The organism is Sphingobium sp. CR2-8, assembly GCF_035818615.1.
GTDB lineage: Bacteria > Pseudomonadota > Alphaproteobacteria > Sphingomonadales > Sphingomonadaceae > Sphingobium.
Genome location: NZ_JAYKZY010000002.1, coordinates 3404329 through 3461715, shown reverse-complemented (window position 1 = coordinate 3461715; position 57387 = coordinate 3404329). Strand labels below are relative to the sequence as shown.

52 protein-coding genes and 6 pseudogenes (2 of these 58 cut by a window edge) are annotated in these 57387 nt (G+C 62.5%); 36 read left to right on the top strand and 22 right to left on the bottom strand.

Annotated features, from left to right (window positions below; translation table 11 throughout):
• The 4 genes in view from coaE to U5A82_RS20920 are tightly spaced (at most 13 nt apart) and all read right to left on the bottom strand, a layout consistent with a single transcriptional unit that may run on beyond the window.
• Positions 1–501, bottom strand: partial view of a dephospho-CoA kinase gene (gene coaE, locus U5A82_RS20935; RefSeq protein WP_326292772.1) — the 5' portion only. It extends 93 nt beyond the left edge of the window; the window shows 501 of its 594 coding nt (coding positions 1–501); the start codon lies at positions 499–501; its stop codon lies beyond the left edge, outside the window.
• A gap of 13 nt (positions 502–514) precedes the next feature.
• Entirely contained in the window at positions 515–1342 is an 828-nt protein-coding gene (aroE, locus tag U5A82_RS20930) for a shikimate dehydrogenase (protein WP_326292771.1), read from the bottom strand.
• Positions 1339–1944: a Maf family protein gene (locus tag U5A82_RS20925; RefSeq protein WP_326292770.1), complete on the bottom strand. Its 606-nt coding sequence runs from the start codon at positions 1942–1944 to the stop codon at positions 1339–1341. Before U5A82_RS20925 ends, aroE begins: the two co-directional genes overlap by 4 nt.
• The gene (locus tag U5A82_RS20920; protein ID WP_326292769.1) at positions 1941–2768 is read right to left on the bottom strand and encodes a pyruvate, water dikinase regulatory protein; all 828 of its coding nucleotides are present in this window, start codon (positions 2766–2768) and stop codon (positions 1941–1943) included. Before U5A82_RS20920 ends, U5A82_RS20925 begins: the two co-directional genes overlap by 4 nt.
• 290 nt (positions 2769–3058) lie before the next feature.
• Here U5A82_RS20920 and hemE point away from each other — a divergent pair, with 290 nt between their 5' ends.
• Positions 3059–4105, top strand: a complete 1047-nt coding sequence (gene hemE / locus U5A82_RS20915; RefSeq protein WP_326292768.1) for a uroporphyrinogen decarboxylase — start codon at positions 3059–3061, stop codon at positions 4103–4105.
• An 89-nt stretch (positions 4106–4194) separates the two neighbouring features.
• The gene (locus tag U5A82_RS20910; protein ID WP_326292767.1) at positions 4195–4635 is read left to right on the top strand and encodes a CopD family protein; all 441 of its coding nucleotides are present in this window, start codon (positions 4195–4197) and stop codon (positions 4633–4635) included.
• A gap of 104 nt (positions 4636–4739) precedes the next feature.
• Here the strand turns inward: U5A82_RS20910 and panC are convergent, their stop codons facing one another.
• Positions 4740–5585: a pantoate--beta-alanine ligase gene (panC, locus tag U5A82_RS20905; RefSeq protein WP_326292766.1), complete on the bottom strand. Its 846-nt coding sequence runs from the start codon at positions 5583–5585 to the stop codon at positions 4740–4742.
• A gap of 108 nt (positions 5586–5693) precedes the next feature.
• Here panC and U5A82_RS20900 point away from each other — a divergent pair, with 108 nt between their 5' ends.
• The 13 genes from U5A82_RS20900 to U5A82_RS20840 all read left to right on the top strand — a co-directional run bounded on the left by U5A82_RS20900 (position 5694) and on the right by U5A82_RS20840 (position 19199).
• A complete protein-coding gene (locus U5A82_RS20900; protein ID WP_326292765.1) occupies positions 5694–6500 on the top strand; it encodes a division plane positioning ATPase MipZ in 807 nt (268 codons plus the stop codon).
• On the top strand, positions 6500–6943 hold the full coding sequence (locus U5A82_RS20895) for a J domain-containing protein (RefSeq protein ID WP_326292764.1): 444 nt from the start codon (positions 6500–6502) through the stop codon (positions 6941–6943). Before U5A82_RS20900 ends, U5A82_RS20895 begins: the two co-directional genes overlap by 1 nt.
• Complete coding sequence (pgmG, locus tag U5A82_RS20890) at positions 6940–8319, top strand: phosphoglucomutase/phosphomannomutase PgmG (protein WP_326292763.1); 1380 nt, start codon at positions 6940–6942, stop codon at positions 8317–8319. Before U5A82_RS20895 ends, pgmG begins: the two co-directional genes overlap by 4 nt.
• Before the next feature lie 454 nt (positions 8320–8773).
• Positions 8774–10027, top strand: coding sequence for an OmpP1/FadL family transporter (locus tag U5A82_RS20885; protein WP_442802224.1), 1254 nt, complete (start codon positions 8774–8776; stop codon positions 10025–10027).
• A gap of 51 nt (positions 10028–10078) precedes the next feature.
• Positions 10079–11239 carry a flavodoxin-dependent (E)-4-hydroxy-3-methylbut-2-enyl-diphosphate synthase gene (gene ispG, locus U5A82_RS20880; RefSeq protein ID WP_326292761.1) on the top strand — a complete coding sequence of 387 codons (1161 nt, stop codon included), beginning with the start codon at positions 10079–10081 and terminating at the stop codon, positions 11237–11239.
• A gap of 17 nt (positions 11240–11256) precedes the next feature.
• Positions 11257–12159 carry a DMT family transporter gene (locus tag U5A82_RS20875; protein ID WP_326292760.1) on the top strand — a complete coding sequence of 301 codons (903 nt, stop codon included), beginning with the start codon at positions 11257–11259 and terminating at the stop codon, positions 12157–12159.
• Positions 12156–12638, top strand: coding sequence for a GNAT family N-acetyltransferase (locus U5A82_RS20870; protein ID WP_326292759.1), 483 nt, complete (start codon positions 12156–12158; stop codon positions 12636–12638). The genes U5A82_RS20875 and U5A82_RS20870 overlap by 4 nt, the downstream gene beginning before the upstream one ends.
• Positions 12639–12730: 92 nt before the next feature.
• A complete protein-coding gene (locus U5A82_RS20865; protein ID WP_326292758.1) occupies positions 12731–15058 on the top strand; it encodes an FtsK/SpoIIIE family DNA translocase in 2328 nt (775 codons plus the stop codon).
• A 317-nt stretch (positions 15059–15375) separates the two neighbouring features.
• Positions 15376–16026, top strand: a complete 651-nt coding sequence (locus U5A82_RS20860; protein WP_326292757.1) for a LolA family protein — start codon at positions 15376–15378, stop codon at positions 16024–16026.
• Between the two features lie 256 nt (positions 16027–16282).
• Positions 16283–17080: an exodeoxyribonuclease III gene (gene xth, locus U5A82_RS20855; protein WP_326292756.1), complete on the top strand. Its 798-nt coding sequence runs from the start codon at positions 16283–16285 to the stop codon at positions 17078–17080.
• Positions 17080–18153 (top strand): GTP cyclohydrolase II, encoded by a 1074-nt coding sequence (gene ribA / locus U5A82_RS20850; protein ID WP_326292755.1) that lies wholly within the window; start codon positions 17080–17082, stop codon positions 18151–18153. The genes xth (U5A82_RS20855) and ribA overlap by 1 nt, the downstream gene beginning before the upstream one ends.
• A complete protein-coding gene (locus U5A82_RS20845) occupies positions 18150–18653 on the top strand; it encodes a L,D-transpeptidase family protein (RefSeq protein WP_326292754.1) in 504 nt (167 codons plus the stop codon). The genes ribA and U5A82_RS20845 overlap by 4 nt, the downstream gene beginning before the upstream one ends.
• A gap of 63 nt (positions 18654–18716) precedes the next feature.
• Positions 18717–19199, top strand: a complete 483-nt coding sequence (locus U5A82_RS20840; protein WP_326292753.1) for a PilZ domain-containing protein — start codon at positions 18717–18719, stop codon at positions 19197–19199.
• A 19-nt stretch (positions 19200–19218) separates the two neighbouring features.
• Here the strand turns inward: U5A82_RS20840 and U5A82_RS20835 are convergent, their stop codons facing one another.
• Together U5A82_RS20835 and mutS are read right to left on the bottom strand one after the other, a co-directional pair.
• On the bottom strand, positions 19219–21981 hold the full coding sequence (locus U5A82_RS20835; protein WP_326292752.1) for a [protein-PII] uridylyltransferase: 2763 nt from the start codon (positions 21979–21981) through the stop codon (positions 19219–19221).
• A 9-nt stretch (positions 21982–21990) separates the two neighbouring features.
• Positions 21991–24637 (bottom strand): annotated as a pseudogene (mutS, locus tag U5A82_RS20830) (DNA mismatch repair protein MutS).
• 137 nt (positions 24638–24774) lie between these two features.
• On the opposite strand from mutS, the gene U5A82_RS20825 reads away from it, so the two are divergent.
• From U5A82_RS20825 to U5A82_RS20810, 4 genes are all read left to right on the top strand, one after another.
• Positions 24775–27036, top strand: a complete 2262-nt coding sequence (locus tag U5A82_RS20825) for an NADP-dependent malic enzyme (protein ID WP_326292751.1) — start codon at positions 24775–24777, stop codon at positions 27034–27036.
• Between the two features lie 136 nt (positions 27037–27172).
• Positions 27173–27670, top strand: coding sequence for a flavin reductase family protein (locus U5A82_RS20820; RefSeq protein ID WP_326292750.1), 498 nt, complete (start codon positions 27173–27175; stop codon positions 27668–27670).
• Positions 27671–27801: 131 nt separating this feature from the next.
• Positions 27802–28782, top strand: a complete 981-nt coding sequence (locus tag U5A82_RS20815) for a polysaccharide deacetylase family protein (RefSeq protein WP_326292749.1) — start codon at positions 27802–27804, stop codon at positions 28780–28782.
• Entirely contained in the window at positions 28779–29993 is a 1215-nt protein-coding gene (locus U5A82_RS20810; protein ID WP_326292748.1) for a carboxylate--amine ligase, read from the top strand. Before U5A82_RS20815 ends, U5A82_RS20810 begins: the two co-directional genes overlap by 4 nt.
• Here U5A82_RS20810 and U5A82_RS20805 read toward each other — a convergent pair.
• The 6 genes from U5A82_RS20805 to U5A82_RS21770 all read right to left on the bottom strand — a co-directional run bounded on the left by U5A82_RS20805 (position 29962) and on the right by U5A82_RS21770 (position 32212).
• Positions 29962–30513, bottom strand: coding sequence for an arsenate reductase/protein-tyrosine-phosphatase family protein (locus U5A82_RS20805; protein ID WP_326292747.1), 552 nt, complete (start codon positions 30511–30513; stop codon positions 29962–29964). The two genes, U5A82_RS20810 and U5A82_RS20805, sit on opposite strands and share 32 nt — an antisense overlap.
• Positions 30514–30599: 86 nt before the next feature.
• Positions 30600–31082, bottom strand: coding sequence for a hypothetical protein (locus U5A82_RS20800; protein ID WP_326292746.1), 483 nt, complete (start codon positions 31080–31082; stop codon positions 30600–30602).
• Between the two features lie 215 nt (positions 31083–31297).
• The gene (locus tag U5A82_RS20795; RefSeq protein WP_326292745.1) at positions 31298–31501 is read right to left on the bottom strand and encodes a helix-turn-helix domain-containing protein; all 204 of its coding nucleotides are present in this window, start codon (positions 31499–31501) and stop codon (positions 31298–31300) included.
• Positions 31498–31653, bottom strand: a complete 156-nt coding sequence (locus U5A82_RS20790; RefSeq protein WP_326292744.1) for a hypothetical protein — start codon at positions 31651–31653, stop codon at positions 31498–31500. Before U5A82_RS20790 ends, U5A82_RS20795 begins: the two co-directional genes overlap by 4 nt.
• Complete coding sequence (locus U5A82_RS20785) at positions 31654–31890, bottom strand: hypothetical protein (protein ID WP_326292743.1); 237 nt, start codon at positions 31888–31890, stop codon at positions 31654–31656. It lies immediately after the preceding gene.
• Entirely contained in the window at positions 31838–32212 is a 375-nt protein-coding gene (locus U5A82_RS21770; RefSeq protein ID WP_442802196.1) for a DUF3363 domain-containing protein, read from the bottom strand. Before U5A82_RS21770 ends, U5A82_RS20785 begins: the two co-directional genes overlap by 53 nt.
• A 238-nt stretch (positions 32213–32450) precedes the next feature.
• Between U5A82_RS21770 and U5A82_RS20780 the strand changes: the two genes are divergently transcribed.
• From U5A82_RS20780 to U5A82_RS20770, 3 genes are read left to right on the top strand one after another with little or no spacing between them, the layout of a single operon-like run.
• Complete coding sequence (locus U5A82_RS20780; protein ID WP_326292742.1) at positions 32451–32786, top strand: thermonuclease family protein; 336 nt, start codon at positions 32451–32453, stop codon at positions 32784–32786.
• Positions 32783–33361, top strand: coding sequence for an alpha-ketoglutarate-dependent dioxygenase AlkB (locus U5A82_RS20775; protein WP_326292741.1), 579 nt, complete (start codon positions 32783–32785; stop codon positions 33359–33361). Before U5A82_RS20780 ends, U5A82_RS20775 begins: the two co-directional genes overlap by 4 nt.
• Positions 33358–33696 carry a hypothetical protein gene (locus tag U5A82_RS20770; RefSeq protein ID WP_326292740.1) on the top strand — a complete coding sequence of 113 codons (339 nt, stop codon included), beginning with the start codon at positions 33358–33360 and terminating at the stop codon, positions 33694–33696. Before U5A82_RS20775 ends, U5A82_RS20770 begins: the two co-directional genes overlap by 4 nt.
• Here U5A82_RS20770 and xth (U5A82_RS20765) read toward each other — a convergent pair.
• Together xth (U5A82_RS20765) and U5A82_RS20760 are read right to left on the bottom strand one after the other, a co-directional pair.
• Positions 33693–34490: pseudogene (gene xth / locus U5A82_RS20765) on the bottom strand (exodeoxyribonuclease III). The gene U5A82_RS20770 and the pseudogene xth (U5A82_RS20765) sit on opposite strands and share 4 nt — an antisense overlap.
• Positions 34491–34536: 46 nt before the next feature.
• The gene (locus U5A82_RS20760; RefSeq protein WP_326292739.1) at positions 34537–36024 is read right to left on the bottom strand and encodes a DUF3363 domain-containing protein; all 1488 of its coding nucleotides are present in this window, start codon (positions 36022–36024) and stop codon (positions 34537–34539) included.
• Between the two features lie 116 nt (positions 36025–36140).
• On the opposite strand from U5A82_RS20760, the gene U5A82_RS20755 reads away from it, so the two are divergent.
• Genes U5A82_RS20755 through U5A82_RS20745 form a run of 3 tightly spaced genes read left to right on the top strand, consistent with a single transcriptional unit; the run spans position 36141 to position 36758 of the window.
• Entirely contained in the window at positions 36141–36314 is a 174-nt protein-coding gene (locus tag U5A82_RS20755) for a TrbI/VirB10 family protein (RefSeq protein WP_442802223.1), read from the top strand.
• Position 36315: 1 nt separating this feature from the next.
• Entirely contained in the window at positions 36316–36546 is a 231-nt protein-coding gene (locus U5A82_RS20750) for a DUF2274 domain-containing protein (RefSeq protein WP_326292738.1), read from the top strand.
• Positions 36543–36758, top strand: a complete 216-nt coding sequence (locus tag U5A82_RS20745) for a DNA-binding protein (RefSeq protein WP_326292737.1) — start codon at positions 36543–36545, stop codon at positions 36756–36758. Before U5A82_RS20750 ends, U5A82_RS20745 begins: the two co-directional genes overlap by 4 nt.
• A 391-nt stretch (positions 36759–37149) precedes the next feature.
• Here the strand turns inward: U5A82_RS20745 and U5A82_RS20740 are convergent, their stop codons facing one another.
• The 3 genes from U5A82_RS20740 to U5A82_RS20730 all read right to left on the bottom strand — a co-directional run bounded on the left by U5A82_RS20740 (position 37150) and on the right by U5A82_RS20730 (position 38452).
• Positions 37150–37416, bottom strand: coding sequence for a DksA/TraR family C4-type zinc finger protein (locus tag U5A82_RS20740; protein WP_326292736.1), 267 nt, complete (start codon positions 37414–37416; stop codon positions 37150–37152).
• A gap of 126 nt (positions 37417–37542) precedes the next feature.
• Positions 37543–37683, bottom strand: coding sequence for a hypothetical protein (locus U5A82_RS20735; protein WP_326292735.1), 141 nt, complete (start codon positions 37681–37683; stop codon positions 37543–37545).
• A gap of 412 nt (positions 37684–38095) precedes the next feature.
• Positions 38096–38452 (bottom strand): hypothetical protein, encoded by a 357-nt coding sequence (locus U5A82_RS20730; RefSeq protein WP_326292734.1) that lies wholly within the window; start codon positions 38450–38452, stop codon positions 38096–38098.
• A gap of 65 nt (positions 38453–38517) precedes the next feature.
• On the opposite strand from U5A82_RS20730, the gene U5A82_RS20725 reads away from it, so the two are divergent.
• Entirely contained in the window at positions 38518–39345 is an 828-nt protein-coding gene (locus tag U5A82_RS20725; protein WP_326292733.1) for a phosphotransferase family protein, read from the top strand.
• Between the two features lie 6 nt (positions 39346–39351).
• On the opposite strand, the gene U5A82_RS20720 is transcribed toward U5A82_RS20725, so the two are convergent.
• The 3 genes and pseudogenes from U5A82_RS20720 to U5A82_RS20710 all read right to left on the bottom strand — a co-directional run.
• A complete protein-coding gene (locus tag U5A82_RS20720) occupies positions 39352–40107 on the bottom strand; it encodes a class I SAM-dependent methyltransferase (RefSeq protein WP_326292732.1) in 756 nt (251 codons plus the stop codon).
• 74 nt (positions 40108–40181) lie between these two features.
• Positions 40182–41348, bottom strand: a complete 1167-nt coding sequence (locus U5A82_RS20715) for a nucleotide sugar dehydrogenase (protein WP_326292731.1) — start codon at positions 41346–41348, stop codon at positions 40182–40184.
• 263 nt (positions 41349–41611) lie between these two features.
• A pseudogene (locus U5A82_RS20710) lies at positions 41612–42475 on the bottom strand (IS110 family transposase); the annotation flags it as partial.
• 153 nt (positions 42476–42628) lie between these two features.
• Between U5A82_RS20710 and U5A82_RS20705 the strand changes: the two are divergent.
• The 5 genes and pseudogenes from U5A82_RS20705 to U5A82_RS20685 all read left to right on the top strand — a co-directional run.
• Positions 42629–42844: pseudogene (locus U5A82_RS20705) on the top strand (integrase core domain-containing protein); the annotation flags it as partial.
• Between the two features lie 86 nt (positions 42845–42930).
• A pseudogene (locus U5A82_RS20700) lies at positions 42931–43440 on the top strand (tyrosine-type recombinase/integrase); the annotation flags it as partial.
• Positions 43441–43593: 153 nt separating this feature from the next.
• A complete protein-coding gene (locus tag U5A82_RS20695) occupies positions 43594–44028 on the top strand; it encodes an antitoxin Xre/MbcA/ParS toxin-binding domain-containing protein (RefSeq protein ID WP_326292730.1) in 435 nt (144 codons plus the stop codon).
• Positions 44025–44504, top strand: a pseudogene (locus tag U5A82_RS20690) (RES family NAD+ phosphorylase). Before U5A82_RS20695 ends, U5A82_RS20690 begins: the two are co-directional and overlap by 4 nt.
• Positions 44505–44678: 174 nt before the next feature.
• Positions 44679–51758, top strand: coding sequence for an autotransporter outer membrane beta-barrel domain-containing protein (locus tag U5A82_RS20685; RefSeq protein ID WP_326292729.1), 7080 nt, complete (start codon positions 44679–44681; stop codon positions 51756–51758).
• 54 nt (positions 51759–51812) lie between these two features.
• Here U5A82_RS20685 and U5A82_RS20680 read toward each other — a convergent pair whose 3' ends face one another.
• Entirely contained in the window at positions 51813–52319 is a 507-nt protein-coding gene (locus tag U5A82_RS20680; RefSeq protein WP_326292728.1) for a GDP-mannose mannosyl hydrolase, read from the bottom strand.
• 257 nt (positions 52320–52576) lie between these two features.
• On the opposite strand from U5A82_RS20680, the gene U5A82_RS20675 reads away from it, so the two are divergent.
• The 5 genes from U5A82_RS20675 to U5A82_RS20655 all read left to right on the top strand — a co-directional run.
• Positions 52577–53668, top strand: coding sequence for a glycosyl hydrolase family 28-related protein (locus U5A82_RS20675; RefSeq protein WP_326292727.1), 1092 nt, complete (start codon positions 52577–52579; stop codon positions 53666–53668).
• Positions 53669–53883: 215 nt separating this feature from the next.
• Positions 53884–55026: a KpsE/RkpR family capsule polysaccharide export protein gene (locus U5A82_RS20670; RefSeq protein ID WP_326292726.1), complete on the top strand. Its 1143-nt coding sequence runs from the start codon at positions 53884–53886 to the stop codon at positions 55024–55026.
• The gene (locus U5A82_RS20665) at positions 55026–55832 is read left to right on the top strand and encodes an ABC transporter permease (RefSeq protein ID WP_326292725.1); all 807 of its coding nucleotides are present in this window, start codon (positions 55026–55028) and stop codon (positions 55830–55832) included. The genes U5A82_RS20670 and U5A82_RS20665 overlap by 1 nt, the downstream gene beginning before the upstream one ends.
• Positions 55829–56488, top strand: a complete 660-nt coding sequence (locus U5A82_RS20660; RefSeq protein WP_326292724.1) for an ABC transporter ATP-binding protein — start codon at positions 55829–55831, stop codon at positions 56486–56488. Before U5A82_RS20665 ends, U5A82_RS20660 begins: the two co-directional genes overlap by 4 nt.
• A gap of 189 nt (positions 56489–56677) precedes the next feature.
• Positions 56678–57387: the 5' portion of a glycosyltransferase gene (locus U5A82_RS20655; protein ID WP_326292723.1), read on the top strand. 1204 nt of this gene lie beyond the right edge of the window; only the first 710 of its 1914 coding nucleotides appear in the window; the start codon lies at positions 56678–56680; its stop codon lies beyond the right edge, outside the window.

Genomic DNA, 57387 nt, shown 5'->3' with positions numbered 1-57387 from the left:
GGCCCGGGCGCGTTTTTGCGCGTCGGGGGTCTGGAGGCGCAGGATCTGGCGGAATTTCACCACGGTCATGCCCGGTCGCGCCAACACCCGCCTGCGCTGCTTCCACGCCGGCGCGGTGACGACGATGACGCCATCCACCCGCTTCTGCCCGCCCGTCTCGAACAGGAGAGGTATGTCCAGAATGACGAATTTGCGCGACCGATGCCGCCGCAGGAACAGCCGCCGCGCGTCCTGCACCGCCGGATGGACGATCGCCTCCAAAGCCCGGCGTTCCTGGGGATGGCCGAACACCGCCGCGCCCAGCTTCGCGCGATCGACCCCCTCGCGCCCGGTGGTGCCGGGAAAGCGCGCCTCGATCGCGGGCAACAAGGCCCCACCCGGTCCCTGTAGGATATGCACCTGCGCGTCGGCGTCGAACACAGGCACGCCCTCGCGCCGAAACATGGCCGCCACCGCCGACTTGCCCATACCGATCGATCCGGTGAGGCCATAGACCTTCATCGGGCCTCGCCCCTCAATCGTCGGCCGACAGCAGCAGCGCGCGCAGTTCCGCGTCCAGATCACGCGGTGCCTGCGCGTCGAAGAAGATGTCGAAGGCGAGCGCCGCCTGGCCGATCAGCATCTCCAGCCCGTCGAACGTCTTGAGGCCCCGCGCCTTCGCGGCCTTGAGCAACCCGGTCTCCAACGGCGCATAGACGATGTCATAGACGGTCGCGCCATCGGACAGGGGCGTAAGGTCCAGGTCCAGCACCGGCTGCCCCACCATGCCGAGCGAGGTCGCATTGACCAGCAGGTCGGCGGCCGGCAGGGAATCGCCCATCGCGATCGCGCGACCGGGCATTCCGCCATGATCGAACAGCGCCTGCGCCTTGGCCGGATCGCGCGCCATGATCGTGATGTCGGGCACGCCCAGGCTGGTGAGCGCAAACAGGATGGCGCGCGCCGCGCCGCCCGTTCCCACGATCACCGCGCTACGCCCCTTCCACGTGTCGCGCAGCAAGGGCTGGAGGAAACCGCCCGCATCGGTGTTGGTGCCGATCAGCGGCCCGCCGGTTTCGCTGGCGATGGTATTGACCGCGCCGATCCGCTCGCGCACCCCGCCCGGATCGTCGACATAGTCCATCACCGCGATCTTGTGGGGGATGGTGACGTTGCACCCCAGCCAGTCGGGGTCGCTCCGCCGCATAAGGAAATAGGCCGCCAGTCCCTGCGGCGTCACATGGGTCTTCTTATATTCCGCCTCTATATCCAGCGCGTTCAGCCAGAAATTGTGGATGAGGGGCGATTTGCTGTGCGCGATCGGATCACCGATCACTTCGGCATAGGGGAGGGCGTCGCTCATGCCGCCAAAACGCCACGAACGCGCAGAAAGTCAAGCAAAGGCAGCAGGGGCAGGCCCTGAATCGCGAACTGGCTGCCCTCGACCTTGCTGAAGAGCTGCACCCCTGGTCCCTCGATCCGATAACAACCCACACACCAGCGCAGCTCTTCCCAGTCGGCATCCAGATAATACTCGATGAACGCGTCGGACAAGGGCCGCACCGTCATCGCCGCCCGCTCGACATGGCGCCAGATCGCTTCGCCATGCAATGCGATCACCGCCGCGCTGTGCAGATGATGCACCCGGCCCGACAATAGCCGCAGGATGCGCGCCGCGTCCGCGCGATCGATCGCCTTGTCGATCATTTCGCCGCGCTCTTCGCCATCACCGATGCTGAGCGTCTGGTCGCAGCCCAGCACCAAGGCGCCCGGCACCCGGCGCGACACTTTGAGCGCCTTCAACTCCGCCAGCGCATCGGCCAGGCCGCGCGCGTCCAGCCCGTCGGCGCGCAACGCTTCCTTCGCCGCCTCCTCGTCCACGCCGGGCGACAGCGCCTCGAACGGCACCTGCGCGGCGCTCAGCAGCGCGCGGCGGCTCGCGCTTTGCGACGCCAGAACGATCATGGTTCCACCCCTTCCGCCAGTTCGCGATCGTTGAACAGGTTGATGATGGCGGCGGCCGCCTCCTCGATCGACCGGCGGGTCATGTCGATCACCGGCCAGCCATTGTCGGCGAACATGCGCCGGGCAAAGGCCAGTTCCTCCTGCACCTTTTCATTGTCGACATAGGATGTCTCGGGCGCCTGATTGAGCGAGAGCAAGCGGTTGCGCCGGATCTGGATCAGCCGTTCCGGGCTGACCGTCAGGCCCACGACCATGGGATGCTTCAGGCTATAGAGATTGCGCGGCGGCGGCGATTCCGGGACCAGCGGGATATTGGCGGTCTTGTATCCGCGATTGGCGAGATAGATGGAGGTCGGCGTCTTGGACGCGCGCGACACGCCCGCCAACAGGATGTCGGCCTCTTCCCAATTTTCATGCCCCACGCCGTCGTCATGGGCGATGGTGAACTGGATCGCCTCGATCCGCGCGAAATAAGCTTCGTCCAAAATATGTTTGCGGCCCGGCCGGGTTCGCGTTTCCTGCCCCAATATGTTGGACAGCGCATCGGCCACGCTGTCGAGCGCCGCGACATGGGGCAGGCCCAGCGCGCGGCAGCGCGTCTCCAGCCGTCGCCGCAGCGGATGATTGGTCAGGGTGAACAGCACCAGCCCCGGATTGGCGCTGATCTCCTCCATGATCCGGTCGAGATGGACGTCGGACCGCACCATCGGCCAGAAATGCCGGATCGCCTCGACATTTTCGAACAGGCCGATCGCCGCCTTGGCGATATTTTCCAGCGTTTCGCCGGTAGAGTCGGACAGAAGATGCAGGTGGATGCGCGCCATGGGGATATCTCTGTGGGGTGGCTGTGGATAAAGCAAGGGATGAAATTGGGGATAGAATCCTGCTTTCCTCCCATCCCCAGAGCCGGGATTCTTATCCACAAGCCCCCAACAGACCCCTAATTCCATCCACAGCCTGTGGATAACGGGGATAGTCGAACTGACTCGGACGCCTATCCACGACTCCCCTGAGTCAAGTTGTTGGCAAAAGCGGGCACAGCGCATAAACCCCGCTGCCAACCGACCTACTATCTCCATCATCCTTTGAATTTAAATATTAAGAGAGAATATAGATGAGCCTCGACGCGCCGAGCGACCGCCCAGCCAAGCCGCTCCTGGCCGTCCTCAAGGGCGAACGTCCCGCGGTGCCGCCCCTATGGCTCATGCGCCAGGCAGGCCGCTATCTCCCCGAATATCGGGCGTTGCGGGCGGACAAGGGCGGCTTCCTCGAACTCGTCTATGACAGCGCGGCCGCCGCCGAAGTCACGCTCCAGCCGCTGCGCCGTTTCGGGTTCGACGGCGCGATCCTCTTTTCCGACATATTGATCGTGCCCTATGCGATGGGCCAGGATTTGTGGTTCGAGGCTGGGGAAGGCCCTCGCCTTGCTCCGATCCTCGCACAGACCGACCTGTCGGCACTCACGCCCGATTTCAGCCGCTTCGAGGCCGTCTATGAAACGGTGCGACGGGTGAAGGCGGCGCTGGACCCCTCGGTCACCTTCCTGGGCTTTGCAGGCAGCCCCTGGACGGTCGCGACCTATATGGTGGCGGGGCAGGGCAGCAAGGATCATGGGCTGGCCCGCCGCATGGCCTATAACGAACCCGATCGTTTCGCCGCCTTGATCGACGCGATCGTCGACGCGACGGTCGTCTATCTTTGCGGCCAGATCGATGCCGGGGTGGAAGCGGTGCAGCTGTTCGACAGCTGGGCCGGCAGTCTGTCGCCGCTCCAGTTCCAGCGCTGGGTGATCGAACCCAACACACGCATCGTCGCGCAGCTAAAGGCGCTGCATCCCGCCATTCCGGTGATCGGCTTTCCCAAAGGTGCGGGCGCGAAACTGGCCGACTATGCGGCGCAGACCGGCGTCGATGCGGTCGGCGTCGATGAAACCATCGATCCGCACTGGGCGAACCAGGCACTGCCACAGGGCATGCCGGTACAGGGCAATCTCGATCCGTTGGCGCTGATCGCGGGCGGCCGCGCGGTGGAAGAGGCGGTCGACGCGATCCGCGCCGCCTTCGCCGACCGGCCCCATATCATGAACCTGGGCCATGGCATTTTGCCCGACACGCCCATTGCGCATGTCGAAGCACTGATTAGCTATGTGCGGAGCCAATAGAGTTGTCGCGATTTGACAATGTGGGCCTGCGGCTTTCAGCCATCATACGGCCGATCCGGTTCGACATCGCTCAAAGGGAGTCCTGATCCATGGCCTATCTCGGCGCCGCCTATCTCTGGGTGAAAGCCGCGCATGTCATCTTCGTCATCTTCCTGATGGCGGGGCTGTTCATGATGCCGCGCTTCTTCGTCTATCATCAGGAAACCGTCCCTGGATCGCCCGAGGACCAGCGCTGGATCGAGCGCGAAGCCCGGCTCCTCAAGATCATCCTCAACCCATCGCTGGCGATGGTCTGGCTGTTCGGACTGATGCTGATGGTGGAGATCGGCGCATGGCATTTCGGCTGGTTTCACCTGAAACTGCTCTTCGTCCTCGGCCTGTCGGGCTATCATGGCTGGATTGCGAGCTATGCAAAGAAGCTCGCCAGGGGCCAGCGTGTGCTCGGCGACAAGCAGTTGCGCATGATGAACGAAATCCCCGGCATCGCCGCCGCGGTCATCGTCATCGCCGTGATCGTCAAGCCCTTCTGACCCCTGTCCTACGGATCATTTTAGCTGCTAAATAGTGCGCAGCACTTTTCGATAGGATCGGAGCTGCGCAAGATCATGTCGAAATTTGCGGGAAAAGTGTGAAGTTAAGCGAAATCGACCGCGATATTGTCGATCAGCCGTGTCTTGCCCAGCTTCGCCGCGCCCAGAAGCCGGGCCGGGCGATCCAGCGCCGTCATCGGCTCCAGCGTCGCCGCATCGCACAGCGCGACATAATCGACCGGGTCGAAACCGGCGGCCGTCAATGTCGCCACCGCCTTCGCCAGCGCGCCTGCGACCGGTTCGCCCTTTTCGATCGTCCGCTTCGCCTCGCCCAAGGCGCGGGGCAGGGCCAGCGCCGCCTTGCGCTCCTCGTCGTTCAGATAGGCGTTGCGCGAGGATAGGGCGAGGCCGTCCTCGGCCCGCTGGGTCGGCAGGCCGACGATCTCCACGGCCAGATCCAGGTCGGCAACGAAGCGGCGGATCACCGCCAGTTGCTGATAATCCTTCTCCCCGAAGATCGCGACATCGGGCCGCACCTGGTTGAACAATTTGGTGACGACCGTCGCCACCCCATCGAAATGCCCCGGCCGCGCCGCGCCGTCCAGCCCGTCGCTCACGCCCGCCACGTTGATATTGGTCGCGAAACCGGCCGGGTACATGACCTCCACCGGGGGCGCCCACAGGATATCGACGCCCGCCGCGCTCAGCATCTGCGCATCCTTCGCCTCGCGCCGGGGATAGGCGTCCAGATCCTCATGCGGTCCGAACTGTCTGGGATTGACGAAGATCGACACGACCACATGCCGCCCATGCCGCCGCGCCTCTTCGACCAGCGCCATATGCCCGTCATGTAGTGCGCCCATCGTGGGCACCAATACCAGCGGCTTTCCATCGCTTTTCAGCAGATCGACGGCGGCACGGAGGGCGGGCAGGTCACGCAGCGTTTGCACGGAAGGAACGGCTCCGATAAGGGCGAAAGCATAGGGCAGTTCTGCTAGGCATGCGCCAGCGCGACCGTCAACACACATTGCGACAATCAACGGGGTCAACCGGGGCAAATGGGCAATCCGCAGCCGCATCTCATCGTCTTCGCCAATGAAAAGGGCGGCACGGGCAAGTCGACCACGGCGGTCCACACCGCCATCGCCCTGTCCGCGCTCGGCCATAGCGTGGGGATGATCGATCTCGATCCGCGCCAGCGCACCGTCACCCGCTACATGGAAAACCGCCGCGAAACCGCGCGCCGACGCGGCATAGAGCTGCCCATGCCCGATTTCGACGTCTTCACCGGCGACAATATCGGTGCGCTGGACGATCAGGTGGTGACTCTGGCTGCTGGCAAGGATTTCCTGGTGGTCGACACGCCCGGCCGCGACGACGTCTTTGCGCGTCACCTCGCCCCCCACGCCAACACGCTGGTCACGCCGATGAACGACAGTTTCGTCGATTTCGACCTGATCGGACAGGTCGATCCGGAAACCTTCAAGGTCCGCCGCCTGTCCTTCTATTCCGAACTCATCTTCGAAGCGCGCAAGGAACGGGCGAAGGTCGACGGCGTCTCGATCGACTGGGTCGTTCTGCGCAACCGCGTCCAGCATCATGATGCGCGCAACAAGAAGCGCGTCGGCGACGCGCTGATGGAATTGTCCCGCCGCGTGGGCTTCCGCGTCATTCCTGGGCTTTCGGAACGCGTCATCTTTCGCGAACTCTTCCCCTCGGGCCTCACCCTGCTCGATAAGGGGCATTTGGGCGAACTGGGTGTCAGCCATATCGCCGCGCGTCAGGAATTGCGCGAAATGGTGTCGGGCCTTGCCCTGCCGACGCACGATGGGGTGGCGTCGATGGACCTGCTCGGCGCGGCCTGATGGGCATGCTGACACTCCTGATCGCTGCGGTCGCGATCTGGCTGATCTGGACGGGGAAGCTGCAACGTATGACGGCCAAGGATGGTATGGCGCTGGGCGCCGCGCTGGTGGGTGCCGTGCTGGCGGCCAAGGGCAAGCCGGTGATTGGCGCGCCGTTGCTGATCGGTGCCGCGCTCTTCTTCGCGAAACAGGGTAATGCCAAGGCGAAGGTGAAAGCGCGCAAGCGGCCTGCCAAGCCCGTCCAGCCGCCATCCGGTGGCGATGAGAAGGCCAGGGCGCGTGCTTTGCTGGGTGTCGCGCCGGATGCCGACCCGGGCACGATCCGCGCCGCCCATCGTCGGCTGATCGCTTCGGTCCATCCCGACAAGGGCGGGACCGAAGCCCTCGCCGCGCAGATCAACGCCGCGCGCGATCTGCTGCTCGACGACCAGCAACAGCTGTGACCCACAGTTTCGATCCTACCCTGCTGCGCGATTATGATCTGCGCGGCAGGGTGGGCGATACGCTGCATGCGGCCGACGCCTGGGCGCTGGGGCGCAGCTTTGGCACGGTCATCGCCCGCGCGGGCGGACGGCGCATCGCGGTGGGCTATGACGGGCGGCTGAGTTCGCCGATGCTGGAATCGGCGCTGGTGGCAGGTCTTACCGAAACCGGTATCGACGTGCTGCGCATCGGCCTTGGCCCGACGCCGATGCTATATCATGCCGAAGTGACGAGCGACGTGGACGGCGGCATTCAGGTAACCGGCAGCCATAATCCCGGCGATCAGAACGGCTTCAAGCTGGTGCAGGCCCACGCCCCCTTCTTCGGCGCGGATATCCAGCGCCTGGGCACGATGGCGGCGGCGGGTGATTGGGAAACGGGTAGCGGCCGGGTCGAAACGGTCGATATCATGGACGCCTATGTCGCGCGGCTGATGCAGGGTTTCGACGGTCCCGCCTGCCGCATCGGCTGGGACGCGGGCAATGGCGCCGCCGGCACGATCGTGGAGAAGCTGACGCAGCGCCTCCCCGGTGAGCATCATCTGCTCTTCACCGATATAGACGGTCATTTCCCGCATCATCATCCCGATCCCTCACAGGATCGCAATCTGGCCGACCTGCGCGCGCTCGTCCGCACCAAGCAGCTCGATTTCGGTGTGGCTTTCGATGGCGACGGCGACCGGATTGGCGTGATCGACGGTCTGGGACGCACGATCGCGGGCGACCAATTGCTGGGCCTCTTCGCCACGACGGTCCTGAAAAACCGCCCGGGCGCGCGGATCGTGGCGGATGTGAAGACCAGCCAGGCCGTCTTCGACCACGTCGCCGCGCTAGGTGGCCGACCCGACATGTGGAAAACCGGCCACAGTCATATCAAGTCCAGAATGAAGCAGATTGGCAGCCCGCTGGGCGGGGAAACCACCGGCCATCTCTTTTTCGCCGACGAATATCCCGGCTATGACGATGGTCTCTACGCCGCCGTCCGCCTGATCCGAACGGTCTGGGCGCTGGGCACGAGCCTGACCGCCCTGCATGACGCCATGCCTATCAGCGTCATCACCCCGGAATGGCGCTTCCCCGTCGCCGAAGCGCGCAAATTTGCGGTGGTGGACGAAATATATGCCCGGTTGCACGCCAGCGGTGCGGATATCTGCGCCATAGATGGCGTGCGCGTCAGCACGGCCGATGGCTGGTGGTTGCTGCGTGCCTCCAATACCGAAGCCGCACTGGTCGCTCGTGCCGAAGCGACCGACCCCCAAAGCCTCACCCGACTCGTCGCCCAACTGGACGAGCAACTGGCCGAATCGGGGGTGATTCGCGCTGTGCAAAACGAATGACCGCTCTTACGACCGCCGATGTCTGATATTGTTATCCGTTTTTTCGCCTAATTTCCCTTACGTAAATCTTTCGAAACGGGAACGATTGCATGAAATGCAACCGCCCTGTCATGTTTCGCATTTGCGACAATCGCTGCTGCACCGCAAAAGGAACGGGCCTTTCAGGCATCCTCTCCTAAAACTTCAAGGCCGTCCTTCTGGGCGGCTTTTTTTGTCCATGGGATTGCCGACCAGCCCTGTTGCCGTAGCGTCCTCTTCGCCAAGGCGCGCAAATGCGATGAATCGGCCATCTCGGTCACTGGAATTTAACTACGATCCTGATAATTCGATGCGTCCAATCAGCCGAGCGGGCGTGTGAAAAGCGTCCGGACAAAGGCCAATAGCATTTCCCAGAAGAGGATCAGCCATGTTGCATCGCGGTCGCCTTATCTCCGCTTTTCTCCTGTCCGGCGTCATGGTGACGTCGACGCCCGCCTTCGCTGGCGGCTTCTACCTTCAGGAACAATCGCCCAAGGAAACCGGCCGTGCGCTGGCGGGCGGCGCGGCGGCGGGCGACGATCCTTCCACCATCTATTTCAACCCGGCGGCGATGACGCAGCTGGACGGCATCCAGACCTCGATCGGCGGCTCTGCCCTGTTCGCGTCCGCGCATCAGACGAACCGCGGTTCGCGCCGCACCATCCCGGGCCTCCCGGTAACGACGCCGATCGCGGGCAATGACGGTGGCAATCCGTTCGACAGCGTCATCCCCGTCCCCAGCTTCTACGCCAGCGCGCAAGTCAGCGACCGGCTGTGGGTCGGGCTGGGCGTCAACGCGCCGTTCGGCCTGAAGCTGGAATATGATGACGGCTTTTTCGGCCGCTATGACTCGCTCTACACCGACCTCAAAACATATAATATCCAGCCATCGGCCGCCTATAAGCTGACCGACAATCTGTCGATCGGCGGCGGTGTCGACGTACAATATGTGAAGGCGACGCTGACCAATGCGCTGCCCCAGCTCTCGCCACTCGCCCCGACCGACGGTTTCGGGAGCCTCAAGGGCGACGACTGGTCGGTCGGCTGGAACGCCGGCATCTTTTACACGACCGGCGACACCAATTTCGGTGCTCATTATCGTTCGGGCATCAACCACAAGCTGGCCGGCACCCAGATCGTGTCCGGCCTGGTCGGCCCGATCGCGGCGGGCAACGGGTCGTTCGCCGCCACCGCGCCGCTCGATTTGCCCGACATCGTCACGCTCAGCATGATGCACAAGCTGACGCCGCAGCTGCGCGCGATGATCACCGGCAAATGGTATAACTGGTCGAAGTTCAAGGGCATCGCCGTCACCTCCGCCACCGGTACGACCAACAAGGAACTGGATTATAAGGACAGCTATTCGGTCAGTGTCGGCGGCGAATATGATGTCAGCCCGGCCTTCACCGTGCGTGCGGGTACGATGTTCGACCGTTCGCCCACCAATCCGCAGCATCTGACCACGCGCGTCCCCGATGGCGACCGCGTCTGGCTGACCGGCGGCGCGACCTGGAATATGTCGGAGGCCTTCGCGCTCAACCTCAGCTACGCCCACACCTTCGTGGAAAAGGCGAACATCATCCGCCCGGACAGCTATTTCCCCGCACCCGCGACGGTGACGGCGACGACGCTGGCCCAGACCAGCGGCAATGCCGATCAAGTCGCAGCGTCGCTAACCCTACGCTTCTAACTGACGCCAAACATCCCTATAGAGGCTCCGTAGCTTACGGAGCCTCTTTTCATGTCCGATTATAATCCCGGCCTGCGCCCCTGGCGTGACATAGCGCGGCGGCCGTCGCGCCAGATCATGGTCGGCAACGTCCCCGTGGGCGGCGACGCGCCCGTCACGGTCCAGACCATGACCAACACGTTGACGCACGACATCAAGGGCACGATCGACCAGATCCGCCGGTGCGAGGAAGCGGGCGTGGACATCATTCGCGTGTCCTGCCCCGATGAAGAGTCCACCGCAGCGCTGAAACAGATCGTGCGCGCCGTCCGGGTGCCGATCGTCGCCGACATCCATTTCCATTATAAGCGCGCGTTGGAAGCCGCCGATGCAGGCGCGGCCTGCCTGCGTATCAACCCCGGCAATATCGGGTCGGAAAAGCGGGTGAAGGAAGTGGTCGACGCGGCCAAGGCGAATGGCTGCTCGATCCGGATCGGCGTCAATGCGGGCAGCCTGGAAAAGGATCTGCTCGAAAAATATGGCGAACCTTGCCCCGAAGCACTGGTCGAAAGCGCGCTCGACCATATCCGGCTGCTCCAGGATCAGGATTTCCACGAATATAAGGTCGCGGTGAAGGCGAGCGACGTGTTCCTGGCAGTCGCCGCCTATATGCAGTTGGCCGACGCGGTCGACTGCCCGCTGCACCTTGGCATCACCGAGGCGGGCGGCCTGATCGGTGGCACGGTGAAGAGCGCGATCGGCATCGGCAACCTGCTGTGGGCCGGGATCGGCGACACGATCCGTGTGTCCCTGTCGGCCGAGCCGGAAGAGGAAGTCCGCGTCGGCTATGAAATCCTCAAGTCGCTCGGTATCCGCACCCGCGGGGTCAAGGTGATTTCCTGCCCTTCCTGCGCGCGTCAGGGTTTCGACGTCATTCGTACCGTGCAGGCGTTGGAGGAACGGCTCCAGCATATCCAGACGCCCTTGTCGCTTTCGGTGCTGGGCTGCGTCGTCAACGGCCCCGGCGAAGCGCGCGAGACCGATATCGGCCTGACCGGCGGCGGCAATGGCAAGCATATGGTCTATCTGTCGGGCGTCACCGACCATGTCGTGCAGGATCAGGGCATGATCGACCATATCGTCCGGCTGGTCGAAGCCAAGGCGGCGGAGATCGAGGCGGCCAGTATCGAATCCGACATGACCGACGCGGGCAATGCGGAGGCGGCGGAATAAGCGACGGGGTCGCCCCAATGGCAGGCCATAAGGGCGATGGCGCCTTGCCCTTCCTCATCTGCTGCATCGGCGTCGCGCTCTTTTCCGTGATGGACGCGGCGATGAAGGGCCTCAGCCTTTCCATCGGCCTTTATAATGCGCTGCTGTGGCGGGCGGTGGCTGGCAGCCTGCTCGGTCTGACGCTGATGCTCGTCACCGGGCAGCGCTGGCCGTCGCGTGCCGTGCTGCGAATTCACCTGCTGCGCGGCACGGTGGTGGCGGCCATGGCGCTGCTGTTCTTCTGGTCGCTCCTGCGCCTGCCGCTGGCCGAAGCTATCGCGCTGTCCTTCATCGCCCCGCTCATCGCGCTGTATCTGGCGGCGTTGCTGCTCAAGGAACAAGTCGGGCGTCGCGCAGTTGGTGCGTCCCTGCTCGGGCTGGTGGGGGTTGCCATCATTCTTTCGGGCAAGCTTCAGGGCAGCTATGACGCCGATGCGCTGTTCGGCGTGCTGGCCGTGCTGGGTTCTGCGGTCCTGTTCGCCTGGAACCTCATCATCCAGCGGCAGCAGGCGCAGGTCGCCTCGCCGATCGAGGTCGCCTTCTTCCAGCATGTCGTCATGCTCTGCGTCTTTTCGCTGGGCGCGCCATGGCTCGCCATCCTGCCGTCGGTCAAAGCCATGCCGCTCGTCCTGCTGGCGGCGACGTTGGCCTTCACCTCGCTGGCTGCCTTGGCCTGGGCCTATGCGCGGGCGCAGGCGCAGCGGCTGATCCCGGTCGAATATAGCGCCTTCATCTGGGCATCGATCGTCGGGTGGCTGGCTTTTGGCGAGCGGGTGACGATCACTACCGTGGCCGGTGCCTTGCTCATCGTTGCAGCCTGCCTTATCGCCGCGCGCAGCAAGGGGCTGAAAATGGCCCATGTGGAAGCGGGAACGGCATGAGCGAGATCATCATCAGGGACGCGCGCGCCGACGATATCGGTGCGATTCACGACTTCATCCTAGCGCTCGCCGTCTATGAACGGCTGGCCCATGCCGTAAAGGCAGACCGCGACGCGCTCGCCCGCTATCTGTTCGGGCCACGGCCGATGGCGGAGGTATTGATCGCTGAACATACCGAAAAGCCCATCGGCTTCGCGCTGTTCTTCCATAATTTCTCGACCTTCGAAGGGCGGCCGGGCCTGTACCTGGAGGATCTGTTCGTCCTGCCGGACGCACGGGGTCTTGGCGCGGGCAAGGCGCTGCTCGCCCGGCTCGCGCAACTGGCGATCGCGCGGGATTGCGCCCGGCTGGAATGGTCGGTGCTCGACTGGAACGAACCAGCCATTGCCATCTATCGGGCGATCGGCGCGCAGCCGATGGATGAATGGACCGTCCAGCGGCTGGACGGCGCAGCACTTACGGCGCTTGCCGCCTCCTGATCGCGCGACGAGCCGTAATCGGGCACCCTTGACGCGGACTCCCTGCCGGAGGCATTGTGCCGAAACGGAACATTTGGGGGACAAGTAGGGATATGGCCGTCGGCCGCACCGTCAAACGCACGCCGGAATGGCGCGAAATGCTCAAGCGCAGCCTGCTGCGCAGCGGCGCGCTGATCGGCGCGATCACGCTCATGCTGGCGATGCTGTTCCTGGCGCTGGCGCTGCTGAGCTATGCCCCCAGCGACCCGTCGATGAACACGGTCGCGGGCGATCATGTCGCCAATATCATGCAGGCGCCCGGCGCCTGGGCCGCCGACTTCCTGCTATGGTTGCTGGGCGTACCGGTCGCGCTCATCCTGCCGCTGATGGCCGTCACCGCCCGGCGCCTGTGGGGCGATCAGGATATGAGCGATTGGAAGGCGCAGTTCGGCAAATGCCTGTTCGGCATCGTCCTGATCGGCATCGCACTGGCCCTGTTCCAGGACGCACCGCTGGTCGGCCTGCCTGCGGGCTGGGGCGGCGTCATCGGCCTGGTCGTGGCCAAGGGGATCGCCAGCCTGACAGCGCAGGCTCCTGCCGCGGCACCGTGGATCAAGGGCGTACTGGTCGTCTTCACGCTGATCGCGGGTCTGTTCGCCTGCTATCGCAGCCTTGCGCTGGAAAAGCCGATCATCGCGCTGCGTCGCCCATCGCTACCCAAACTCAACCTGCCGCGCCCGACCCTGGGCTTTGCAGGGGGCGGTTCCGTCGCCGATGCGCAGGATGACGAGGACGACGAACCGGCCGAACGCGTCATCGCCCCGCGCAAGCAGGTGACGAACGAGCCGAAGCCGCCCATCACCATCCAGTCGCCCAAGCCCGCCCCGGTGCAGCGCGCCATGGCGCCGGTCAGCCAGGACGATCTGTTCGGCCACAGCTCGCTCCCGTCGCCCGACCTGCTCAATCCCGTGCCCGCCAACCAGGGCGGCAAGATCGACAAGGCCGCGCTGGAACGCAATGCGCGCCTGCTCGAATCGGTGCTGGACGACTTCCATGTGAAGGGCAACATCACCGAAGTCCGCCCCGGCCCTGTCGTCACCATGTACGAACTGGAACCGGCACCGGGCATCAAGGCCAGCCGCGTAATTGCGCTGGCGGACGACATTGCGCGCAACATGTCGGCGCTCTCGGCCCGCGTCGCGACGATCCCGGGCCGCACGGTGATAGGCATCGAATTGCCCAATGCGAACCGCGAAGGCGTGTCCTTCCGCGAACTCATCACCAGCGAACAGTTCATGCAGGACGCGACCCTGCCGATCATCCTGGGCAAGAATATTTCGGGCGAACCGATCATCGCCGACCTCGCTCCCATGCCCCATCTGCTGATCGCGGGCACCACCGGGTCGGGCAAGTCGGTGGGTCTCAACGCCATGATCCTGTCGCTGCTCTACCGCATGACGCCGGACCAGCTGCGCCTGATCATGATCGACCCCAAGATGCTGGAACTGTCGACCTATGACGACATTCCCCATCTGCTCTCGCCGGTCGTCACCGAACCGGCCAAGGCGATCCGGGCGCTGAAATGGGCGGTGGAGCAGATGGAGGACCGCTATCGCATGATGGCGTCCATCTCCGTGCGCAATCTGGCCAATTATAATGAGAAGGTCCGCGCGGCGAAGGCGAAGGGCAAGCCGCTGGGCCGCCGCGTCCAGACCGGCTACGACCCCGAAACCGGCAAGCCCATCTATGAGGAAGAGCAGCTCGATTTCCAGCCGTTGCCGCAGATCGTCGTGGTGGTGGACGAATTGGCCGACCTCATGATGACGGCGGGCAAGGAAGTCGAATTCCTGATCCAGCGGCTGGCGCAAAAGGCCCGCGCCGCGGGCATCCACCTGATCCTCGCGACCCAGCGTCCGTCGGTCGACGTCATCACCGGCGTCATCAAGGCGAACCTGCCGACCCGCATCAGCTTCTTCGTGACGTCGAAGATCGACAGCCGCACCATCCTGGGCGAGCAGGGCGCCGAACAGCTGCTGGGCAAGGGCGACATGCTCTACATGCATGGCGGCAAGGGGCTGACCCGCGTCCATGGTCCCTTCGTGTCGGACGATGAAGTCCGCGTCGTCGCCGATCACTGGCGCGCGCAGGGCCAGCCCGACTATATCCAGGCCGTGACCGAGGAACCCGAAGAGGGCAGCTTCGCGCTGGACGGCGTGGACCTGGGCGACGACAGCCCCGACGCCCAGCTGTTCCGCAAGGCGTGCCAGCTGGTCTTCGAGAACCAGAAGGCGTCGACCAGTTGGCTGCAACGCCAGCTGCGGGTTGGCTATAACAGCGCGGCCCGCCTCATCGAACGGATGGAAGAAGAAGGGCTGGTCGGTGCGCCCAACCATGTGGGCCGCCGCGAAGTGCTGCGCGACGAGAATGGCAATCCGCTCTAATCCGGGCTGACCGGCCTATGATTGCATATCGCGCAATCATCGTGCCGCCTTTCGCATTTGCGGGATGACTGCACCATCGGCAAAAGGAGCGGGCCTTTCAGGCATCCTCTCCTAAAACTTTCAAGGGCCGGTCGTTTCGATCGGCCCCTTTTTTTGTCCATGGATAGGGAGGATGCCGCCTGCTCAAAGGCAATGTCCGAAGAATCTGCCCCACCGCGCCCCGGCCCCGAATCTTGCTATTTGGGAACAGGTAGGTTCACAACGGGTTCAATCCCGACCCTCTACCTCATCCGCCCAAACAACCGGAGTTGAACGCCATGCAGCGCAGCCTTGCGCCCCTGATCCTGGCTCTTGCCGCCGCACCGGTCGCCCTGTCGGCGTTTCTGCCGACGGCGCCTGCGCGCGCGCAGCAGGCCTCGTCCGACCTGGCCCAGGTCAATGCTTATATCCGCGGCGTCACCACCCTAACCGCCGATTTCAGCCAGACCGATCGCAGCGGCCAGACCCTGACCGGCAAGCTTACCCTGAAGCAGCCGGGGAAAGTGCGCTTCCAATATCAAAAGGGCGTGCCGCTGCTGATCGTGGGTGATGGCAAGGCGCTAACCATGATCGATTATGAAGTGCGCCAAGTGCAGCGCTGGCCGATCGGCAATTCGCCGCTGGGCGCGCTGATCGATCCGAACAAGGATCTGTCGAAAATGGGCAGGGTGGTGCCGACCGGCGATCCATCGGTCCTGAGCGTCGAGGCGCGGGATCCCAAGCGGCCCGAATATGGCACTTTCACCATGATCTTCAAACGCGATCCTTCCGGTCCCGCCGGGTTGCAGCTTTACGGCTGGGTCGCGCTCGATTCGCAGAATAACCGCACCGCCGTGCGCCTGACCAACCAGGTCTATGGCGCGGCCGTGGCCAATTCCGCCTTCCGCTGGACCGACCCGCGGCCAAAGGGGCGCGCAGCCGGGGGCTGAACCGAGCGCCTGGCAGGACGGATGGAAAAACTTGGCTATTCGTTCATCTGCCGCTCATATGGCGGCCGCTAATCAAGGCTCAAGGCGAGAGACAAACCGGGATTTCCCCCCTGTTACCCGGTCCCCCCTCCCGCCGCGAAGCGCTTCAAGGGCGCGATCGAGACCCCCGTTCCACGCCCCCGGAGCGGGGGTCTTACTTTGTGCGGCACTCTCTCATCCGCTTGCGTGTCGGCTTGCGGACTCCTAGGTGCAATCCATGGCCGACACCCTCTCCATCTGCTCTTGGAACATCAACTCCGTCCGCGCGCGCATCGACATCGTCGAGCAGCTGCTGCGGCTCGAATCGCCCGACATCCTGTGCCTGCAGGAAACCAAGGTGGTGAACGAGACTTTCCCGATCGAGATGTTCCGCCGCTTGGGCTATGTCCATCAAGTGCTGAACGGGCAGCGCATGCATCATGGCGTCGCCATCATGAGCAAGGTGCCGGTGCATGAGGATGACCGGTTCGACTGGCAGGCCAATGGCGAAGCGCGCCATGTCGGCGTCAGGCTCGACAATGGCGTGCGGATCGAAAATGTCTATGTGCCCGCCGGGGGCGACATTCCCGACCGCGAACTCAACCCGAAATTCGGCCAAAAGATGGATTTCCTCGAACGGATGATCCAGTGGTCGTCGGCGCTCGACAAGCAGCCTGCCATCCTTACCGGCGACTTCAACATCGCCCCGCTGGAATGCGACGTCTGGAGCCACAAGCAGTTGCTGAACGTCGTCAGCCACACGCCAGTGGAATGCGAAATCCTCGCCCGGCTCCAGGCGTCGAACGACTGGGTCGACATCGGCCGCCATTTCCATCCCGCGCCCGCCCGCCTCTACACCTGGTGGAGTTATCGGGCGAAGGACTGGACGGAATCGGATCGTGGGCGCCGCCTCGACCATATGTGGATGACGAAGGACGTGGCGGAAAAGGCGACGAGCCATCGCGTGGTCGAACCCGCGCGCAGCTGGATCAAGCCGTCCGACCATATACCGATCATCACGGAATTTGCGTTCTGATGGCGGGCGGCGTCAACGGACGTGATGCCGCGCGCGCCATGGACGCGTTGCGTCGCGGCTGGGCGATCCGCCTGATCGGTTCTGACGGCGCGATCCGACTGATGGCGATCGAGGGCGCGGACGCCGTGACGCTGGCCGATTTCGATTCCGAAGGCCGGGCCGACATCCTTATTTCCGCCGCTCGCGCCGAAACCCTGAAGCTCGCCAACCAGCTGGCGGCGGCCGATCCCGACCTGCCGGTGCTGATCGAGCGTGCCCCGTGGATCGATGCGGATGTCGCAACCGCCATCTCCGACCCCGTGCTCGATCTGGCTTCGCCGCTCAAGGGGCCGTTCCGCGCCCGCATGCTGCCTGCGCCGCAGGCCGCCAAGGCTGCACTGCGTCTCGCCCGTCTGGCGGGCATCCTGCCTGCCTATTTTCTGCTGGAAGGCGACGGCCCGGTCGAAGCGACGCTCAAAGCCGCCGATGTGGACGCCTATGACGACGCCATCCACCTAGCGATCGCCACACGCGCGCGCTTGCCCGTGTCGGCCAGCGAAACGGCGGAGATCATTGCCTTCCGCAGTCCCGACGAGCCGCGCGAACATATCGCGTTGGTCGTCGGCCAGCGGGACGCTTCGCCCCCGGTGATCCGCCTGCACAGCGAATGCCTGACCGGTGACGTGCTGGGCAGCCTAAAATGCGATTGCGGCCCGCAACTGCACGAAGCGTTGCACAAAATCGCTGACGCGCCCTGGGGCATCCTCCTCTATCTGCGTCAGGAGGGGCGGGGCATCGGCCTTGTCAACAAATTGCGCGCCTATGCGATGCAGGATCAGGGGTTCGATACGGTGGACGCCAATGTCCGGTTGGGCTTCGCCATCGACGCGCGCGACTTTTCGGTCGCCGCGCGCATGCTCGACCTGCTCGGCGTGGGTGCGGTGCGCCTGCTCACCAACAATCCCAACAAGGTGGCGGGACTGCAAGCGGCGGGCATCGCCGTCACCGAACGGCTGCCGATCATCCTGCCGACCAACCCGCATAATGAACGCTATCTCGCGACCAAGCGGGACCGGACCGGCCACCAGCTGTGACGGTCGTTCGCGTCGATTGCCGTGCGGGCCGTCTGACCTGCGGCGATCTGACGATGGATTGTACGATCGGCAGGGGTGGTCCTTGCCCGGCCGACACGAAGCGCGAGGGGGACGGCTGCACGCCATTGGGGCTTTGGCCCGTCCGCGCCGCGCTGCTGCGACCCGGCAAGCTCGAAGCGACGGGCATCCGATTGCCCTGGCGCTGGGTGCGGGCGAACGACGGCTGGTCCGACGACCCGGCCGACCCCGCCTATAACCGACCGGTCCGGCTGCCCCGCGCCTTCTCCGCCGAGGCCCTGATCCGCAGCGACGACGCCTATGACGTCATCGTCATACTTGGCCACAACGACGCCCCGCCGATACCGGGGCAGGGCAGCGCGATCTTCTTCCACCTGTCCGAAGGGCAACCCACGGCCGGATGCGTGGCGGTGGATCGTGCCGATATGCTGCGGCTCCTGCCGCTGCTGGCGCCGGGCGACCTGATGGAGATCAGGCCGTAGAAGGACGGTTAATCGCCCTTTAAGAGATCGGCCTTATAACGGACGTCAGATTGGAACCCATCGATGTCCAGCGTCCTTCATGCCAAACTGCTGACCGAGCGGCGCGCGAATGATCGTGCAGGGATGGCGCGTCCGTCGACGATGCGCGGCAATGAACAGATTCCCATCGATATCATCATCGAAGACCTGTCCTGTGGCGGCTGCCGCGTGTCGGGCGACCTTGGCCTGGCCGTGGACGATCGCGTGACTATTGGCTTGCCCGGCATCGGCGCTTGCGCCGCACAGGTCGTCTGGTCAGGGGGCGGCGGGACGGGCCTGGAATTCGATCGCGGATTGACCGGCCACGATATCGATATCGCGCGTGAAACCGATACGCTGGTAGACGGGCATTTCGGCCTCGTCATCAGGGATACGCCCGAACCGCTTCATGATGGCGAACGGGAGATATTGTCCGTCCGCAGGCGCGTGGGCGTCATCGCCGCGTCGGCCATCTGCGCCTGGGGCATCGCGATCACTGCCGTCTGGATGGCGGTCAAACTGTTCTGAAGCCATTTGACGCGCCGCGTCAGGCTCGCTCCAGCGCTTCGCCCACTTCGCCGCCCGCCGCTTCCAGCAAACGCCGTTCCAGCGTCTGGAGTCGCGCCTTGCTCTCGATCTTCCCACCCAGAAGGTCGGTGACGTAGAACGTATCGACCGCGCGTTCGCCATAGGTGGCGACATGGGCGCTATGCACCGTCACCTTCGACTGGAACAGCGCATTGGCGAGGCTGAACAACAGGGCCGGCCGATCGCGCGCATTCACCTCCACCACCGTGAAGCGATTCGACGCCTTGTTGTCGATCAGCACATTGGGTTCGATACGGAATGCTTCGGCGCGGGTACGGGTCAACGGGCGCGCCGAAAGCTTGGTGATCATGCGATGCCGGTTGGACAGCGAATCCTCGATCGCGCCCCGAATGCGTTTCAGCTGGTCGGGACTGTGGAACGCGCCGCCAAACGGATCCTGCACCAGGAAGTTATCGATCGCCACGCCGTCGCGGGTGGTGTGGATGCGCGCGTCGATGATGTTGCCACCGGCCAGATGGATGGCCCCCGCGATCCGATAGAACAGCCCCGGATGGTCGGCGGCATAGACCGTCACCAGCGTCGCGCCACGCTGCGGATAATATTGCGCCGCGATCGACAGCGGCGATTCGCCTGCCGCCAGGATATGCTGCGCATTGTGGAACAGGATATCGTCGGGCTCGGCAATCCAGTAGGATTCGGGCAGGCGCTTGCTGAACGCGGCGAAGGCGACGTCATCGATGCCCAGCGCCTGTTGCAACGTTTCCTGTTTGACGATCACCCGCTCGCCCCGGCCCTTCTGCTTGTGGCCCAGCCGCAGCACTTCTTCGGCGCTCTCGTACAGATCGCCCAGCAGTTGGCGTTTCCAGCTGTTCCACACGCCCGGCCCCACGGCGCGAATGTCCACCACCGTCAGGCACAACAGCAGCCGCAGTCGTTCGGGGCTTTGCACCACGTCGACGAAATCGAGGATCGTCTTGTAATCGGCCAGATCGCGCTTGAAGGCGGTGGCGGACATCAGCAGGTGATAGCGCACCAGCCAGGCGACCGTTTCCGTCTCCGCCGGGGTCAGGCCCAGCCGCGGGCACAGATGCTCGGCTACCTCCGCGCCCAGCAGGCTGTGGTCGCCGCCGCGCCCCTTGGCGATGTCGTGCAGCAGCACCGCGACATACAGCGCCCGACGCGACAGCAGCTTGCCCATCAGGTCGCTCGCCAGCGGGTGGTCCTGCGCCAGTTCGCCCTTTTCGATGCGGGACAGCAGGCCGACGGCGCGGATGGTATGTTCGTCCACCGTATAATGATGATACATGTCGAACTGCATCTGCGCGACGACGCGGCGGAAATCGGGCACGAAACGGCCGAACACCGATGATTCGTTCATCCTGCGCAATACCGTTTCCGGATCGCGCGGCGACGTCAGCACCTCTATGAAGGCGGCATTGGCGCGCGGGTCTTTACGCACCTTCGCATTGATGAGCCCCGCGTCGCGGCTGGCCGCGCGGATCGCGCTGGGGTGGATCTGCAACCCATGTTTGTCCGCAACGGCGAAGATTTCCAGCAGCCGCACCGGGTCCGCCTGGAAAAAATCGTCGCTCGGCAGGCTCAGCCGCCCGCGTTCCAGCACGAAGCCGTCCAGCTTCTTGGGCCGACGGAAGATGGACGGGATATAGCGCCGACCCTTTTCCGCCATCTGGTCGTCGAGATGCGCCAGGAACACAGCGGTCAGGTCGCCCACGATCTTCGCGTTGAGGAAATAATAGCGCATGAACCGCTCGACGCCGGACTGGCCGGCCCGCCCGGTAAAGCGCATGCGCGTCGCGGTTTCCAGCTGCAGGTCGAAGGTCAGCCGGTCCTCGGCGCGCCCGGTGATGGTGTGCAGGTGACACCGCACCGCCCACAGGAAATCCTCGGCCTTCTGGAACTGGCGCAGTTCGACCTGGGTCAACAGCCCGACATCGACCAGCTCGGCGACCGACCGCACCCGGTTCACATATTTGCCGATCCAGAACAGCGTATGCAGGTCGCGAAGGCCGCCCTTGCCTTCCTTCACATTGGGTTCGACCACGTAGCGGCTGTCACCCATGCGCTTGTGCCGCTCGTCGCGTTCCACCAGCTTTTCGGTGACGAAGGCGCGGGCATTGCCCTGCATCACCTCGGCATCGAAGCGGACCGACGTTTCCTCGTACAACGTCCGGTCGCCCCACACATAGCGGGCCTCCAGCAAGGCGGTGCGGACCGTCAGGTCGGCCTTGGCCATGCGCATCGTCTCATCGATCGACCGGCTGCTATGGCCGACCTTCAACCCCAGATCCCAGAGCGAATAGAGCATGGATTCGATCACCTGCTCGGTCCAGCCGACGGGCTTGGACGGGGTGATGAAGCCGATGTCGACATCGCTATGCGGCGCCATCTCGCCCCGGCCATAGCCGCCCACGGCGATCAGCGCGATCCGCTCGCCCGCGCTACGGTCGGCCGCCGGGTAGAGATGATGCGTGGTTGCGTCATAGAGCAACCGCAAAATCTGGTCGATCAGGAAGGCGAAGGCGGTGACGGACTCCCGCCCACGCGTGGGCTTGGCCTCCAATCGTCGCGCGACTTCGCTCCGGCCATGCTCCAGCGCCGCCTTCAATTCCGTGACGATACCACCGCGCATAGCTGGCACATCGCCCGGATGCTCTTGCGCCAGGGCGTTGATCCGATCGGAAATCGCGCGCCGGTCGATGATCGCGCGACGCGATCCGAGGGCGGGGAACTGCATGACCATGGCCGCTATCTAGTCGCGCCGCATGTCGGCGGCCAGTTGTTTCAATCGATATATGTGATCGAGCGCCTCTCGCGGGGACAGGGCGTCGGCGTCGATCGCCGCGATCGCCGCCAGCAGCGGATCGGGCTTCTCCTCCTCCTGGGCAGCGACCGCAGCGAACAGCGGCAGGTCGTCCAGCCCCGCCGCGATCCCGCCGGTCTTCGCCTTGCCCGCCTCCAACCGTGCCAGCACATCCTTGGCGCGCTTGAGCACGGCGGGCGGCAATCCCGCCAGCCGCGCCACCGCCAGGCCATAGCTGCGATCGGCCGGTCCCTGCGCCAGTTCGTGCAGCAGGATCAGATCACCCTTCCACTCGCGCGCCCGCACATGGTGAAGCGACAACGACGTCAGCGTTTCGGCCAATCGGGTCAGTTCGTGATAATGGGTCGCGAACAGGCAGCGGCACCGGTTGACCTCATGCACCGCCTCCACCACCGCCCAGGCCAGCGCCAACCCGTCATAGGTGGACGTGCCGCGCCCGACCTCGTCCAAGATGACGAAGCTGCGCTCCGTCGCCTGCGCCAGGATTGCCGCGGTCTCGACCATCTCTACCATGAAGGTCGACCGCCCCTTGGCCAGATTGTCCGACGCCCCGACGCGGCTGAACAATCGATCGACCAGCGTCAGCGTCGCCGCCTGCGCAGGAACATAGCCTCCCGCCTGCGCCAGGATCACGATCAGCGCATTCTGGCGCAGGAAGGTCGACTTGCCGCCCATATTCGGGCCGGTGACCAGCCACAGCCGATCACTCTCGGACAACCGGCAGTCATTGGCGACGAAGGGCTGCCCGTCCTTGCGCAGCGCATCCTCCACCACCGGATGCCGCCCGCCAACGATGTCCAAACATGGCCCCGCACCATCCGCCGCCACGAAATGCGGCCGCTGCCAGCCGCCTTCGGCCGCCCGTTCCGCAAGCGACGCGGCGACGTCCAGCCGCGCCAGCGCATCGGCCGCGCGTGCAATGTCCGCCTTGCGATCCAGAACGGCGGAGGTCAGTTCTTCCAGATGCGCGGCTTCGGCGACCAGCGCATGTGCGCCTGCCTGCGCGACCCGCCCCGCTTCTTCATGCAGGTCGATCGAATTGAAGCGCACCACGCCCGCCAGCGTCTGCCGATGGGTGAAGCCGCTGTCGGGCGCCATCAGGCTGTCGGCAGCGCGCGCGGGCACCTCGACATGATAGCCCAGCACGCCATTATGCCGGATCTTGAGCGACGATATCCCGGTCTGTTCGCGATATTTGGCCTCCAGAGCGGCGATTGCCCTGCGCCCGTCGCTGCTCAACCGCCGCAGTTCATCGAGCGCGGGATCATAGCCATCGGCGATATAGCCACCGCTCGCCGTCTCGGTCGGGGGCGCGGGCACCAGCGCGCGCGCCAGCGCATCGACCAGCGCGCCGTGCCCGTCCAGCGCAGGCAGCAACTGCACGAGTAACTGCGGCGCATCGGCCAACCGCCCGAGCCGTTCGCGCAGCAATCGCGCTTCGCCCAACCCGTCGCGCAGCTGGCCCAGATCGCGCGGGCTGCCGCGCCCCACCGCCACGCGCCCCACCGCGCGGCCAATATCTGGCAGCGCCCGCAGTGCCCCGCGCAATTGGTCGCGCAATGTCGGATCGTCATGAAAGAGTTGCACCAGCCCCAGCCGGGCCTCGATCGCGCCCAGGTCCATCAGCGGCGCGGACAGATCCTGCCCCAGCAACCGCGCGCCCGCGCCCGTGACCGTCCGGTCGATCGCGCCCAGCAGACTGCCCGCGCGCGTGCCGCTGGTAGTCGCCACGATCTCCAGACTCTCGCGCGTCGCTGCGTCGATGGCGACATGGCCGCCGCTTGCCTTGCGCAGTGGCGGGGCCAGGAAGGGCAGGGTGCCCTTGCCTGCATGGTCGAGATAGGCGATCAGTCCACCCATCGCCGCCAGTTCCGCGCGCCCGAACTGGCCGAAACCGTCCAGTGTCGCGACCCCGAACACGCGCTTCAGTGAGTTCCTCCGCCCGTGCGCTGGAAAAGGCGGCGCGATCGAACATATGGCAATCAACCAGGTCCAGCGCAGATCCTTCGGCCACGACCGTCTCGCTCGGCCGCAGCCGCGCCAGTTCGGCTTGCAGGTCGCCGATCGGGCAGGTCATCGTCTCGAACCGGCCCGTGGAGATATCGGCCGCGGCGATGCCGATCTCGCCTGCACTCTCGCCACCGACCTGCGCCAGCGCGACCAGCATATTGTCGCGGCGGCTGTCGAGCAGCGTTTCCTCGGTCAACGTGCCGGCGGTGACATAGCGCACGATCGCCCGCGCCACGAGCGTCTTGCCCCCACGCGCCTTGGCCTGTGCCGGCGTCTCGGTCTGTTCGGCGATTGCGACGCGATGGCCGCCCTTGAGGAGCCGTGCGAGATAGCCCTCGGCGCTATGTACGGGCACACCGCACATCGGGATCGGCGCGCCGCCATGCTCGCCCCGACTGGTCAGCGCGATGTCGAGCGTCGCCGCCGCCATTTTCGCGTCGTCAAAGAACAGTTCGAAAAAATCCCCCATGCGATAGAAGAGCAGGCAGTCCTGCGCTTCGGCCTTGAGCGTCAGATATTGCGCCATCATGGGGGTTGGGGCAGCGGTGTCGGTCGAGGAAGCCATGGAACAGGGCGATAGCCTGAACCTCGAACCGAAACCAGCGCTTCGCAAAAGTGCAGGAAAATTGCGCTTCTCGCACTTGCCCACACGATAATGTTACCGCTAGGGCCGCCTTCTTGTTCCAATATATGGGTGTCGCGATGTCCGATAAATCTAATGTGGAATTTTCCGAGCGCGAGGCGCTGTTTTTCCACTCGACCGGACGCCCCGGCAAGATCGAGATCATCGCTTCCAAGCCGATGGCGACGCAGCGCGATCTAAGCCTCGCCTATTCGCCGGGCGTCGCGGTGCCGGTGCGCGCCATCGCCGCCGACCCGGCAACCGCCTATGATTATACCGCCAAGGGCAATCTGGTCGCGGTTATTTCCAACGGCACGGCGATCCTGGGTCTCGGCAATCTCGGCGCGCTGGCGTCCAAGCCGGTGATGGAGGGCAAGGCCGTCCTCTTCAAACGCTTCGCCGACGTAGACAGCATCGATATCGAACTCAAGACCGAGGATGTCGATCGCTTCATCGACGCAGTCGAACTGATGGAGCCGACCTTCGGCGGCATCAACCTTGAAGATATCAAGGCGCCTGAATGTTTCATCATAGAACAGACGCTGAAAGAACGGATGAACATTCCGGTCTTCCATGACGACCAGCATGGCACCGCCATCATCGCGGCGGCGGGCGTGATCAATGCGGCGTTGCTCACAGGCCGCGACATGAAGGATCTGAAGGTCGTCGTGAACGGCGCGGGCGCGGCGTCCATTTCCTGCACCGAACTGATCAAGGCGCTGGGCGTCCCCCATGACAGCGTCATCATGTGCGACAGCAAGGGCGTGATCTACCAGGGCCGAACGGAGGGCATGAACCAGTGGAAGTCGGCCCATGCGGTCAGGACGGATGCGCGCACATTGGCCGAAGCGGTCAAGGGGGCGGACGTGTTCCTGGGCCTCTCGGTCGCGGGCGCGATGACGCAGGATATGGTAAAATCGATGGGTGCCAATCCGATCATCTTCGCCATGGCCAATCCCGACCCGGAAGTCCTGCCGCCTGACGCCCATGCCGTGCGGCCCGATGTAATCGTCGCCACCGGCCGCTCGGACTTCCCCAATCAGGTCAACAATGTCCTCGGCTTCCCCTTCATCTTCCGCGGCGCGCTCGACGTGCGGGCGACCGGCATCAACGAAGCGATGAAGCTGGCCGCCGCCCATGCCATCGCGGAACTGGCGCGCGAGCAGGTGCCGGAGGAAGTGGCCAAGGCCTATGGTCGTTCGCACAGTTTCGGCCCGGACTATATCATCCCCGCGCCCTTCGACCCGCGCCTGATGGAAGTGGTCCCTGCCGCCGTGGCGCAGGCCGCGATGGAAACCGGCGTCGCGCAAAAGCCGATACCGGACATGGCCGCCTACCGTCAGTCGTTGAAGGCGCGGCTCAACCCGACCACCTCGGTCCTGACCAGCGCCTATGAAATCGCCAAGTCCAACCCCAAGCGCGTCGTCTTCGCCGAAGCGGAAGAGGAAGTGGTGCTGCGCGCCGCCATCCAGTTCCGCGAACTGGGCTATGGCGTTCCGGTGCTGGTCGGCCGTGGCGACGTGGTCGACAAGCTGCGCGCGCTGGGCGTACGTGATCCCGAAAGCTTCGAACTGCACAACAGCGTCAACTCGCCGCTGGTGCCCGACATGGTCGACCTGCTCTACGCCCGCCTCCAGCGGCGCGGCTATCTGCGCCGCGATTGCGAGCGGATGGTCAATCGCGATCGTCACATCTTTGGCACCTTGCTGGTCAAGATGGGCGTCGCCGACGCGATGATCACCGGCACGACCCGGCCCTATGGCCAGACTCTGCGCGAAGTGAAGCGGGTGATGGACCCGGTGCCCGGCCGCACCCCCTTCGGCATCCATGTCATGGTGGCGAAGGACAAGACCGTGTTCCTGGCCGACACCACGGTGCATGAACGCCCGTCCGCCGCCGAACTGGCGGACATTGCGGAAGGCACGGTCGCGGTCGCCCGCCGCATGGGCCACGACCCGCGCGTCGCGTTTCTCTCCTACTCCAACTTCGGCAACCCGCCCGGGGCGTTCCTCGACAATGTGCGCGACGCGGTGAAACTGCTGGACGAACGGGATGTCGATTTCGAATATGAAGGCGAAATGACGCCCGATGCGGCGCTCAACCCCACCGTCATGAAAAGCTATCCGTTCAGCCGCCTGTCGGGACCGGCCAATGTCCTGGTCATGCCCGGCCTGCAATCGGCCAATATCTCCGCCAAGTTGCTGCGCGAACTGGGCGGCACGACGATGATCGGGCCGTTGCTCGTCGGCATGGAAAAATCGGTGCAGATCGCGACCATGTCGTCCAACGCGTCGGAATTGCTGACCCTTGCCGTCTTGGCGGCAGGCGGCGTGGCGCTCTGATATCCGCTGCTCGATCTATATGCCCTTCGCATCGATGGGCGGACGCTTTTCACTTGCCACGCCCCTGTCGGGCGCGACAGGGAGGGCGCATCCTGTCCGCCTTGGACGGCGGGCGATGTGAAGCGGGAGCCAGGACATGAGTGCGGAGATCAGTTTCGACAGCGCGACCTTCCGTCGGGTGCTGGGCCATTATCCCACCGGCGTGTGCATCATCACCGCCGTGGAAGCGGAAGGCGCGCCGGTCGGCATGGTGGTCGGCTCCTTCACGTCGGTCTCGCTCGACCCGCCGCTCGTCGCCTTTCTCCCTGCCAAAAATTCGAGCAGCTGGCCGCGTATTCAGGCTGTCGGCAAATTTTGCGTCAATGTCCTCGCCAGCGACCAGACCCCGTTGTGTCGCAAGATCGCGGGCTCCGGCCCGGACAAGTTCGCGGGCATCGCGCACCGCGTTTCGGCCAACGGATCGCCCATATTGGACGATGTCGTCGCATGGATCGACTGCACGCTCGACGCCGTGCATGAAGCGGGCGACCATTATATCGCGATCGGCCGCGTTGTTGCGTTGGAGGTCGATCGTCCCGGCAGCCCGCTGCTGTTCTTCCAGGGCAATTATGGCGAATTTTCCCTGCTCGAATGAACGGCATGCGCGGGCGAATGCACCGGTCTTCTGCCGATAGGCGCCGTAACGGACATAAGAGAGAAACATTACCCCTCCTTAACTCCGCTGGCCTATGGCAGGGTTGTCGCCTCGCCTGACCGGACCGCCGCATGACCGCACTGCTCATCACTGTCGATACGGAACTCTCTTCCTCGCTGCATCAGCGGGGGGTGGGGCTGGACGACAATGTCGGTCGGTCGATCTGGGCGCAGGCGCGGGGCCAGGCTTTCGGCATCGGCTGGCAGATGGACCTGCTCGATCGCCATGGGCTCAAGGGCGTCTTCTTTCTCGATCCGCTCCCCGCGCTGGTTCATGGCCCCGATTTCCTGGCACCGATCGTCGGCGCCATCGTCGGACGCGGGCATGAAGTGCAGATGCATATCCATACCGAATGGCTCGCCTGGGCGAATCCCTCCCCGGTCGGCGATCGGCGGGGCCGCAACATCGGCGACTTTTCGCTGGCCGACCAGGTCGTTCTACTCGGCCAGGCGAAGCAACTGCTCGAAGATGCAGGCGCCCCCGCCATCACTGCCTTTCGCGCCGGGAATTTCGGGGCGAACGACGATACGTTGCGCGCACTGGCCGCACTGGGTGTCGCCTGGGACAGTAGCGTAAACCCTGCCTATCTCGGCCGCGAATGCGCCATTTCTGTCGATCGTGCGCAGATCGGTGCGGTGCGGCGGCACGGCGTCGCCGAACTGCCGGTGTCAGGCATTGCCGATCGTCCCAGCGGATTCCGTCCGGCCCAGATCTGCGCCATGTCCGCCGCCGAAATGCACGCAGGTTTGCGCCATGCGGTGCGCGAAGGGCATGACGCCTTCGTCGTCGTCACCCATAGTTTCGAAATGCTGTCCCGCGATCGGCAGCGGCCCAACCACGCCGTCATCGCCCGGTTCGAATCGCTCTGTCGCGAAGCGGCGCGTCTGCCAGCGGTGCGGGGCGTCGGTTTCAACGACCTGCCCACCGATATGGCCGATCGACCTGCGCGCGCGTTGACCCGCGCCGCGCCCAGCCAGTGGCGCACCGGCCTACGCATCGCGCAGCAGGCATGGGTGACGTGGCGGTATGAACGTCGGTTGGTGCCTGCGTGACGGCATTTCCCGATGCGATCCTGATAGGCCTGGAAAATGCGATCGGCCTGACTGTTTTGCGCGAGCTGGGTGGCCATGGCCTGCGCGTCCACGGCGTGGCCCGGGATTCTACTTCCATCGGCACCGCGTCCCACCATTGCGCCAGCTGGACGCAGCGCCCGGCTGGTCCCATTGCCGACTGGCTGCCCGATCTCATCGTCCGAACCGGCGCGAAGGCGGTGTTCGCCATTTCCGAATCCGACCTGTTGCAACTGGCTACCCTGCCACCGATGATCGGCGATTGTCATATCCTGGTCCCTCGGCCCGAGCCGTTGGAGCGGGTGCTGGACAAATTACAGACGCTCCACGCGGCGGCGGCGGCGGGGCTGCGCGTGCCGCAGACCTGGCAGCCTAGGGAAGGTCAGGATTTCGCCGCCCGCGCCCGCCAGATGCACTATCCTCTGGTCGTCAAATGGGCCAATCCGCCGGAAATCATGGGCATATTGGAACGGGTCGGCCTTGAATGGATCAAGACCGACTATATCCGCACCCCCGATGAATTGCTCGCCCTGCTGGCGCGCTACGCCCCGATCGGTCGCTGGCCGCTTATCCAGCAATATTGTCGCGGTGTCGGGCTAGGCCAGATGCTCTACATGCAGGATGGTCAGGCGACGCTGCGCTTCCAGCATCGCCGCCTGCACGAATGGCCGCCCGAAGGCGGCGTCTCCACCCTCTGCCGTGCCGAACCGACGGATGCGCATGGCGCGCAGATGGCCTTGTCGGAAAAGCTGCTCCGCGCGATCGAATGGGAAGGGCAGGCGATGGTCGAATATCGTTATGACGCCGCCAGCGATCATTATTGGCTGATGGAGGTGAACGGCCGCTTTTGGGGTAGCCTGCCACTGGCTCGTCATTGCGGCGCCGATTTCGCTTGGGAAGCCTATCGCCGCAAGGTGCTGGCCCAGACCGATCCCGCACCCTCGCCGCGCGACGACCTGCGCGCCCGCTACATGGTGCCGGAAACGAAGCGTCTTGCCCGCATCCTCCTCGCACCCGGCCGCATTGGTGATCCCTTCTTCCAGCGTCGGCCGATCGTCGACCTCATCACCTATCTGCTGGCTTTCCTCGACCCCCGCGCGCGTTATTATGTGTTCAGCCGTTCCGACCCAAAGCCGTGGCTGCGGGACATGGCCCAGATGTTCAGGAAAGCCGTGCGCCGGGGAAAGCCCTGACCAGACGAGGCACCGTGCGGTCGATCCGGGCCAGGCATGTCGTCATATAGCTATCGTCCAGGCCGTAGGGATCATGCAGATGCGGCAGCATCGGCTGCGTCCAGCGCCCCAGCAGCATGCGCGGCAGGCCGCTGAGACGCGGATCTGCCCCCAGCCGGTGCAACTGTCGCACCTCCATCGCCAGCAACAGGTCGCCTGTCTGCGGGCTATAGTCCTGCAAATCGACCGCCTTATGATTGGACAAATCATAACCCAGGGCGCGCGCTGCCACGATTGCGGGTTCATGCGCTGCTCGCCCGGTGGTGGTCGACAGGCCGAAGGACGCCGCATGCAACCCCGCGCGCCGCGCCGCCACATCTGCAAAGGCGCTACGACAAATATTGCCCTGGCATACGAACACCAGTCGCCGCACCTGCGCCGGATCAGGCGCGACGCTGGCGGATCGGCCGAGCATCAATTGCGGATAGGAAAGGGCCAGGCGGACAAGACCACGAAAGGTGCCGAAGCGGGATCGGATCATCGCATGGGCCTTGGAAAAATTGGCGGAGACGGAGGACTTATGAAGTCCCACCCTAAGATTTTGATAATAAAATCAATTCCCTAAGCCTATTTCCAGCTTCCCACACCATTTACCACGCGCATCACTCGTCCATAGTTTTCCACCGACGTTCGTACACTTTGAAGCGGTAGCTTCTCTTTGTCCAGAGCCGATTCAAACAGCCTGTTTGTCGTCTCGCAAAAGTGTTTCTCAGCCGAAATGATGCACGAGAATCTTGGGTCCGGCTCGACTGTGAATTTCATGTTTCTGGGCTGCTCCCCTTGTGCCACCCGTTTCAGACCGGGTGGCAATTCGTGCTTTCGAGTAGGAATTGCCGGGCAATTTGCAGCTACAACGTAAGAGCATGGCCAATCTGCAGGAAAATCTCGTAATCTGAGGTAGTTATTGATAATTTCGTCTGGAGCTGGCGTTGCAGCCGGATCATTTGCCTGGACATAGAGCACGGTAGAAAGGCTGACAAAGTGCCCACTTCCTAGCGAAAACGGGATTGCAAAGCCGCTATGGGGATAGGCGACTGCATCCAACGCCATTTGCTTGGCATTTCTACTCGAAAGCACGAAAAGCCGTTATCGGGAGTCCGATGTGGCGTGAGAATTGCACCGAAATTACAAGGCTAATGACGAAGATTAACCCCGCCGGAGCAAGTTGCACGGCAGGGCCAAGGTTCAGGGATGTCATTCTAGAGAGGATAAGGGCGATGAGGCCGATATAGAGGCACCATTTGGACTTTAAATGATCCGTCCTCTCACACCTCGTTCAACCTACTGCGCCGCCGCCCGACGAACCGCTCCAGCTCGCTCACCGGCACTAAGGTCATGACGCCTACCTTGATTATCCCGATTTCGCCTTGGGCAATAAGTTCATAGAGCTTGGATCGGCCGATGCCGGTAATGCGGCAGGCCTCCTTGATACGGACGGTGATCCGGTCAGGCTTTGGGTCAAGGCTCATTGATCGTTCTCCTTGCTGCTAGGATATAATTTCTCAGGCTCGCTCACCTTGCCCAGCCGGTGTTCGACGATCTCCATAAACCGTTGGAACCCGGTCTGTTCAAGCTGAGCTGTTTGCGGATCGAAACCAGGCTGGTGGGCAATCAGGGTCATTTAGTGCTGAATGAACAGACCCAGCATTTCGGTCAGCGCATCGACCTTGCGCTCCCCCGCCTGCCAGTCGAGCCGGGAACCAAATCGCTGATCGAGCTCAAGACCTGCTTTGCGCTCCAGCCATGCCGTGAGCGCGTTGGTGAGGATCGATGTCTTGGATGCGACGGGCGCAGCGGTCAGCGCCTCAAGCATCTTTGAGAGACCATCGGACAGGTTTGGGGTCTTGAACGTCGTCATAGGGACGATCCTTTCTCCCCTGATGATCGCGCCTGCGGCTGCTGGTGGACAGAGCCTGTCTGGTGCACGCAGGTACCGCTACGGTCAGCTGACGCCGAACGGCTACAGGTCCGACCGATGTCCAGCTGATGTCTTCGCTGCGCCCTATGCCGTAGACATTCTTGCAGATCGCGGGCTCAATTAAGGTTCGCCAGGGGATAAGGCTGAAGTCATAGGCTCGCTCGATCAGTGCATAGGGCTTGTCGTCGACTATATAGCCTCGCCGACCCGTGGTAAGACGCAATCGCGCGGTGTCGTATTGGGGCTTTGGAAGCTGCGGCATTGGTCGGCTGATGACTGGTTGGTCTCGTTCTGGGAAGCGGCCGGATCGGATCACGAAACTGGCCGAAGCCAGGGCCTTCGCACCGCGTTCAATGGGATCGTCCGCCAGGTCCGCAGCAACGGAGGCACTATGACATGAGAGGGCATGCTCGCTATATCGCCAGCATCATGAACGGCCGTATCGCGATCATCGCCGCCTGCGTCGCTGGCGCCTGGGCATCTCCGGCGCTTGCCGATCCTTGCGAGGGGGGTTGCCGTCCAAGGGCACGGCTTTCTCCGGCGTGGTGCGCTATGTCGGGGATGGCGACGGGCTGTGCGTCGGTCCCGCCGGTCGGCCGGCAAGCTGGATCGAAATCCGGCTCGCTGACTTCTACGCGCCGGAACTGCATGAACCCGGCGGCATCGAAGCCAAGCGCCGCCTCGAACGGATCGTGATGGGCAAGACACTCGTCTGCCGCGCCGGGCGGCGCAGCTACGACCGTGTGGTCGCAACCTGCACGCTGGTCGGCCGCCCGATCGGGAACCTGTTGCGCGCCGCAGGCAGTGCCGAGGGTGGCCGGGGAAGACTGAAATGAACGCGATGCTCGATCTCTTCGAGATACCCGCCGTTCCTGGCCTGGCGATGGCCGAGGCGTTTATCTCGGCCGCCGAGGAAGCGGCGCTGATCGCACATATCGACGAGACCAGCCTCAGCCCATTTCGTTTCCAGCAATGGACCGGCAAGCGGCTTACCCGTTCCTATGGCTGGAGCTACGACTTCGAGACTGGCGTATTCGCGCCCACCGAGCCGTTGCCGCAATGGCTAGACGATGTCCGAAAACGGGCGGCACGGTTCGCGGGCCTCCGTCCGGCGGACCTCGTCCAGGCGCTGCTGATCCGCTACGACCCGGGCGCAGGGATCGGATGGCATAAGGATCGCCCGGTCTTCGAACATGTCGTCGGCATCTCGCTGGGAAAGGAAGCGACACTGCGGCTGCGTCGCCGGAACGCCCGCGGCTTCGAACGGGCAAAATCCGAACTCATGGGCCGCTCGATCTATCACCTGTCCGGTGAAGTGCGCCATCACTGGGAGCATAGTATCGCCCCTATCGAACAGCCCCGCTGGTCGATCACCTTTCGGAGCCTTTCCGACCGGGATCGCACGCGGTGAGCGGGCGGGACTATCCCAAGACGCCGGACGGTCGTTACTTCGTCGTGCGCGGGCGGCTGTGGCGGACCAGCAATCCAGCGCTCGAGCCTGGGCTGCGTGAACGCCTCGTCGGCGAGCTCATGGACGCCCGCCGCGCCGTGGGCGCGGCAAAGCGAACGGGTGATCGAGTGGCGGAACAGACGGCACATGACGCAGTCGATCGCGCCAAGGTCGCCTTGGGCGAACGCGGTCCGGTCTGGTGGGACGACGGCGCGCCCGACCTCAACCGTCATCTCGCCCGCACCGGCCCTTATGCAGACTGGTATGCCAAGATCTCGAAAGAAGAAGACGACTAGGTCTTTCCACGACGCTTGGCCTTGTCGCCAAGCTCGACCCGTACCGGCGCATGGTCGCTGGTCTTTTCCCAGCCGCGCGGGCGGCGGTCGACATCCGCCGCAACAAAACGAGTGGCAGCCGGAGGGTTGAGCAGTATGTGATCGATGCGCAACCCCGCGTCGCGTTCGAAGGACCGGCGCCAATATTTCCAGAAGGTGTAGATCTGCTCGCCAGGATGGAGATGGCGCAAGTCGTCGGTCCATCCCTGCGCGACCAGGTGAGCATAAGCCTGCCGGACCTCGGGCGCGAACAGCGCATCATTGCGCCAGCGCTCGGGCGCATAGACGTCGAGATCGGTCGGCATGACGTTGAAGTCTCCGGCGATGACGACGGGGGCATCGAGCGCGAAGAGACCTGCGAGATGGTTGTGCAAGCGCTCGAACCAGCGCAACTTATAGTCGAACTTGGGCCCCGGTCGGGGATTACCATTGGGAAGGTAGAGGCCCGCGACGAGCACACCGTTGACCGCCGCCTCAATTTAGCGGCTCTGGTCGTCGTCAGGATCGCCTGGAAGGCCGCGGCGGGTTTCGTGGATGTCGCCGACCCGGCTGAGGATCGCGACGCCATTCCAGCGAGGCTGCCCTTGCCAAATTACGTCATAGCCAAGATCGCGGATGGCAACCTCTGGGAACGCGGCGTCGGGGGCCTTCAATTCCTGGAGGCAGACCACATCCGGCTCGGCCAGTTCAAGCCAGCGCAGCAGCACGGCGAGCCGCCCATTGATCCCGTTCACATTGTAGGTTGCGATCTTCACGCACACAGAAGTGCATTGAGCGCGTTGTCGTTCCGGCAGCATCAGTTCAGGAGATGGTTGGTCCCGCTCGCCCGCGACCGAATTGCCAATTGATTCCGTCGGTGCGCATGATGCCCGAAGCGGCCTTGCCGATGTTGCGTTCAAGCACGTCGCGCCACGGTACCAGCGTGAAGTCCCGCGATCGCTCGACGACAGCGAAACTCCCGCTTTCGAGATCCACCCGCCGGGCGATCTTGCCCTCGATCCGCTCGCCGATCCGGGCAGGCTCAAACCGTTTCCCGATCTCGTCGCCGATCCGCTCGCCGGCGTGTTGCAATTCACGCTGGCGCAGCGTGTCCAACGCGCCGTCGCGATATCGAAATGCAGACCGCTCGCCATCCGCCAACTGCTGCTCGATCAGCCACTGCCGCCGCGCCGCCAGCGCGGTCCGAACCTCCTGCCCATAACCGACATCGCGCATGGCAGCCTGAATGCCCTCGGCGAGTTCCCGATCGAGCCAGGTCGGTGCGTCCTTCCCGGCCAGGTCGTCGATCGGTGACCGCGAAAGGACGGAGAGCGTTACTGGCCGGTCGCGCTGCTGGGCTTTCGCAAAGGCATCGGCGCGAGCGAGATGATCGTCGGGGATCGTCCAGCTTCCATCCGCCTGATGCTCAGGTCCGCTGCCCATGCGCCGCATCGCCTCGAGCCGCCGGACATGGCTGGTCGCGAACGCCTCGCTGGCTTTCGGATCGTGCGCCAAGTGCAGGTCGATCGAATATCGCCCGCCATTGGCGCGGGCGACCGCATCGACAGTGCGATCGGCCTGGGTCGCCTCGATCCGCGACGGCGCGACCTGTACCGTCGATCCTTCGGGAACCGATGGCGTGGCATCCCCTCGGCCGATATCGATATAATGGACCCGGCCATCGACCCCGTCGACCATCAGGTAATGCCGATCGCGATGCTCGTCGGAAAAGCCTCGGCTAATCACCCGTCCGACCAGCGTCTCGCGCAAGTCATTGGACACGACCTGCGCGACGCCTGCGCGGTCCAGCCTGCGGGCCGTCAACTCGCGCTGCATGAGGCGGATGATGTCGCCGCGCTCGCCCATGCGGCGCAGCGTGTCCTCCAGTCCGGGCGCGAGCCGATAGCGACCGCCGCCAATATCCTCGGCTAGCTCCATAGCCTTGAGTTTCCGCAAGCGCCCCGCCGCGACCGACTGCTGGAGAGGGTCGTTGTCGGCCGGGGACACCTCGCGCTCGCCGTCCATTCGGCGCAGCAATCGTCGGTCGATCGTGGTGAGCCGTTCCTGGTCGACATCATGCCGCAGCCGCGCCTCGATCTCTTGGTCGGTGCGAGGTCCAAGGTCGAGCGTCACCAGCTCGGACGCGCGCTCGCGCAGACCATGCGAAATATACTCCCGCGCGATGATGAGATTGTCGCCACGATCATCCAAGCCGCGCAGGACGATGTGGGTGTGCGGACGCTCGGTGTTGAAGTGGTCGACCGCGACCCAGTCAAGCTTCGTCCCGAGGTCCTGCTCGACCTGCGTCATCAGCCGCCGGACATACGGCTTGAGGTCGGGATATTCAGCGCCATCCTCGGCCGAAACGATGAAGCGAAACTGATGCCGGTCGCCGCCGGTGACCTTCCTGTCGCTCGCCCGGACGACTGGGCCGGACAGATCCGCAGAGCGGACAGTCGAACACCGCCCGCGCCGGAGACCGGATCACACAACGCAACCTCGACATCCAGCCGACCGTCACGATCCGGCCCGGGTCACCCGTTCGCGTTCTCGTGACCCGCGATCTCATCCTGGCACCCTATCCGAGCAGGACAAGCTGACATGATCGAACTCAAACTAGGGAAGCTGCCCGACCGCACGCCGGTCAAGTTGACCATCACCATCACCCCCGACTTGCAGGCCAGGCTTCAAGCCTATGCTGCTGTCTATGCCTCGACCTATGGCGTTGAAGAACCGGTCGTGGATCTTGTCCCAGCCATGCTGGCCGCGTTCCTCGATAGCGATCGCAACTTTGTGCGATCGCGCGAAGCTGCGGCACGGAGGCAGACATGATCGAACGCGCTTGGGAGAAGAAGATCGAGCCGCTCACCGTGCGTATATCGACCGCTGTTCGGATCACTGGCCTCAGTCGGTCCCGGATCTATGAACTCATCCAGTCCGGAGACCTTGAAACAACAAAAGTCGGGCGAGCCACCTTGATCCAGTATCGAAGCCTGAAGCTGCTGACGGACAATGCCGGTCCCGTCACTGATGGACCGCCCTAGAGCCGCCTGGGCAGTTGCATCCCTGGCTGTTGGACGGCCACAATCCCGAACAGGGGCGCACAGGCCAGGACGGCGCGCATGGCGCAGGTTAGCGCACCCCAGTTCCATCAATCGGTGAGAATGACCGTTATAAAGCGGGGATTTTCATGCCTGCCATGTCGATCATTTCCATCTCCTTGAAGCTTTGATCGACCTGTCGCAAAATCGCTTGTCTATGATGGCATCCCGAATGCCGCACTGCGAACCTGTCATGCAAGCCAGCGGCATTTTTGGACATACGCGCTTTGGTCCGCTCTGGACGGACCTATGGCCTATTCCCGAAAATGCCTTCTTGAGCGGAACTTGCCGGCGCGACCGGCGACGGGACCAGGGGAGCCGGCCGCGTGACGCATCAGCGCAATTGACTATCCTTGCTGCCCCTGCGGTTGATCGCGCCGAAGGCTACATGCGCGCGGTCGCGCTCGCTCTGACAAGCAACGCAGGTGCGCGCGCCCGGCAGCGCCTCGCGACGCTTCTTGGGGATTTCTTCACCGCACACCTCGCACTCCTCAAGGCTTTCGCCGCTCGGCAGGCGATTGCGCGCCGCATCGAGAGCATCCTTGATGCTGTCGTCTATCTGCTCCTGAACGGCGCCATCGGGCGCCCAGCCATTGGCCATGCGTGATCTCGTTTGTCGCTGTGGAATTGCTTCCCCGATATGGGGACCGGCGCGCAACCTTCCAAGTGCGGGAGAGCGGTGCCGGACAGTGCAATGCCAGCAAAGGCCAAGGAATAGGCCGGACTATCAACACGTCCGGACCATCTCGCCGACGCTGACCGACGCCAGCCCAAGCCAGGTGGCCATCCGGTCCAGTTCGATCGTCAGCCGTTCCTCCGTTTCGGGCGGAGCGTGGGGTTCGAGCGCGATGCGGTGTGCGCGCAGCACGCCAGCCTGGCAGCAGTCGCACGAACAGGACGTTGATGTCGCAATCATAGCCATAGCTGGTGACGGTCGTGGTGTCGGGATAAAGCCCGAGCAGGTCGAGCGCGATTCGCCGTTCGCTATCGAACGCTGATTCCGATGCGCAGGTCTCGACGCTCTCGCTGATCGCGTCGGTCGCGCCACGCTGGGATACCACATACACCCGCCACAGGCTGCTGCCGTTGACCGTATGGGCGAACATCAATCGCAGGGCGATGATCGGCGCAGTCGCCACTTTCGCCCACACGGCGGCATGCCGATGCAAATCGACATAGCTGGCTACGGGGGCGCAGAGTTCGGGACGGATCGGCTTTTTCAGCATGTCGCCCTGGTCCAGACGCCGTGCTTCCTTCTGGCTGATATAGCCCTCATGGACCTAGACGTCGCCGCCAAGGCCGACCGCGATATAAACGCGGCCGCCTTTCTTCTTCGGGCAATGGACATGCTCCCAATGATGGAAGGTCTCGCCCCGATGCACGATAAGGGCATCGGTCCATCCGGCTTTGCGACAGTCCTCTGCCAATGTGGCGATTGCGTCCTCCTGCGCCTGCCAGAACCGGCCTGCATCGGCAAAATAGCTGTCTTCGCCGAGCAGGTCGGTTAGGATCTCGCCAGTATAGAGGGACAGTTCGAACAGCGCCTTGCTAGTGGCGATGGCGTGACCGCTTAACAGCCAACTTTTGAGCGCGTGCCCGGTCGGGGCGTAGCTCTTGCCATCGTTCAGCAGGGGCAACCATTTGCACTGCCCTAGCCGGGACAAGGCATGACCATGGCCAGCGAGTCTGATAACAGGGCTGGATGAATTATAACACGGGCCCATATCCGTTCATCGCCAAGGGTGCAAGCGCGGAACTGTTCGACATTGGCGACGGGCGGGCGCTCAAGCTGTTCCGCGACAGCGTGTCGGATGAGATGATCGCGCGCGAGGCCGATGCGTCCATCCATGCCGGGGCATGCGGCGTGCCGACGGCAGCGGCGATCGGGCGGCAGGCATGGGACGGACGGCGCGGTATCGTCTATCCCCGGCTTGAAGGCGCGACGCTGATGGACTGGATTCGTCGCAATCCGATGCGGGCGGGATGGGCGCTGGACCGTATGGGCGACATCCATGCCGCCATTCACAGGGCCGGTGAAGGACGAGCAGGGGGCGGGACGCTGCGGTCGCTCAAGCAAGTGCTGGCGACGGACATCGCCTATGGTCCTGCGCCCGATATGCTGCAACGGGCGGCCATCGCCTATCTGGAGACGTTGCCGGAAGGCGATGTGCTGACCCATGGCGATTTTCACCTGGGCAATGTCATGATGACGCCGCAGGGGATGATGGTGATCGACTGGTCGAAAGCGGCGGTGGGGCATCCGGCGGCCGATGCGGTGCGATCGGAAATGCTGATGCGCTTTGGCATCGGGCCGACCGACTGGGTGACGAACCTGTGGCGGGACTGGGCCGCAGGACGGCTGCGCAAAAGCCATGCGGCAGCGTCGGGCGTCAGCGCCAGCGACATCGAAGCCTGGCGGCCCGTGGTAGCGATGGCCTGGCTGCGTGCGCGGGATGCCGGACGGACGCCGGCGTTCATGCGCTATCTGGACGTGGCGCTGAAAAAGGCCGGGTTGCCCTTCATTCGTTGATCAAGATCAGGCCGGCTTTTCCAGCACCGCCAGGCTTTGCCAGAAGGCAGGATGATGGGTGTCATCCAGCCCGTTGGTAAAGCGCGGTTCTGCAAAACCGGCGTTGCGGGCGAAGCGGCAGATCCAGTCGCGGTGCAGGAAGGCGTCCAGATGTTCGGCGGCGTGCCCTGTCCGTAGATGATCGAGATTGGCGTTCCATACCCGGTCATGGGCGGGCTCCTCCATTTCCAGGAAGGAGAAGATCATCTTGCCGCCGGGCTTGAGCGCTCGAAAAGCGTCGGCGGTGTAGAGATAGGATTCGCCCGGATAAAGATGGGTGAAGACCGACCAGTGAAAGACCATGTCCAGCGACGCGTCGGGTGCGACGATCGTGGGCGTGACGTTAAGCAGCACGTCATAGCCCGGACATTGACGGGCCAGTTCGTCAATCAGTTCCTGCACGACATCGGCGCCGGTATAGTTGCCCCGCCACCCATGGCGCATCAGCGCCTGCGCCGTCCGGCCACACCCACAGCCCAGATCATAGACGGTCATGCCGTCGGTCAGGCCATGGTGGCACAGCACCTCGACATGGCCGTCGCCGATCGACATGAAATCAGCCATGGTCGGCGCACCGATCGCCTGCGCCAGGGCAAGCGACGAGTCATCCGGCAGGGATTTCAGCTTGGCACGAACGAGCGCCCGATAATCACGGACGGAATGGCTTTGACGGACCTGCGCCGCCGAACGCTTCCGGCGGAGGAAGCGGGGAAGCCAGATCATCAAAGTCTCCGTTCCATATTACTTTGTAATTTCATCATGATGGCAAGACATCGCAGTCGCAACAAGGATCGTTGTCAATCGGATCCGAAAAGATCCCGTGTGAAGACCTTTTCGGCCACATCCCCGATATCCGGCGTCATGCGGTTGGCGATGATGATGTCGCATTCCTGCTTGAAGGCGCCAAGGTCGCGCACCACGCGCGACCCGAAAAACGCCTCTTCCTGCATCGCCGGTTCGTAGATCACCACTTCGATGCCCTTGGCCTTGATCCGTTTCATGATGCCCTGGATCGAGGACTGACGGAAATTGTCGGACCCCGCCTTCATCACCAGACGGAAGACGCCGACCTTTTTCGGAGCCTTGGCGATGATCTGGTCGGCCAGGAAATCCTTGCGCGTATGGTTGGCGTCGACGATCGCGCGGATCAGGTTCTGCGGCACTTCGGAATAGTTGGCGAGTAGCTGTTTGGTATCCTTGGGTAGGCAATAGCCGCCATAGCCGAAGCTGGGATTATTATAATACGATCCGATGCGCGGATCGAGGCCGACGCCGGTGATGATCTGCCGCGAATCCATGCCATGGGCGATGGCATAGCTGTCCAGTTCGTTGAAGAAGGCAACGCGCATCGCAAGATAGGTGTTTGCGAACAGCTTGATCGCCTCCGCCTCGCTAGGGTCGGTAAACAGGATTTCGACGTCTTTCTTCACCGCGCCCTGCAACAGCAGGTCGGCAAAGATACGCGCCCGGTCCGACCGTTCGCCCACGATGATGCGCGAGGGGTGGAGGTTATCCTTTAACGCCTGACCTTCGCGCAGGAACTCCGGGCTGAAGATGACCTGATCGGTGCCGAGGCGGCGGCGGACATCCTCCACGAAGCCGACCGGGATGGTTGACTTGATTACGATCGTCGCTTGGGGATTGGCCGCCTTGGCGGTCTGGATCACGGTTTCGACCGAGGAGGTGTCAAACTTGTTGGTGCCGACATCATAATTGGTTGGCGTTGCGACGATCACATAATCGGCGCTGGCGAGGGCCTGAAGCGGGTCGAGCGTGGCGGTAAGGTCCAGGTGACACGTGGCGAGGAAGTCTTCCAGTTCGGTATCGACAATCGGCGACTGGCGCGCGTTGAGCATGTCAACCCGCGCCGCCGTGATATCGACCGCGACCACTTCATTATGCTGGGCCAGCAATACGGCATTGGACAGGCCGACATAGCCAAGTCCGAAAACGGCGATCTTCATTCTTACTTGTCCCTCGCACGGCGTCAAAGCGATGCTGCACTGTCCCTGACGAGACATCCATAATGGCAATTCATCCGCTCTGCGTCGGACGCGATCGACTTACAACCGTTCATAAGGTGAGACACAAGCGCAATTTCTCCGTCTTTCGGCAAGATATGCGATAAAGGACATTATCATATATTTACTACCGTTTGGTCTGTTTCGCATGTTTCGAACGATCAATCTGCAGTCGCTTACTCTGCGGCCTATCGTCGCGGAGGCGCCAGCGCATGTGCACATGCGCTTTCTGGAATTTTTCGCTGCCAAGAATCGACATGCTCTGCGAGCCGGGCATGGGCGAGCCGTTCGATTTCGTCGCGCTGGTGGATGAGGCCGCGACCTTGCGCGATGACCATGCGAAACATGGTGATCGCGACCGAGTCCTCGGGCACCGGCAACGCCGCAGAACTACAAGCGGTCTGGTATACATCGTTGATCAGCCGGGCTTTGGAGACCTTACGCCCGATCAGTGGCCATGCCTCCGCGGAGAAGGCTTCCCGATCAAGCGCGGTAATGCTGGCCGGGGTCGGAAATCGCTTGATCTCCGACCGGCTGTTGCCCGCAAAGCGGGCGATCTCGGGAAAATAGAGCGGCAGGTAATGGGTCAGGATCCGATGCCAGGTCTGGGACTTGATCTTGGAGACAACATCGTGGGTCTTCGATAGCTCCTGAAGATCATTGATGCCGGCGGCGAGCGGATCGACATAGCGTTGCGTCGCGCCGATGCGGAGCATGTGCAGAATGACCTGCGCGTCCTTCCAATCGTTCTTGTCCCAGCCGTTATACAGCGCCTCGCGTGTTCGTGCCAAGGCAACCGATGAGATAAGGCGCCGCTCAAACCCTGCGGTTAGCAGGCGGTGCGCGAGGGTCCGGTGATACTTGCCGGTCGCCTCGAACCCGACGACGATGGGGCGACCGATGGCAGCGAGCTGTTCGGCAAAGCCGTCATAGTCTTCCTTGGTCGCCATGACGGTCATACGTCGGCGCCGACCGCCTTCAGGTCGCTCGATGAGGACCTCCTGCCGATTCTTGGACATATCGATCGCTACCAGCACAGCGCCGGCGGGTGTAGAACAGAGCTTGGTCATGGTCGGTCGGCCTCCAAAGTGTTGTCTCGACAACTTCACTTTAGACATCTGCTGGTCGGCCATGGCTTTGCCTGATGAAGCCTGCGGCCGCTACGCGACCTTGTCTTCATCAGGGCCTAGAGGCTTCCGAAACGGCGCTTCCCAATGTGCTATGGCACCGAATTTACCAGTCGGGCGATCCTGGAATGGGCGGGCAAGAATAAGGTCGAATGGCACTACATCGACCCGGGCAAGCCTCAGCAGAACGGGTTCATCGAGTCCTTCAACGGCTCACTGCGCGATGAGCTTCTCAACGAAGAACTGTTCGACAGCCTGGCCGATGCCCGCCGAAAACTGGCCATCTGGCGCTATGATTACAACAATGTCCGCCACACTCATCGTCCGGGCCATCGTATTTAACCGCTGGACTCTCGTTATGATCGAGGGACTGTCGGGGGGCAGGTCAACACCAGCGGGGGCTGCGTGACCGGGCGCTGATCAGCCTGATGATCTACAGCTTCGCCCGGGTGGGCGCGGCGCTGGCCATGCGGCGGAAGGATGTGTTCGTGCAGGGGCGGCGGCTGTGGCTGCGCCTGCATGAAAAAGGCGGCAAGCGGCATGAGATGCCCTGTCACCATAATCTGGAAGGCTATCTGCTCGCCTATATAGGAGAGTGTGGGTTGGACGAGGGCATGGGACCGTTGTTCCGCATCGTTGATCGGGGCCGTCGGACGCTGAGCCACCGGGCGCTGTGCCAGGCCGAAGCCCATGCCATGGTCCGCCGCCGCGCTCGCACCGCCGGCATCGAGACATAGGTCGGTAAACACAGTTTTCGCGCGACCGGGATCACTACTTATCTAAAAAATGGCGGAATGCTGGAAAACGCCGCCGCTATGGCCAATCACAGTTCGACCCGGACAACGCAGCTTTACGACCAACGGCGCGACGATATCAGTGTAGCGGAGGTGGAGCGGGTGCGGATTTAAATGGCATATTATACAAAAGACGCCAGCATCCCTATCCTGCCATCAAGCCTTTTCCCCCTATGAAAGAACAAAGAGTGCAGAAATATAAGCCTTAACAGAACTTGTATAAACCTCATGTGAAGCATATATTAACTCAACTGAGGCGGGATGATTGTGGCGACGCAATTTCAATCTGTGGAGGCGCTGCTGGGCGTAAAAGCCGGTCTGCCTGCGTCGCTTTTGGCTTTGCCCGCCTCCATAGAAAGTGGCCTGCCTGTCGCGGCGCTCGACCATCTGGCCGACAGCGTGGCGCCGGGCGATGCGCGGTTCAAATTCCGCTTAATCGCTAAGGTGACGCTGGAACGGCGGCGCAAGTCAGCGTCCAAGCGGCTGACGAGTGAGGAGAGCGATCGTCTGGCGCGCCTGGCCAAGGTGTTCAGCTTCGCGCTCGACATCTACAGGGAACCGGAGCGCGCCCGCGAATTTCTGGGCCGCCCGCATCCGATGCTGGACGGGAAAGCGCCGCTGGACGTCGCGCTGGCGACCAGTCCGGGCGCGGATCTGGTGATCAACCTGCTCGGCCGCGCCGCCTATGGCGGGGGCGTGTGACGGGCGGACGGACCGACCGGATATTGACGGCCTATCGCATAAGCGATCCCGATGGCATCCATCCTATTTATGACAGCAAGGACGCGCGGCTGTATCCGGGGCGGTGGAACATGCTGGCCAGTCCGATCATCTATACGTCGGAACATTATTCTACGGCGATGCTGGAAAAGCTGGTTCATGCCAGCAGCGTATTGCCGCCCAACCAGCATCATATTCGCATTACCATTCCCAATGGTACCAGCTAAGAAATCTTCCAGACCGCTGCCCATCCGGGTTGGGACGGGAAGGATGAGGGGCTGTGCAAGGCGTTCGGGCAGGCATGGTATGAGGAACGGCGCAGCGCGATATTATTGGTGCCGTCGATGGTGGCACGGGTGGAGCGGAATATCCTGATCAACCCGCTCCACCCGGATGCTGCGGGGATAACCCACGAATTGCCGGAGCCGGTTTGGTGGGACGAGCGGCTTTATGGGTGAATAGCCCAAGGTCATGAATTATCGATCAAGAACAAATATTTACAGTATTTGTATATAGACAATTATTTTAGACGCCCATAGCATAACCGATATTAATGTGGGGGTGTCATGATTATCAGGGGAACTGTGCCGCGTGGACGGCATGTACGTGTGCTTGCATTGCAGACGAGTGCCATGCTGAGCGCGCTGTTGGTGGCGGACCCCGCTTTTGCTGCATGCACCCCTGATCCTACCGTCGCCAATGCGACCAACAATTGCACGGACACCGATAGCGACGGGCTGATCGTAGACGCCGCCAATAGCCGTATCGTCGTTGCGCAGGGCGCAACGGTCCGCCCCGGCAATGCAGCGGCGGCGATCCTGTCGCGATCGACCAGCGCCAATTTCGAGATCAGAGGTCTCGTCGATGGCGGCGTGGGCAAGCCCGGATTATTTGTTACCACAGGCCCGGTAACGACCAGGATTTGTGGTAACGATCCCTATGCAGGGGCTTCGCCGGACTATTGCTTCCCTGGCAGCACTGTCACCGTCTATCCCTCGGCCAACGCCAGCATATCCGTCATGGCGGGCGGGACGATCACCGGTGCGCAAGGCATAGTGCTCCGCCGTGATCCAAACAACGACAGAGGCTTCATATCGGCGACGATCGACAATGCCGGGACGATCACCGGAACCGCTGGTCCCGCGATTGTTGCGGATCAGGGCAATTTCGGTACATTTTCGATCAACAACCGCGCGACCGGCGGGATCGGTGGCATCACCGGCAATCTATCCTATCTCACCAATGCCGGCACTATCGACGGCGGGAGCAGCAGCGCTGTCGCCTCCACCTATCAGGGGCTCTATATCGCCAATACAGGGCGTATTGTCTCAAACGGCCAAGCACCGACGGTGAGCGCCCCCGGCTATTTGGTGGTGAGCAATGCCGCAAATAGCGTGATCGGCGGAGGGACGACCGCAATTCGCACCACCGGTGGTCTATCGCTGACCAATAGCGGCACGATCAGCGGATCAGTCATCTCGACTGCCGCTGGTGGGCAGGGGAGCATGATCGACACGCGCAGCGGCACGATCAACGGCAATCTGGCCCTGGGCGCAGGCGACGACACGCTGCGTGCACGTTATCATGCCGCGTCGGGACGGATCAGCTCCATTACCGGCCTAATAGACGGCGGCGGCGGCACCGATACGATAGAATTGGGGGTGGATGCCGATGCAACCTTCCGCACAGTCGCATTGCCGGTCAATTTCGAACGGCTTGGCTTCGATCTAGCAAATAACGCGACCGTGACGCTGGAAGCCGGTTTCACATCCGGCACCGCCATTCAGATCGGCGGCACAGGGACAGTGGTGAACCAAGCGGCCCTGGCCACCAACGGTCCGGCCATCACGATCGCATCGCTCGTCGGCAACCCGCAATTCGAAAATAGAGGTTCCATCGTTTCTACGATGTCGTCGAGCAGCCTTTATGCGGTGCGCGCCCAGACGATCACGAACAGCGGTACGATCACTGCAAATGGCGGCGCTGGCGCCTCGGTCGACCGCAGACTTACCAATAGCGGCACCATTACCGCCAGCGGCACGGCAGCCATGATCGGCTATGGCGTCCTGACCAATAGCGGTACGATCCGCTCGACCGGTGCGAACGGGGTATCCATATATGCATCGGATGTTTCGACCAACAGCGGCACCATCGCAGGCGCGACCTCCGGCCTCACCCTGACAAGTGGTTCCTTCACCAACAGTGGCACAATCACCAGCGGCAATAGCGGTGTCATGCTGTGGAGCGGGCGCCTGACCAACAGCGGCGCGATTTCCGGCGGCACCACTGGCGTGTCCATCGACGGCGGCACGTTGCTAAACGGCGCAATGGGCCGGATAACGGGCGGTATCCTGAGCGGCGGCAGCCGTGCCACCATCGCCAATTCTGGGCAAATCACAGGCACAGTCAATCTGGCGTCGCCCTACAGCCTGGATTCGAACAACGACATTTTCATCGACAATGGCGGCAGCGTCACTGGCGCGATCCGGTTGGGCGGCGGCGACGACCAGTTGGTCGTGGACCTAGACAGTGCGGCTTCGCGGCCGTTGGCAGGTGCCGCTGGCGGTGTGGATGCGGGTGCTGGCTGGGATTTACTGCGATACCGGGTCAAAGGTGACGCTGGTGCGGCGTTGGCGTTGATAAACGGATTCGAAGCCCTGGCTTATGAATTGTGGAACGACGCAAAACTGACGCTCTCCACGGCTGCCCCGATTGTCGCGACCATCGGCTTGGCCGGGAACGGGACAGTGACGCTGAACGGAAGCGTATCGATCGCCGATCGCAATCTGATTGACGCGACGATCCCTACAACTGACCAGTTGACCGGTGTAAGCAACGGACTGGCTCGGGCGCTGACGATCGTCAATGACGGCACGCTGACGCTGACCGCGAACAGCCCGAATAATGCTTTTTCGATACTTGCCGCCATTTCCGGGGGATCGGCCGACATCAGCAATAACGGGACGATCAGCGTCACAAGCGCGGCAGGACGCTTTTATCCCGCCATGGCCATCAGCGGCGGAACGAGCGTCACCAATACAGGCGCGATTAGCCTGACCGGCAACGCCACCGCCATCAGCAATGTGCGTACCGTCGTCAACGGCGGCACCATCACCGACAGTGCGGGGGCGAACGCCACCGGGGTAACCGGCTTTACGACGTTGACCAACAGCGGCACGATACGGGTGGACGGTGTTGCGGCCCAGTCGGGCTATAATCCTAGAACCAGCCTGACCAACAGCGGCACGATCGAAAGCCGCAGGGCGACAGCAGTTATGCTGAGTTATGGCAGCCGACTGACAAACGAAGCCACAGGCACGATCCGCGGTGCGACTGCGATTGACCTGTCCAGCGGGGGCACGGTCGTCAATCGTGGCGCCATTGTCGGCAACATCACGACAGCCCCCTACAGCTATAGCCCAAGCGTTTATATTGCCGATGGCGGCACTCTGACCGGCAACCTGACCTTCGGCCAGGGGTCCGACCTGTTCATTCAGACCGGCGACAGCCATGGTGTGACCGGGACGATCGACGGCGGCGCGGGCTTCGACGTTTTCGGCTATTCGCGCAAGGCCAGTGGCACGATCGCGCTGGGCAACCGGCCGGGCATCAATTTCGAGGCAGACTATGTCGAGGCGCTGGGCGCCGACACCAGCGTCACCCTGACGGCGGCAAACCGCATCGCCAACGACCTTTATCTTCAGGGAGACGGCACCATCGTTAATGATGCGACGATAGATGGCGCGGTGCTGACCTACCTGCCCATCTTCGCTCCCGGCGTGGGAAGCGGCATGCCATTGGCGGCGCTGAACAACCGAGGAACGATCCTGCGCGGGGTGAATGGCGACATCCGGTCGTTCATGAACAGCGGAACAGTCGGCAGCAGGACGCTGGCGACCAGCGCCGTATCGCAATGGCTCTCGTCAGGCGCATTGCTATTCGACAATAGCGGAACGATCGCATCCTCCGGTGTCGTCAGCGCCGTCAGCCTGGGCGGCCAGGACCTGTCCGGCGCTTCCGCGGTCAACAGCGGGACGATCGACGGCGGGACGCTGATCAGTGCAGCCTTCGCGCAGCAGGCGGAACCGGCCAGGCTGGCCATCGACAATCGCGGCACAATCAGCAACGCGAACGGTACGGCCCTGGTCGTCAGCAGCGGCAGCGCCTATTATCCGGCTATTACGAATGGCGCGGCGGCGGTCGCCCTTGCCAACAGCGGCACGATCACCGCGTCCGGCAATGCGGGCGTCGGCGTTTCGCTCCAGGTGCTCGGCAGTGCAGCGTCGACCTATGTCGTCGACAATCGCGGCACCATCCGTGCGAGCGGCGACGGCGTCACAGGAACCTACAGGTATTATAGCTTTCCGGGCTATGTTTATACCACGGCACCCGTGACCGACCTGACCACGGCGCTCAGCATTCAGACCGCCAATGGCGTGACCGGGACGATTGCCAATGCCGGTACGATCGAGACGAGCAGGGCGAAATCGGTCGCGTTGCTGGTGTCTGGAACGGGCCTTGACCTGACCAACAGCGGAACGATCCGGGGCGGCGGCGACACGCTGCTGGCGGCCAATGACCTGCTGGCCCGCTCGATCGGTTTGACCACCGTGGCAGGCGCGATCCAGACAATCGGCACCGCCGATGACCGGATCGTCAATACCGGCACGATCATCGGGTCCATCGACCTAGGCCGGGGCAATGATCGCATCGAAAATTACGGTCGGATCGAAGGTCATGTGCGGCTCGGCGCGGGGGACGACATCTTCCTTCAGGCGGCCGACGCCTTACTGATCGGCACGGTCGACGGCGGCGAAGGCACTGATAGGCTGATCGTCGACGCGACGCGGGGCGGGGCGGTGGATGGCGACCAGTTCGTCAATTTCGAACGCTTCAGCCAGATCGGCAATGGCAGCGTCGCCTATTCCGGCACCTTCCGTTTCGACACGATCGGCCTGTCGGGCGGCACCGTCACGGTCGCGGCGGGCCAGACGCTGTCCAGCGCGGGCGCGACCACGATCGCGGGCGGGGACGCCGCCGAAACGGTGATCAATGCAGGCACCATCGCGGGTCATGTCGACTTGGGCGCGGGCAATGATCGCGTCGTCAACAGCGGCGCCATCGGCGGCGAGGTCCTGCTGGGCGCAGGCGACGACCAGTTTGTCGACATAGCGGGCAGCAGCGTCGCGGGGGGCATCGATGGCGGCGCGGGCAACGACCTCTATACCGTGATGCTGGCGGGCAACCGCAGCGGCATTGGTCGCCGCACCGGCTTTGAACGGCTGTCGGTGAAGGGGAATGGCACGCTGGCGCTGACGCTCGACCAGAATTTCGAGGCGGTCGCGCTGAACGGCACGGGTCTGAACCTGACGCTGAACGGCTTTGCCGCGGGCGTCGTGACCGGAACGGACGCTGCCGAGACGCTGAGCGTCGATGGCGATATCGCGGTGGCGACGATGGGCGCGGGCGACGATGTGCTGGCGCTGGGCACCAAGCTGGCGAGCGGGCTCTATGCGGGCGGCGCGGGCGCGGACATTGTGCGCTTTACCGTCAATGCGCCTGTCACGCTGGCGGGCATGGCGACCGGCTTCGAAAGCGTCGCGCTGACAGGCGGCGCCTTGACCGTCATAGGCACGCTCGGCGCCACCAATGAACGAATCGGCTTTGGCGATGGCGGGCAGTCGGTGACCGTCGCCAGAGGCGGTACGATCGCCGGGATCATCGATCTGGGCGGCGGCGACGACAGTTTCCGCCTGTCTGCGGGCGCGACGCTGGCGGGCACCGTCAGCGGCGGTTCGGGCACCGATACCGCCATATTGGAACTGGCGGGCGACCGCACGCTGGGCACCGGCCTGTTCACGGATTTCGAGATATTGGGAACCGAAGGCAGCGGCACGCTTACGCTGACCGGCACCCATGCCTATCAGCGCGTCGCTGCCAATACGGGCCTGACGGTCGCGGCGGGCGCATCGTTGAACGCTCCGGTGACATTCGGCGCGGGCGACAACCGCTTTACCATCGCCGGGGCCTTCGCTGGGTCGGTCGATGGCGGTGCGGGCAACGACGTCATCCAGCTGTCGGGTGGCAGCAGCGCGGCCACGGTCGCCTTCGCCAATGTCGCCAATGTCGAGGCGCTGGGGATGAGCGGTGGTTTCGCCACCGTGTCGGGCAGCGCCGCCTTCGGTACTATCGACCTGTCGGGCGGCCGCCTGGTCGGCCTGGCCGGATCGATCATCAACGCAGGGCAGATCGCCGTGCGGTCGGGCGCGACCTTCGGATCGGCGGGCACCGTCAACGGCAATATCGCCGTTTCGGGTACGCTTAGCCCCGGCGCGTCGCCGGGCGTGATGACGGTCAACGGCAATGTCGCGCTGGCCAGCGGATCGACATCGCTGTTCGAAATCACGCCGACCATCGCCGACCAGTTGCGGGTCAACGGCGATGTCACCATTGCCTCCGGCGCAACGCTGCGCATCGTGGCCGAAGGGCAGATCCGACCCGGCACATCCTATGACCTGATCGTTGCAAGCGGCGGGATCACAGGCAACTATACGACGATCGACAAGGCGGCATCGCTGTTCGGCTTCGTCGTCCAGCGCGCCGACCGCATCCAGCTGCTCGGCCAGTTCCTGGACAATGCGGCGTTCAGCCCGCAAGTGTCGCGCAGCATCGCTTATGCCAACACGGCCATTCAGGCGCAGCCCGCGACCAGCCCGCTGTTCGCGGCGTTGCCGACGCTGTTGCTGGCGAACGGGGCATCCGATCCGCGCGGCTTTGCCCGCCTGACGCCCGAACCCTATGCGTCCGCAACGCAGCTGGGCGTGGACCAGGCGCTGACGCTGGTCGACACCGCGCGCGGTCCCGGCTTTGCCGCCACCGATGGCGATGATGTCCATGGCTTCACCTTCGGACAGGCCATGGGGCAGTGGCACCGATTGAGTGGTAACGCGGGGGCAGGGACATCCGGCACTCAGACACACGGCTATGGCCTGATCGGCGGGATCGGGATCGGCAATCGCGACTGGTCGATCGGCGCGTTAGGGGGCTATCTCGACAGCCGCCAGCGGATCGGTGCGCTGGACGCGTCCAATCGCACCTACGGCTTCGTCGCGGGTGTGCATGGGCGTTATGCAGCGAACGGGTTGCAGGTCTCCGCATCTGCGCTCTTCGACGGTGGGGAAGCTCGCACGACGCGGGCGCTGCCCAATGGCGACACGGCCTTCGCCCGCTATGATCTGCGCAGCTTGGTCGGCGACTTGTCGGTCGGCTATGCCATGTCCACCGGCGGCGACTGGGCGCTGACGCCCAAGGTCGGCGTTACTTATGTCCGCACCATCCGCGATCGCGCGACCGAAACAGGCAGCCTATTCGGGTTGACCGTCGCGCGGGACCGACATGACGCGCTCTTTGGCGATGCGGGTTTCCGCTTCGCCCGCGCCGATAGTTCGGATGCGGCGTTCCGCCCCTATGTCGGCCTTGGCCTGCGCGCCCAGTATAAGGGGCGAGTGCCAACCGCCATCGGCGGCTATGCCCGCACGCCTACGATGCTGATCGCGACGGGCGCGCAGCGAGCGAAGATGGTAGGCGCCGTGTCGGCAGGCATGGCCTATCGCCTGGAAGGCGGGCTTGAGCTGTTTTCCGCCGTCGATGCCCAGACCGGCAGCGACAATCATCGCGAAAGCATGACGGCCGGGGTGCGGCTACGGTTTTGATAATGATCCGGCTTGGCTCTTGCGGAGGCAAAACGCGCGGCCGGGCCTGATTGTCTACCCAACCGCTCGATGGCAGGCAATCCAATCAAGATAAGCTTGGGCATAGGGGTGCACAATATCATCCTTATGCCCGGGCACCTCGAACCAGCGCCAATCGACATGCTGACCGGTCATGGAAATTTGCGCTTCTTCTTCCTGGGTCAGCGAGATCCAATAAGGCAGGTTCACATAATGTGTACTGACCTTGCTGCTGAACGCACTATCTTCGTAAAAATGGTCCCATGCCCCCATCAGCGCGGCTCGATCAAAGGTTACCTGCCCCAACGCGAGTTCTTCTTCCATCAGGCGGTGGAAAGCGGCATGCTGGCTTTCTCCCTTACGGATTCGACCGCCGGGCGTGAACCAGAAACCTTGAGCGGGAGGGTTTTTGCGCAATCCGAGCATCAATTGACCGGATGCGTTAGTGACACATAAATCCAGGGAAATCAGCGGCAGCGCATCGACGGCCATGGTGAAGATTGTCGGACTCAGATATCCGGACGCGTCAGTGTCGCAAGCCATTACATTTCCTGTTTTTGCGGATGCATCGCGCTCTAGCGATAAGTATCTAGCGCGTCTAACCAAAGCAGCTTCTGGTCTTTTGCTCGTCTTTTTGGCTGGACCGGCAACAGGATACAGGCCAGATTTGTGAGGTCCTGCGTGATTTGCCGGTCGACTGGTCGGCTGCCGAGTATTTCGGATCGCGGTAACGGTGGGTTCAGATTGACTACGTTCAGTCAGTCGTCCCGGAAATTCGAGGTGACGTTATGGATCGACGCATGTTTCTTGCCGGGGCGGGGACTGGTGGCCTGCTGCTGCTGACAACGACAGCCTGTCGGGCAGCCTCCGGTTCTGGTGGAGCATCGCAGGATGTCATAGCTCATGGGGCAAAGGGGGATGCAAAGACGCTCAATGACGCTGCTTTTCAGGCGGCAGTTGATGCTTTGCCGTCGACGGGTGGCGAAGTATATATTCCACCAGGCATCTTCTTAAGGGCGGGACCGACGCGAACCGGCGGTAAGCCTGTTATATTTCGTGGTGCCGGAAAATCGGTTTGCTCGATCGAAGTGGTTCATCAAAGCAACGATATATTTGTTCATACCGGCGTGGAAAGCGCTGAATTCCGTGACTTTACCATCTACAGTTCAGTTCAGCGGACGGGCGGCGCTTATATCCGGCTTGATCCTGGCGCAAGCAAGATCAACTATTCTTCAGCGGTCGAACGGGTACGCATGTACGGTTATTATGTCGGTGTCGATCTTGTACGCTGTTCCGATGCTCGTATTCGCGACTGTCCGTTCAATGGGAAGGCCGGAACCCACGCCGCGCTACTCATTCGCAACCTGACCAATGCCGATAGTGGCGATAACAGCGTCACAGGATGTTTTTTCGGCGGTTCCGGTGGGGCCGGCATCCGTCAGGAATCATCAGGCGGGTTACGTGTGATCGACAACAAATTCAATGGCTTGGTCGACAGCTTTATCCTTTCGCCCAACGGCGAGATCGGCACCAGCATCCTTCTGATCCAGGGCAACAGTTTTGAGAATGCAACTCGTCAAAACATCCTTCTGGATCAAGGCAATGGGAAAACCATTTTCACTTATGGCATCATTACCGGAAATCAGTTTGGTTATGCTCCTACGGCGATCAATGTAAAGGGAGGTGGCAAGTCATTTTTCGGATTCGTGATCGATCATAATATTTTCGCGGTTCCTAACAATGGTGTCGGTGTGCTGCTTGATGGCGGCAATATGTTCCAGGTGAGAGACAATCTGTTCGATGGTGTCGGCACCGGTGGCAAGTCGGTTGTCGTAACCAAGGCTGAGGTCAATCCCGATGTGGGCGCCAACCGCTTGCACAACGTCCCCTAATAGAGGATGGTTTCTGGTGGAACTGGAATCACGTCATAGCTGCGTGTTGCGCTCGCTTCGTCCCGGTCGTGTGTTTTGCAAATGACATCTCGAACAGGCCCGTATATTTAAGCCGTGACAATCTCGGCCCATTACGCCATGGGCGGATATGCCAGATCGGGCATTACACCATTGTGCGGATCTGGAATGAGTTTACGGAGAAATGAGTCGATTGCATGGTGCAAAATAAAGAGCATTTCGAAGAAACCTCGCACCAGAATCTCATGGGCAAGGTTCGTCAAATTAAACCGATTTTCGCGATTTTCGTTATAATTCCAACTATTCTGGCGGCGATTTATTTCGGCTTCATTGCATCAGACGTTTATGTGTCCCAATCTCATTTCGTCGTCAGGACGGAAAAGAAGGAACAGGCGTTCGGTATTGACTCCCTGATAACCGGCGCATCGCGCTCAGGTGCCAGCGATGAAATATATGCTGTCGAAGAATACATGAATTCGCGCGATGCATTGCAGAATCTCAACCGCGATAAGCTCGTCACGAACGCTTACAGTCGGCCTGAAATTAGCTTCTTCAACCGTTTTGGTTCATCATTTACCGGAGCAAGTAACGAAGAACTGTATAGGTACATGCAATCTCGGGTTACTGCGACCTATGATGGCAGCAAGTCAGTCACGACACTCCGCGTTCGCGCATACACGCCGCAGGATGCTCAGCGGATCAACGAACGTCTGCTTCAGCAGGGCGAGGCGCTTGTCAATAAGCTGAACAATCGTGGCCGTAACGACCTTATCCGCTATGCGGAGGGTGAAGTCGAGGAAGCCAAGGAGCGGGCGGCGCGGTCGGCAGAAGCTCTTTCTGATTTCAGGAACCGTGGCGGCGTTGTCGATCCTGAAAAGCAGGCCAGCGTCCAGATTCAGCTTGTGTCGAAGTTGCAGGATGAAATGATTGCGGCCCAGACGCAGTTGGACGAGTTGCGTCAGTTTGCTGCAGACAATCCGCAGGTGCCGGTGCTTCAGCAGCGCGTAGCGAGCATTCGTCGGCAGATGGGTCAGGAAATGGGAAAGATTGCTGGCGGTCAGCAGTCATTGGCTGGTAAGACCCCTGGTTATGAACGCCTTTCGCTCCAGAATGAATTTGCTATCAAGCAGCTGTCCGTTGCCTTGGCATCGCTGGAATCTGCCAAGAACGAGGCACGGCGGCAGCAAATCTATATTGAACGCATCGCTCAGCCCAGCTTGCCTGACAACGCGGCAGAGCCTAAACGTCTGAAGGGTATCCTGTCGACCTTCATCCTTGGACTCGTCCTCTATGGCGTTTTCACGCTGCTATTCGCAGGTATCAAAGAGCATCAACCCTAATGGCTACTGCGGTTCCCGGAGCAGTGTCCCGTTTTCTACAATCGTGGGCAGTGCAACGTCGTGTCATCTGGGCCTTGCTGATGCGCGAGGCCCTGACACGCTATGGCCGTCACAATATTGGGTTTCTGTGGCTATTCGTTGAACCTATGCTGTTCACGCTGGGTGTTACTGCGCTATGGACTGCCACGGGAGCGGGCCACGGCAGTTCGCTTCCGATTACCGCCTTTGCGCTTACTGGCTATTCCAGCGTCCTGCTGTGGCGGAACATGCCCGGACGTTGCGTCCATGCAGTCGAACCAAATGCGTCGCTGATGTTCCATCGCAATGTCCGGCTTTTTGACATATATTTTTCGCGCTGTCTTCTCGAAGGGGCGGGTGCGACCACATCTTTTGTACTGTTAACTCTGTTTTTCTGGTGGTTAGGCTGGATCGAACCGCCGGAGGACGTGCTCAAAGTGATTGTTGGTTGGACTATGCTGGGCTGGTTCGGCCTTAGTCTCGGCATGTTCATCGGGTCGTTGAGCGAGCGCAGCGACGTGATCGAGAAGCTCTGGCATCCCGCCACCTATCTGTTGTTCCCCCTATCCGGCGCCGCCTTCACCGTGAGTTCGTTGACGCCTCATTTCAGAGACTTCATTCTCTGGTTCCCGATGGTCCATGGCGTCGAATATGTTCGTGAAGGCTTTTTTGGGTCCCGGGTCCATGCGATTTACGATATGAACTATATGATAGGCGTCAATCTCACGCTCACCATCCTTGGCCTGATCCAGGTTCGCTATATTGCAAACAGAGTGACTCCGGGATGATCGAACTTCATAATATCACTAAGGTATATCCCACAACGCACGGTCCCATTTCGGTACTCAAAGGCATCAACCTGCGGGTCGAACGCGGAGAGAAAATTGGAATATTGGGGCGTAACGGTGCTGGCAAATCAACCATGATCCGCATATTAAGCGGCGCTGAGCAACCTACGTCCGGCACTCTGACCAGAGGCATGTCCTTGTCCTGGCCTTTGGCTTTCGTAGGCGGATTCCAAAGTTCGCTTACCGGGATTGATAATCTGCGTTTTGTCTGCCGCATTTATGGAGTGGACTATCAGGATAAGGTCGATTTCGTAAAAGATTTCACGGAACTAGGTCGGTTCCTGGATGAACCCATTCGCACTTACTCATCAGGTATGCGGGCACGTCTCGCCTTCGCCTTATCCATGGTGATAGAGTTTGACTGTTTTCTCATCGATGAAGTGATCGCCGTGGGCGACCAGCGGTTCTACGAAAAATGTCATGAGGAACTGTTCGTCAAACGGGCCGACCGTGCTCATATCATCGTATCGCATCATCCCGACTTCGTCCGATCCTATTGTTCCAAAATCGGGTTAATTACTGACGGAAGGCTTTTCGAATTTAACGATGTCGAGGAAGCGTATCAGCGTTATGATGAAGTCCTGCATCAGGCGTGAAGCCTAATGTCAAAGAGGCGGTCATCGATATCGGTCAGGTTGTTCGGGATACTCCATGCCCGTCTCGCGTCGCGTAGGGCCAAGTCCAGTCTGGAACAGGCGGATTGGGAAAGGGCAGTTGCTCTTTGGGCAGATGTTGCCCGTAGAATTCCCTTCAGCGCCAGGGTGGCTGTTCAGTACGGACATGCCTTGCGTCGATCGGGCGCCGTGTTCGAAGCAGCTCAAGTCTATGAGCGCGCCATCGAGCTGCGCCCTGGTATGGCAACGGCTTGGCTTGGGCTGGGGATCGCGCGCAAGGCGATGGGGATGCGATCGGCAGCCATAGCTGCCTTTGTCGAAACCCTGCGACTTGATCCGTCGATCAGGAACGCCAGAGCCGAACTCGTCACCTATGGCGCGCGGGGGGAGCAGGGACGGCTGGCAGGGCGTAGGACGAGCATGGCCGATGCTATAAAGGGCCTGACATTGTCGATACGCGAAGCGACCAGATGGCAACGTGAACTAGACGATCTTTCCGTTTTCCTGCCTAACAGCTATCATGATTATCGTACTACACTGGCTGTCAGAGCGCCTATTGACATGCGTGCGTCCCTTCGAGAGCCGCTCCATATCCTGATACGGGCACAGGGCGTACCGCCATCTGCGATCAGAGGATCGCTGCAGAGCCTGTTGGCGCAGTCATTGCTTGGCTGGACCGCGACGGTTCTGGCGGATGAAGGCGGCGTAAATCATCCTGTTGCCAGTCTTGCACATGTTGATCCCCGTGTCCGATTCCGCACTAGGGGACAGGCAGATGAAACGTTTGAGGGCTGGACGCTCTTGATCGATGCCGGAACCGTACTGCATCCGTTAGCGTTGGATTGGTTCGACTGGACTAGGTCAACGGACTGCGCGGCCGC

Coding starts and splice junctions, on each gene's coding strand:
- aroE (WP_326292771.1), bottom strand. CDS start 1,342: ATGAGCGACGCCCTCCCCTATGCCGAAGTGATCGGTGATCCGATCGCG.
- U5A82_RS20925 (WP_326292770.1), bottom strand. CDS start 1,944: ATGATCGTTCTGGCGTCGCAAAGCGCGAGCCGCCGCGCGCTGCTGAGC.
- U5A82_RS20920 (WP_326292769.1), bottom strand. CDS start 2,768: ATGGCGCGCATCCACCTGCATCTTCTGTCCGACTCTACCGGCGAAACG.
- hemE (WP_326292768.1), top strand. CDS start 3,059: ATGAGCCTCGACGCGCCGAGCGACCGCCCAGCCAAGCCGCTCCTGGCC.
- U5A82_RS20910 (WP_326292767.1), top strand. CDS start 4,195: ATGGCCTATCTCGGCGCCGCCTATCTCTGGGTGAAAGCCGCGCATGTC.
- U5A82_RS20900 (WP_326292765.1), top strand. CDS start 5,694: ATGGGCAATCCGCAGCCGCATCTCATCGTCTTCGCCAATGAAAAGGGC.
- U5A82_RS20895 (WP_326292764.1), top strand. CDS start 6,500: ATGGGCATGCTGACACTCCTGATCGCTGCGGTCGCGATCTGGCTGATC.
- U5A82_RS20885 (WP_442802224.1), top strand. CDS start 8,774: ATGGTGACGTCGACGCCCGCCTTCGCTGGCGGCTTCTACCTTCAGGAA.
- ispG (WP_326292761.1), top strand. CDS start 10,079: ATGTCCGATTATAATCCCGGCCTGCGCCCCTGGCGTGACATAGCGCGG.
- U5A82_RS20875 (WP_326292760.1), top strand. CDS start 11,257: ATGGCAGGCCATAAGGGCGATGGCGCCTTGCCCTTCCTCATCTGCTGC.
- U5A82_RS20870 (WP_326292759.1), top strand. CDS start 12,156: ATGAGCGAGATCATCATCAGGGACGCGCGCGCCGACGATATCGGTGCG.
- U5A82_RS20865 (WP_326292758.1), top strand. CDS start 12,731: ATGGCCGTCGGCCGCACCGTCAAACGCACGCCGGAATGGCGCGAAATG.
- U5A82_RS20860 (WP_326292757.1), top strand. CDS start 15,376: ATGCAGCGCAGCCTTGCGCCCCTGATCCTGGCTCTTGCCGCCGCACCG.
- xth (WP_326292756.1), top strand. CDS start 16,283: ATGGCCGACACCCTCTCCATCTGCTCTTGGAACATCAACTCCGTCCGC.
- ribA (WP_326292755.1), top strand. CDS start 17,080: ATGGCGGGCGGCGTCAACGGACGTGATGCCGCGCGCGCCATGGACGCG.
- U5A82_RS20840 (WP_326292753.1), top strand. CDS start 18,717: ATGTCCAGCGTCCTTCATGCCAAACTGCTGACCGAGCGGCGCGCGAAT.
- U5A82_RS20835 (WP_326292752.1), bottom strand. CDS start 21,981: ATGGTCATGCAGTTCCCCGCCCTCGGATCGCGTCGCGCGATCATCGAC.
- U5A82_RS20825 (WP_326292751.1), top strand. CDS start 24,775: ATGTCCGATAAATCTAATGTGGAATTTTCCGAGCGCGAGGCGCTGTTT.
- U5A82_RS20820 (WP_326292750.1), top strand. CDS start 27,173: ATGAGTGCGGAGATCAGTTTCGACAGCGCGACCTTCCGTCGGGTGCTG.
- U5A82_RS20815 (WP_326292749.1), top strand. CDS start 27,802: ATGACCGCACTGCTCATCACTGTCGATACGGAACTCTCTTCCTCGCTG.
- U5A82_RS20805 (WP_326292747.1), bottom strand. CDS start 30,513: ATGATCCGATCCCGCTTCGGCACCTTTCGTGGTCTTGTCCGCCTGGCC.
- U5A82_RS20800 (WP_326292746.1), bottom strand. CDS start 31,082: ATGGCGTTGGATGCAGTCGCCTATCCCCATAGCGGCTTTGCAATCCCG.
- U5A82_RS20795 (WP_326292745.1), bottom strand. CDS start 31,501: ATGAGCCTTGACCCAAAGCCTGACCGGATCACCGTCCGTATCAAGGAG.
- U5A82_RS20790 (WP_326292744.1), bottom strand. CDS start 31,653: ATGACCCTGATTGCCCACCAGCCTGGTTTCGATCCGCAAACAGCTCAG.
- U5A82_RS20785 (WP_326292743.1), bottom strand. CDS start 31,890: ATGACGACGTTCAAGACCCCAAACCTGTCCGATGGTCTCTCAAAGATG.
- U5A82_RS21770 (WP_442802196.1), bottom strand. CDS start 32,212: ATGCCGCAGCTTCCAAAGCCCCAATACGACACCGCGCGATTGCGTCTT.
- U5A82_RS20775 (WP_326292741.1), top strand. CDS start 32,783: ATGAACGCGATGCTCGATCTCTTCGAGATACCCGCCGTTCCTGGCCTG.
- U5A82_RS20760 (WP_326292739.1), bottom strand. CDS start 36,024: ATGACGCAGGTCGAGCAGGACCTCGGGACGAAGCTTGACTGGGTCGCG.
- U5A82_RS20750 (WP_326292738.1), top strand. CDS start 36,316: ATGATCGAACTCAAACTAGGGAAGCTGCCCGACCGCACGCCGGTCAAG.
- U5A82_RS20745 (WP_326292737.1), top strand. CDS start 36,543: ATGATCGAACGCGCTTGGGAGAAGAAGATCGAGCCGCTCACCGTGCGT.
- U5A82_RS20740 (WP_326292736.1), bottom strand. CDS start 37,416: ATGGCCAATGGCTGGGCGCCCGATGGCGCCGTTCAGGAGCAGATAGAC.
- U5A82_RS20725 (WP_326292733.1), top strand. CDS start 38,518: ATGAATTATAACACGGGCCCATATCCGTTCATCGCCAAGGGTGCAAGC.
- U5A82_RS20720 (WP_326292732.1), bottom strand. CDS start 40,107: ATGATCTGGCTTCCCCGCTTCCTCCGCCGGAAGCGTTCGGCGGCGCAG.
- U5A82_RS20715 (WP_326292731.1), bottom strand. CDS start 41,348: ATGAAGATCGCCGTTTTCGGACTTGGCTATGTCGGCCTGTCCAATGCC.
- U5A82_RS20685 (WP_326292729.1), top strand. CDS start 44,679: ATGCTGAGCGCGCTGTTGGTGGCGGACCCCGCTTTTGCTGCATGCACC.
- U5A82_RS20680 (WP_326292728.1), bottom strand. CDS start 52,319: ATGGCTTGCGACACTGACGCGTCCGGATATCTGAGTCCGACAATCTTC.
- U5A82_RS20675 (WP_326292727.1), top strand. CDS start 52,577: ATGTTTCTTGCCGGGGCGGGGACTGGTGGCCTGCTGCTGCTGACAACG.
- U5A82_RS20670 (WP_326292726.1), top strand. CDS start 53,884: ATGGTGCAAAATAAAGAGCATTTCGAAGAAACCTCGCACCAGAATCTC.
- U5A82_RS20665 (WP_326292725.1), top strand. CDS start 55,026: ATGGCTACTGCGGTTCCCGGAGCAGTGTCCCGTTTTCTACAATCGTGG.
- U5A82_RS20660 (WP_326292724.1), top strand. CDS start 55,829: ATGATCGAACTTCATAATATCACTAAGGTATATCCCACAACGCACGGT.